Raw genomic sequence first — 56130 nt, 5'->3', positions numbered from 1 at the left:
GGGGCGTGGAAGAGGGAGCCGAAGACGCGGCCGTCGACGACGACCGCCGAGTTCGCGGCGAAGACCATGTCCGGGAGCCCGGGGACGGGTTCCAGGGTGTCGACGTCGTGGCCGTGCGTGCGATAGGCACTGATCAGCGCCTGCCACTGCTCGTGGGCCAGATCGACGTCGACGAGGGTGTCGGGATGCATCCAGGGGTTGATCGCGTACTGCACGGCGAAGTGTCTGGGTTCGCAGACGAGGAAGCGCCGCCGGCACGGCACACGGGAATCGGTCACAGAGGGGTTCCTCCGCTTCCTGCGGTGTCGACTGAGGGTTGACACCACGGTAGAAAGCGACCGAGACGGCCGACAAGAAACAAGAATTGCGTGTTCGCGCAGGAATGCTGCGTCTTCGGCCGGATCAGCGCTCGTCTCGTGCGCGTCCCGGCGTCTCCTCCGGCGCGGGCTGGCTGGCGCCCGCCTCCGGGCTCTCCGGCAGCAGGTGCGACAGCACCATCACGCTGATCGTCTTGCGGATGAACGGCTCGACGCGGATGCGCTCCAGCACCTCCTCGAAGTGCTGCACGTCCCGCGCCCGCACGTGCAGCAACGCGTCCGCCCCGCCGGTCACCGTCATCGCCGCGGTGATCTCCGGGTGGTTGCGCATCACCTCCGCGAGCCGCCGGGGCGGGGCCGCGCCCTCGCAGTACACCTCGACGTACGCCTCCGTACGCCAGCCCAGCGCCGACGGCTTCACCGTCGCCGTGAACCCGGTGATCACGCCCGTGTCCCGCATCCGGTCCACACGCCGCTTGACCGCCGTCGCGGACAGCCCCACGGCCGCGCCGATCTCGGCGAAACTGGTCCTGGCGTTCGCCATCAAAGCGGTGACGATCTTCCGGTCGAGCTCGTCGAACGGCGCGGGCCTGCTGCTCATGCGGGCACTGTATCCAGCGGAAAGGTCCTGACCCCTCCACGTGTGCAGGCGTACGAATAACTCCTACACTCCGGGTTCATGCTGCGCGCCCTGGCTGTCGACGACGAACGCCCCTCGCTGGAGGAACTGCTCTACCTCCTGAACGCCGATCCCCGCATCGACAGCGCGGAGGGCGCCGGCGACGCGACCGAGGCGCTGCGCCGCATCAACCGCGCCCTGGAGTCCGGCCCCGACGGGCCGGAGGCGATCGACGTCGTCTTCCTCGACATCAACATGCCCGGCCTCGACGGACTGGACCTCGCCCGGCTGCTGACCGGTTTCGCCAAGCCGCCGCTCGTCGTGTTCGTCACCGCCCACGAGGACTTCGCCGTACAGGCCTTCGACCTCAAGGCCGTCGACTACGTGCTCAAGCCCGTCCGCAAGGAACGCCTCGCGGAGGCCGTCCGCCGCGCCGCCGAACGCAGCGACCTGGGCCCCCGCATCCCCGTGCACGAACCCGACCCGGACCACATACCCGTGGAACTCGGCGGCGTGACCCGCTTCGTCTCCGTCGACGACATCACGCACGTCGAGGCGCAGGGCGACTACGCCCGGCTGCACACCGACAAGGGCAGCCACCTCGTACGGATCCCGCTGTCCACCCTTGAGGACCGCTGGCGGGGCCGTGGCTTCGTCCGCATCCACCGCCGGCACCTGGTCGCGCTGCGCCACGTCGGCGAACTGCGGCTGGACGCGGGCACGGTGAGCGTCGTCGTCGGCTCCGAGGAACTCCAGGTCAGCCGCCGCCACGCCCGTGAGCTGCGGGACCTGCTGATGAGGAGGCCCTGACGTGCCCCAGGACCCCGCCGACCGCCGAGTCGTCGTCACCGGCCCGCCCCGGCGCACCCTCCCCCACGCTCGGCTTCGCTCGCGCGGGCGGTACCCCCACGCCTCCGGCTCCTACCGCCCGCGCACCGAGATCGACGAACAGACCACCCTCGGCCACACGTACGTCCGCTCCCTGATGCGCAGCCAACTGCGCGCCGGCCTCGCCGTGTTCGCGTTCCTCGGCCTGCTCATCGGCCCACTGCCCCTGCTCTTCGCGGCGCTGCCGGACGCCCGCCGCCTCGAATGGGCGGTCCTCGGCTTCGGCCTCTACCTCCCCCTGGTCCTGCTCGCCCGCTGGTACGTGCGGCGCGCCGAGCGCAACGAACGGGACTTCGTGCGCCTCGTAGAAGACCGATGAACTCCGGCTACGCCGTTCCCGCGGTCGCCCTGGTCGTCGTGGCGACCGTCCTCGTCGGTGCCTTCGGCCTGCGCATATCCCGAACGACCTCGGACTTCTACGTCGCCTCCCGCACCGTCGGCCCCCGCCTCAACGCGGCCGCCATCAGCGGTGAGTACCTCTCCGCCGCCTCCTTCCTGGGCATCGCCGGCCTGGTCCTGGTCCAGGGCCCGGACATGCTCTGGTATCCGGTCGGCTACACCGCCGGCTACCTGGTCCTGCTGCTGTTCGTCGCCGCCCCGCTGCGCCGCTCCGGCGCCTACACGCTCCCCGACTTCGCCGAGGCCCGGCTCGCCTCCCAGGCGGTACGGCGACTCGCGGGCGCCTTCGTCGTGGGCGTCGGCTGGCTGTACCTGCTGCCCCAACTCCAGGGAGCGGGACTCACGTTGACCGTGCTGACGAGCGCGCCCGAATGGCTCGGGGGAGTGATCGTCGCGGTCGTGGTCGTCGCCACCGTCGCCGCCGGCGGCATGCGCAGCATCACCTTCGTGCAGGCCTTCCAGTACTGGCTCAAACTCACCGCCCTGCTCGTCCCCGCCCTCTTCCTGGTCCTCGCCTGGCAGGGCGACGGATCCCCCCGCCACGCCTTCGAGGAACCGGCCACCTTCCGCGAACAGCGGGTCGTCCGCGTCGACACGAGCCTGGACCTCAAGCTGGAGGCGCCGCTGACGGTCACGGTGAGCGGCACGGTCGACGGCCGCCCGCACGACGGCCGACGCCTCCGCCTGCCCGCCGGCACCCACCGCATCGAACAGGGCACCCGCCTCACCTTCGCCAAGGGCGCCACCGTCCCGGCCGCCGACCGCGGCAGCAACGGCGGCATGTCGACCTCCCTGGCCGCGAGCCGCGAGGAACGCCCGCTGTACGCCACCTACGGGCTGATCCTCGCCACCTTCCTCGGCACCATGGGCCTGCCGCACGTCGTCGTCCGCTTCTACACCAGCCCGCACGGAGTCGCCGCCCGCCGCACCACGGTCGCCGTCCTCGGCCTGATCGGCGCCTTCTACCTGCTGCCACCCGTGTACGGCGCCCTCGGCCGGCTCTACGCCCCCGAACTCACCATCACCGGCGACGCGGACGCCGCCGTCCTGCTGCTGCCCGAACGCATGATCGGCGGCCTCGGCGGCGACCTGCTCGGCGCCCTGGTGGCCGGCGGGGCCTTCGCCGCGTTCCTGTCCACCGCCTCGGGCCTGACCATGGCCGTGGCGGGCGTCCTCACCCAGGACGTCCTGCCCTCGCGCGGCGTACGGCACTTCCGACTGGGCACGGTCCTCGCCATGGCCGTGCCGCTCGCGGCGAGCACGCTGGTCGGCGGACTGCCCGTCGCCGACGCGGTGGGGCTGGCCTTCGCCGTCTCGGCCTCGTCGTTCTGCCCGCTGCTCGTCCTCGGCATCTGGTGGCGGCGGCTGACCCCGCCAGGCGCGGCCGCCGGGATGCTGGTGGGCGGCGGCTCCGCGTTCCTGGCCGTGGCCGCGACCATGGCGGGCTTCCCGGGCACCGGCCCGCTGCACGCCCTGCTCGCCTGGCCCGCCCTCTGGTCGGTACCCCTGGGCTTCCTCACCATGGTGCTGGTGTCCCTGGCGACGCCGGGCCGGGTACCGGCGGGCACGGCGGCGATCCTGGCCCGCTTCCATCTGCCGGAGGAACTGCGGGAAGAACTGCGCGAAGAGGTGAAGGCGTGAGCGGATTCCTCGCCGGGCTGTGCGTGGCGATCCTGCCTCTGCTGGCCGCCGGCTTCTGGCTCGGCAGGCGCACCGCGCGCCCCCAGAACCTCGGCGGACTCGGCACCCCCGTCGAGCACGCCACCTTCCAGACCCTGCACACCGCCTCCCTCGCCGCGCCCCCGCTGCGGGCCGGACTCACCGAGGAGACCGCGCGCAAGTCGGCCCGCCGGCTGCGCACCCTGCTCGGCACGGACGCGCTGTGTCTCACGGACCAGGAGCAGGTCCTGGTCTGGGACGGCGTCGGCGACCACCACCGCACCGAGATCATGGAACTCCTCGCCGGCCCTTTGGACACCGGCCGCGGCGAGGCCTTCCGCCTGACGTGCGACGTCCCCGACTGCCCGGTCCGCTGGGCGGTCGTCGCCCCCCTCACCGTCGACGACCGGATCCACGGAGCCCTCGTCGCCTGCGCGCCCCGCGAGTCCGCGGTCCTCGTCCGCGCGGCCGGAGAGGTCGCCCGCTGGGTCTCCGTACAACTCGAACTCGCCGACCTCGACCAGTCCCGCACCCGTCTCATCGAGGCCGAGATCAAGGCCCTGCGCGCCCAGATCTCCCCCCACTTCATCTTCAACTCGCTCGCGGTGATCGCCTCGTTCGTCCGCACCGACCCCGAGCGCGCCCGTGAACTGCTCCTGGAATTCGCCGACTTCACCCGCTACTCGTTCCGCCGGCACGGCGACTTCACCACCCTCGCCGACGAACTGCACGCCATCGACCACTACCTGGCGCTCGTCCGGGCACGCTTCGGCGACCGCCTCTCCGTCACCCTGCAGATCGCCCCCGAGGTGCTGCCGGTCGCCCTGCCCTTCCTGTGCCTGCAGCCGCTCGTCGAGAACGCCGTCAAGCACGGCCTGGAGGGCAAGGCCGCGGTCGCCGGCAAGATCCACATCAGCATCACCGCCCAGGACACCGGCGCCGAGGCCCTGGTGGTCATCGAGGACGACGGCGCGGGCATGGACCCCGGCCTGCTGCGCCGCATCCTCGCGGGCGAGGTCAGTCCCTCGGGCGGCATCGGGCTGTCCAACGTCGACGACCGGCTCCGCCAGGTCTACGGAGACGACCACGGCCTCGTCATCGAGACGGCCGTCGGCGCGGGAATGAAAATCACCGCCCGGCTGCCGAAGTACCAGCCGGGGGTGCATTCGGCGGGCCGCCTCAGCGGCGGCTAGGGCCTGTCCGGCGGATCCAGTCGCAGGACATCCGCGGCGTCTCATCGACGCAGGTGAGCGGGGCCTGGTGCGTCGAGCTGCAAGGCGGAGGAGGGCGTCGACGTGGAGCGTCGGCAACCGACGGCAACACCGCAGATCGGCGTGCCAGGCCCCGCGTCTGCGGCATGATCCGCCGGACAGGCCTTAGTGCCCCGGCAGGCATCAGGTGCTGCGCGTGGCCACCATCCCGAGGGTGATCAGCCCCAGCACGACCCAGCCGAACCACAGCCAGCCGTTGCTTCCGAGCGCCACCGTGTAGGCGGTCACCGCGACGAGGCCGCCTACGGTGAGCACCCCCATCGTTCTGGTCGAGCTGTCCGTGGAACCGGGCATCGCAACACCCTCCTCATGATTGGTCCTTCTCCATGGTGCCCCCGTTCTGCTTCCGTACGGTGCATACGACGAAATGCGTGCCGTTCTTCCAGGCACCCTCGCTCGTCCAGGAGCCCGCCGTGTACACCGACGGATCGAAGCCGTAGTCGGCCGGCGGTACCGCACGCCCGCACGCCACGTCCGACTCGGTGCGCGCCTCGGCCAGCGTGACGTCCGCGTCCAACCGGGTGAACCCGAGCACCACCTCGTCGTGCGCCCCCGCGCAGGACACCAGCCGGGCGTCCCGGTTGGAGCGGACGTCGAGACAGTCCCGCTTCTGCATGGTCGCCGTGTCCGCGAAGGCCGCGCCCATCTCGCGGTGCCGGCCTACCGGCCCGTACACCGGACCGTGCGCACCCAGCACCAGACAGGCCGTGCGCCGCCCGGCCGCCTCGAAACCGCCCGCGGTCGGCACGACCGCGAAGCTCCGCACGTCCGCGAGCCTGTCCCGGACCACCCGCGTCCGCTCCTCGCACCGGGCGGGCCCCAGCCGCCGCGCCTCGTCCGCCGACGCGGCCGCGACGAACGCCAGTACCTGCCCGTCCGGTGCCGCCCCGGTCCCGCAGCCCGGGTCCAGGAGCAGCCGGGGCGTGCCCTGGAAGGGCCGCGTGCCCGCCCAGTCGGCGAGCACACAGTCACCGTCCCGCAGCGGCTTGGCCAGCCCGACGCTCTCCCCGTACGGCGGTCCGCTCCCGTCGCCGCCGGGGGTGGTGGTCCGGTCCGCCAGGGCGTACCAGACACCGCCCAGGGCGAGGACCATACCGAGACCGCAGGCGAGGACGGCCCGCAGAGCGTGCGAGCGCTCCCGCCGCCGCCTGACGGGCGCGGCCGGCGGCGAGGGCGTGAAGGGCGGCCCGAACCCGTGCGGGTCCGCGGAGAGGCCCGGCCCGTGCGGATCCAGGGTCGGACCGAGGCCCCGCGGATCAGCGGTCGGCCTGATCCCGCGCGGATCGGCGGTCGGCGACCCGAATCCGCGCGAGTCCGCCACCGGCCCGAATCCGGACCCGGGCGGGCCCATCGGCGGCGCGGTCACCTCCGCCCAGGGCGGCTGCGACCCCAGGTCGGTCTGCGTCCGGGAGTACGCCTCGGCCTGCGGGGTGACGATCCGCGACAGCGCCGCCTCCGCCTCCGCCGCCGACAACCGCTGCGCGGGCTCCTTCGCGAGCAGCGCGGCCAGGACCGGCCCCAGCGCCCCGGCGCGTACGGCCGGACGCGGTTTCTCCATGACCACCGCGGTCACCTCGGCGAGGTGCGACTCCCGCTCGAAGGGCCCCCGGCCCTCGACGGCGTGGTAGAGCGTGCAGCCCAGCGAGAACAGGTCGGCGGCCGCCGTGGGCGCCCCGCCCGTGGCCCGCTCCGGCGCCAGATAGCCGGCGGTCCCCACGAGCACGGACGCCAGCGTGTAACGCGTCTCGCCGGCGTCCGGCTGCACGGAGATGCCGTAGTCGGTGAGCAGCACACGACCGTACGGAGCCCCGGTGCGATCCGGCGCGAGCAGGATGTTCGCCGGTTTCACGTCCCGGTGCATGACGCCCCGCTGGTGCCCCGCGGTCAGCGCGTCGAGCACGGCGAGGCCGACGCGGGCGCACTCGGCCGGGGCGAGCGGTCCCCTCGTCCGGACCAGCTCACGCAGGTCGACCGCGCCCGCCACGTACTCCATGACGATCCACGGCAGCCCCTCGTGCTCCAGCACGTCGTGCACGGTCACCACATGCGGATGGCCGCGCAGCCCGGCCGCGTACCGCGCCTCGGCACGGGCCCGGGCGACCCGCGCGTCCCGCTCGTGACCGGCCTCGACCGGGTCCCGGAAGACGATCTCCTTGAGCGCGACCTCGCAGGCGAGTCTCCGGTCGTGGGCGAGCCACACATGGCCCATGCCGCCGCTGCCGAGCTGGTTCAGCAGCTGATATCGGCCGGCGATGACCCGGCCCACTCCCGATGTCGGTGATCCTGAAGGCATCCGGTGACTCCCGGGTTCTGCGCTACGTGGTCGCACCGGCGGATCCGCTGCCCGCCGGGGCGCTCGTGGCCGGTTCGCTGCTCGCCGGTCCGCTGGTGACGGGCACGCTGCTCTGAGGCGGCGCACTGCTGGTGACCGGGGCACTGGTCGGGGCCGAGCTGGTCACCTGCGGCGGCGAACCGGTGGGAGGCGCCGGGGGGGCCGAGCTCGTCGAAGGCGGCGCGGAACCGGGCGGCCGGCTGGACGGGATGGCCGTGTCCGGCGCGGAGCTGGCCGGCGGGCTGGAGGAGGTCGGCGCGGAATTTGGCGGCGGACCCGCAGGCGGGCTCGACCCGGGCGATCCCGAGCCGGACGACCTACCGCCCGACGTATCGCTCGACGTACCGGACGAGGGCGCCGAGGGCGACGCCCCGCTCCCGCTGCTCGACGGCGGCGGTGTGGTGGTCGGCCCGGAGGACCCGGATGACCCGGGCGGTGCCGGGGGAGCGGTCGACCCGCCGGACGGGCCACTGGACGTACCACCGGACGTACCGCCGGTCGTACCACCGGACGTACCGCCGGTCGTACCGTCGGACGTACCTCCGGGTCCGCCCCCGCGGGACTCGCCCCCCGCCACGCTCAGCGTCACGTACTCCCCGAACCGCAGCTCGGTCCCCGCCGGCGGATCGGACGCCGTGACCCTGGCACCGTTCGGCGGCAGCCCCTTCCCGTCGTACCCGGCCGCCAGACCCGAGTCGGCCAACCGCCGGCTCGCCTGCCCGAACGTCGTCCCGGCGAGGTCCGGCACCGCGCGCCGCTTCCGTGCGTCGAACGTGGAGTCGTCCTCGCCCGTCGTGCCGACCGGCCGGTTGATGCCCCGACCGGGCTCCTCGACGTCGACGAGGGCGATCCGCTCCGGCGTCCGGGGCGCGGGCCGCACGGCCACCACCTGGGACCGCTCGTAGCCCTGCCACTCCTCGTTGCCGTCCTCGAACTCGACCGAGATCCGGCTTGTGTCACCCTCGAAAGGCCGCAGTGGATTTCCGCACGAGCACTTCACGGCCGGCTGTCCCTGCCGATCCACCAGAATCGCGATTCCCGCCTGGAGCAGCGAGTCGTAGGGGACGGCCTTTCCCTTTTTGTAGTCGTGGTTCTTCACGAGAGTGTCGTGACGCAGGAGAACAGGCGTCAGCCGTTCCAGATAATCCGGAATCCCGTTCTTCGAGATCTCCAGGGCACGCGCCCACGCCTTTGCCTTCCCGTCATGGGCGGGATCGGTGAGGAACTGTTCGAGCCGGTCGACGTCACAGATCGTCGGTTGCTTGGAACCCCCGTACAGGCCGGGCGTGTCCCCCTGCTGCAGACCGCCGTGCACGGCCTGGGACCGGACCTGGGCATCCTTGCCGAGCCCGCTGTCCTCGTCGAAGAACGGCGCCGGTGAGGGCACGCCCGCCGCGACCGCCTTCACCACGGCCAAGGGCGTTTCTCTGTCGCATCCGCTCAGCGTGAGAACGAAAACCAGGAAGCACGCAATCCTTTTCCCGGCCCCTTGCATAAATGCGCGAAGTGTCATCACCGCTCCCCCCGGCGGTTCCCCCATCGCGCTTCATGCTACTGAACAAGAAGCCTTTCAACGCCCGCGTGCGTTCAATGAGGCCAAATAGGCGTTGTAGGCCTCGAGTTCCTTGTCGCCGTCCCGGTCGGCGGCCCGGTCCGTTCGCCTGGCCTGTCGCTGCTCGGAGCGGTACCACTGGAACAGCAGTGCGATCAGCACCAGCACGGAGGGGATCTCGCTGAACGCCCACGCGATGCCGCCGGCCGCGTTCTGGTCGGAGAGCGCGTCGATGCCGAGCGAAGCGGGCGGGTTCTTGAACGTCTCGACCATCGGCTCGGAGGCCATCATCAGCGCGATGCCGAAGAACGCGTGGAACGGCATGCCCGCGAACAGCTCCAGCATCCGCATCAGGTAGCCCGGCCGGTTGGGGCCCGGGTCCACTCCCATGATGGGCCAGAAGAACACGACGCCGACGGCGAGGAAGTGCACCATCATCGCGATGTGCCCGGTCTTGGAGCCCATCAGGAAGTCGAAGATCGGCGTGAAGTACAGCGCGTACAGGCTCGCGATGAACAGCGGGATGGTGAACGCCGGGTGTGTGATGATCCGCATGTACCGGCTGTGCAGGAACATCAGCAGCAGCTCGCGCGGCCCCTTGCTGCCCCTGGCCGCGGGCGGCAGCGCGCGCAGCGCCAGCGTGACGGGGGCGCCGAGCAGCAGCAGGATCGGCGACAGCATGCTGATCACCATGTGCTGCACCATGTGCACGCTGAACATGACCATTCCGTAGTCGTTCAGCCGGGTGCACATCACGAGCCCTATGGACAGCACGCCCACGACATACGCGATGGTCCGCCCCACCGGCCAGGCGTCCCCGCGCCGCCGCAGCCGCACGACCCCCCACCCGTACAGGGCGAGCCCCATCACACAGGCCACCAGGAAGAACGGGTCCGCCGACCACTGAAGACCCCGCCCCAGCGTGAACGGCGGCAGATCCATGGTCATGCCGTGCCCGCTGTGATCCATCCAACGGCTCCTGATTCGTGGGGGTTGTGCGTGTCTGTCCGCAGACAGACTAGAACTGCCCCCGGCGACCACTGTCACCGGGGGCAGTCGGTCACCCGCGCGTCAGAGAACGCACTCGGCCTCGTCGTACCGCTCCACCGGGACCGTCTTCAGCGTCTTCACGGCCTCCGCCAGCGACACCATGACGATGTCGGTCCCTTGCAGGGCGGTCATCTTCCCGAACTCACCCCGGTGCACGGCCTCCACCGCGTGCCAGCCGAACCGGGTGGCCAGCACCCGGTCGTACGCGGTGGGCGTCCCGCCCCGCTGCACGTGACCGAGTATCACCGGCCGGGCTTCCTTCCCCAGCCGCTGTTCCAGCTCGATCGACAGCTGCCGCGCGATCCCGGCGAACCGCTCGTGACCGTAGACGTCCTTGGCACCCTCGTCGAAGCTCATGCTGCCGGGCCGCGGCTTGGCCCCCTCCGCGGCGACCACGATCGCGAACCGCTTGCCCGCCGCGAACCGCTCGCCGACCTTCGCCGTCAACTCCTCGATGTCGAAGGGCCGTTCCGGTACGACGATGGCGTGCGCGCCGGCCGCCATGCCGGAGTGCAGCGCTATCCACCCGGTGTGGCGGCCCATGACCTCGACGACGAGCACCCGCTGGTGGGACTCGGCGGTGGTCTTCAGCCGGTCCAGCGCCTCCGTCGCGACACCGACGGCCGTGTCGAAACCGAACGTGACGTCCGTGACGGCGATGTCGTTGTCGATGGTCTTCGGCACGCCCACGATGGGCAGACCGTTGTCCGACATCAGCCGGGCCGCCTTGAGCGTGCCCTCACCGCCGATGGGGATGATGGCGTCGAGGCCGAGCTCCTCGACGTGGCCCCGGGCCCGTTCCACGCCGTCCCGCAGATGGGAGGGCTGGACCCGGGAGGAACCGAGGATCGTGCCGCCGCGCGCCAGGATGCCGCTCACCGAGTCGAGGTCGAGCTTGAGGTAGTCGCACTCCAGGAGGCCCTTCCAGCCGTCCCGGAAACCGATGACCTCGTCGCCGTGGTCGGCGACGGCGCGGTGCACGACGGACCGGATGACGGCGTTCAGGCCGGGGCAGTCGCCGCCGGACGTGAGGACACCAATGCGCATAGCCCGAAACCTTCTCGACGTGGGCCGGATCCGGACCACGTTGTCCGGCTCGATCCCCGCCACCCTAACGGGAGGAGGGGGCGGGGCCGTACCGTGCGTCCGCCTGCTGGACGACCCCGCTCACCTGTGCGGGCCCATGGTCAGACGGGCTGCTGAAGCCCGGCTGGAGAGACGGCGTACGCGCAGGTCAAGCGGCCACACGGGAGCACGCGGGCCACGCGGGTCACGCCGGCTGCTGCGCAGAGGCGATGCGTTCGCTGCGGAGCGCCTCGTACCACCGGTCGTCGGTCGGCGGCAGCGCGTTGACGTCGAGCGCCAGCTTCAGCAGCAGGTCGGCGATCAGCGGGTTCCGTGCCAGCACGGGCCCGTGCATGTACGTACCGAAGACCGTGTCGTTGTACGCGCCCTCCGTGCCGTCCCCCGTGCCGTTGCCCTTGCCGAGGCGGACCTGGGCGAAGGGGCGGGCGGTGGGGCCCAGGTGGGTGACGCCCTGGTGGTTCTCGAAGCCGGTCAGCGGGGGCATGCCGAGGCGCGGGTCGATGTCGGCGAGCACGTCGCCGACGCACCGGTCGCCCTCGCCGCGCGTGGAGACCACGTCGAGCAGGCCGAGGCCGGGCTCGCGCTGGCCGAGGTCGTTGATGAACTCGTGGCCGAGGATTTGATAGCCGGCGCACACCGAGAAGACGATCGCGCCGTTCCCGACGGCCCGGTGCAGACCGCCGTCCCGGCGCAGCCGCTCGGCCGCGAGCCGCTGCGGCCGGTCCTCGCCGCCGCCGATCAGGTAGATGTCGCCGGAGGTCGGGATCGGCTGGTCGCTGCGCACGTCGAGCCGGGCCACGTCCAGGCCGCGCTGCCGGGCCCGGCGTTCCACGACGAGGACGTTGCCCTGGTCGCCGTACGTGCTCAGCAGGTCGGGATAGATCCAGACGATCCGCAGTTGGTTGTCGCTCACAAAAGTCCCCTGAAGTCCGTAGCTCAGTTGCCGACGCGGCGGCGCAGGTCCTGGAAGGCGGTGTAGTTGGCGATGACCTCGATGCGGCCGGGCGGGGACAGCTGCACCGCCTGGTCGAGGTTCTCGCACACCTGGAACTGCTGGTTGGCCACCTCCAGGCGGACCGCGAGGTCCAGCTTGCGGTCGCCGACCACGCAGATCGGGTGGCCGGTCAGCCGCGTGTAGTCGACGTCCCACAGCCAGGAGGTGTCGGTGCCGTCGGCGCCGCGCGCGTTCACCGAGAGGATCACCGGGGTCGGCGGCGGATCGATCAGGCTGAACGTTTCGAGCCAGCCGGCCGGGTTCTTCGCGAGCAGCAGTCTGAGGTCGCGCTCCATGAACTGGACGACGTCGTAGCGTCCGGCGACGGCCTGCACCTGGTACATGCGCTCCAGGGCGACCTGCGGCGGTACGCCGAAAACGGCGGCGACGGCGGCCGAGGAGGCGGCGTTCGCCTTGTTGGCGCGGCCCGGCAGCTGGAGGTGGATCGGCCACGCGGAGCCGTGCGGATCCAGGACGTGGTCACCGGACAGGGCCCAGCTCGGCGTCGGCCGGCGGAAGCCGCACTCGCCGCAGAACCAGTCGTCGCCCGGGCGCTGCATCACGCCACCGCAGGACGGGCAGGACCAGGCGTCGTCCTTCCACATCTGCCCGGCGGCGACCCACACCACGTTGGGGGAGGAGGACGCGGCCCACACCACCAGCGGGTCGTCCGCGTTGGCCACGATGACGGCCTTGGAACCGGCCAGCCCCTCCCGCCAGTTCTCGGCGAGCATCCGGGTCTCGGCGGCACGGTCGAGCTGGTCGCGGGAGAGGTTGAGCAGGGCGATGCACTTGGGGTCGGTGTCCCGGGCGACGCCCGCGAGGTACTTCTCGTCGACCTCGATGACGCCGTACCGGGCCTCCGACCTGCCCGCCAGCGCCGAGGTGATGCCGGCCGGCATGTTGGCGCCGAGCGCGTTGGAGACGACCGGACCCGCGGCACGCAGTGCCTCGGCGATCAAACGCGTGGTCGTGGTCTTGCCGTTGGTCGCCGACACCAGGACGACGTCCAGGTTCTGGGCGAGCCGGGCGAGGAGGTCGGGGTCGAGTTTGAGTGCCACCCGGCCGCCGATCACCGAACCGCTGCCGCGCCCCGCGGCGCGCGATGCCGCCGCGACCGCCTTGCCCGCGGTCACGGCGATCTTGGCCCGCGGCGAGAGCGGGTCCGAGTTGCCTGCCATCAGTTCTCGATCCTCCTTGCGTACGCGCCGCGCCCCTGCCTTCGGCAACGTGGTGTGGGCCTCAGCCTATCGAGATCCATTCGCACTCCCGAATCGCGGCGCCCGCGCGACGTGCGCGTCACTGGGAGGACCGTACCCTTGCCGCCATGCGACACGGCCCGATCCCGGGCGCCCACGGGCGCGTCCGGCCCCTCACGCTGCTCGGCGACGACGTTCTGCACGCCCCCTGCGAGGAGGTCACCGACTTCGGCCCCGAACTGGCGGCACTCGTGGAGGACTTGTTCGCGACCATGTACGCCGCGCAGGGCGTGGGCCTGGCCGCGAACCAGATCGGCGTGCCGTTGCGGGTGTTCGTCCACGACTGTCCGGACGACGAAGAGGTGCGCCACGTGGGCCACGTGGTGAACCCCACTCTCGTCGAGAAGGACGGCGTCGTCCTGCGCGGCACGGAGGGCTGCCTGTCCCTGCCGGGCCTGGAGGCGGGAACGGAACGCCACGACCACGCGGTGATCGAGGGGTACACGGTGCGGGGCGAACCGATCACCGTCCACGGCACGGGTTTCTTCGCGCGATGCCTGCAGCACGAGTACGACCACCTGGAGGGCCGCATCTACGCGGACAGGCTGAGCGGCTGGCGCCACAGACGCCTGATGCGACAGGCGTCCCGAGCCTCTTGGCGCCGGTGAGCGTATTCCCCCAGGGGCGCGGGGAACCGCGCGACGAGCCCCCACCGGCCCGCACACGACACACGACCGTCAGAACCCCGGACCGCCCACCTTGTCTCCCGCCGCGGCCAGCCGCCCCCACAACAGGTCGGCCAGGCTCCGCACCAACTCGGCCCGTGAGCAGGGCCGTTCCACCAGCCACCAGTCACCGGCCGCGTGCATCATCCCGACGATCCCGTGCCCCCAGACGCGGGCCAGCTGCTGGCCCCCCGGGCCCAGGTCCACCCGCTCCTCGATGACCTGCGCCAACTCCTCGCCCATCCTGCGAAGCAGCGGCGCACTGTGCTTGTTGACGTCGAACCCCGGGTCGCCGACCTGGCCGCCTTCCGCCGGATGCATCAGGAAGCGGTACACCTGGGGCCGCGCCTCGATCGCCGCCAGATACGTGTCCAGCGTCGCCTCGACCCGGTCCCGCCGGTCCGCCGGAGCGTCCACCGCCGCGCGGAGCGAATCGAGCAGCGCGTCAGTGTGCCGCTTGGCCAAGGCCGCGTAAAGTCCGCCCTTGTCGCCGAAGTGGCGGTAAAGGATCGGCTTGGTGATGCCGGCCTCCGCGGCGATGGCGTTCATAGAGGCCTGCGGGCCGTCGCGCAGCACCACCCTGTCCGCGGCCTCCAGCAGCTCACGCCGACGGCGGTCGGCGGACCGTTGCTGATCGGTCCGCTGCGTGGTGTCCATGAGCTCTCCCCACCCGTGCTTATTTAGGTAACGCCTGCGCAAACTAACACCCAGCATGCCGGGGGCATCGAACGGGCTGCCGAGCGGTCTCCGGGAGTTGACTTTTCCTACCCGCGGGTAACAGACTCGGGTTACCGTAAGTAACACGCACGTGCAACGCCGCTGGAGGGGACATGGCCGAGTTCACCATGGAGCTCAACGACGAACAGAAGGAGGTGCGGGACTGGCTGCACGGCTTCGCCGCCGACGTCATACGCCCCGCCGCCGCCGAATGGGACGAGCGTGAGGAGACTCCCTGGCCGGTCATCCAGGAAGCCGCCAAGGTCGGCATCTACTCCCTCGACTTCTACGCCCAGCAGTACTTCGACCCCACCGGCCTCGGCATCCCGATGGCCATGGAGGAGCTGTTCTGGGGCGACGCGGGCATCGCCCTGTCCATCGTCGGCACCGGTCTCGCCGCCGTCGGCGTCCTCGCCAACGGCACCGAGGAGCAGATCGGCACCTGGATCCCCCAGATGTACGGCGACGTCAACGATGTCAAGGTGGCCGCCTTCTGCTCCTCCGAGCCCGACGCCGGCTCCGACGTCGCCTCGATGCGTACCCGTGCGGTGTACGACGAGGCCAAGGACGAGTGGGTCCTCAACGGCACCAAGACCTGGGCGACCAACGGCGGCATCGCCAACGTCCACGTGGTCGTCGCCGTCGTCGACCCGGAGCTCGGCTCCAAGGGACACGCCTCCTTCATCGTCCCGCCGGCCACCCCCGGCCTCTCCCAGGGCCAGAAGTTCAAGAAGCACGGCATCCGCGCCTCGCACACCGCCGAGGTCGTCCTGGAGGACGTCAGGGTGCCCGGTTCCTGCCTCCTCGGCGGCAAGCAGAAGCTGGACGAGCGGCTGGCGCGCGCCCGCGAGCGGGCCAAGGCGGGCGGGGAGCGCGTGAAGAACGCGGCGATGGCCACGTTCGAGGCTTCACGGCCGGCCGTCGGTGCGATGGCCGTCGGTACGGCCCGTGCCGCGTACGAGGTGGCCCTCGACTACGCCAAGACGCGTGAGCAGTTCGGCCGTCCGATCATCGACAACCAGGGCGTGGCCTTCCAGCTCGCCGACATGCGGACGTCCATCGACGCGGCGCGGCTGCTGGTCTGGCGGGCGTCCTGGATGGCGATCAACGGCAAGCAGTTCACAGCCGCCGAGGGCTCGATGTCGAAGCTGTTCGCCAGCGAGACGGCCAAGACGGTGACGGCTCAGGCGGTTCAGATCCTGGGCGGGAACGGCTACACGCGGGAGTACCCGGTGGAGCGGATGCACCGGGACGCCGCGATCTACACCATCTTCGAGGGCACCAGCGAGATCCAGCGCCTGGTGATCGCCCGCACCTTGTCGGGGATGCCGATCCGGTAGCGCGTAGGGGACTGGGCGCCTCTGAGGTGACCGGCTCACCAGGTGACGGGGAGGGCTTCCGGCCCGCGGATCAAGGTGCCCTTCTTGAAGGGGACTTCCTTCGGCGGCACGGCGAGCTTCAGCCCCGGCACGCGGTCCAGCAGCGCGTCGACCAGCAGCTCGGACTCCAGCCGGGCAAGCAGGCCACCGGGGCAGGAGTGCGGGCCGAAACCGAAGGACGCGTGGGGATTCGGGCTTCGGGAGAAGTCGATCGTCTCCGGATAGGGGAAGACGTCCGGATCCCGGTTCGCGGAAAGGTACGACACGTAGATCGCATCGCCCGCCCGGATCCGTACGCCCCTGATTCCCACGTCCTCCAGGGCGATCCGGGACAGTCCGACCGCGTTGCGGTGCGGGATGTAGCGCAGCAGCTCGTCGATGGCCCGCGGGCGGATCTCCGGCTCGCGGCGCAGCCGTTCGGCCAGGTCCGGGCGGGTCAGCAGGATGTAGAACAGCTGGCCGCTGTTGTCGGTGACCGCCTCGCCGCCGATCTGGAGCAGCACCGCGAGCCCCACGGCCTGTTCCAGCGTCACTTCGCCACGGCCCACGGCGGCGCCCAGCAGCGAGGTGACGTCCTCGCCGGTGCCGCCCTCCCGCAGGGCGATGAGGTCCGAGAAGTAGGCGCCCATCTCGGCTCTCGCCTTCTCGCCGGCCCGGGCGCCGTGCGGGGAGGTCAGGATCAGCCGGGTCCAGGTGTGCATGCCGTGCCGGTCGGCCGCCGGGACACCCAGCACCTCGCAGATCACGGCGACGGGGAAGGGGGTCAGCACGGCCGCCGACAGGTCGGCCGGCGGGCCGTCCTGAAGCAGCTCGTCGACCAGCTCGTCCAGCATCCGGCGGGACTTCTCGCGCATCCGCTCCACGCCCTTCGCCGAGAAGGCGGCGGCGACCGATCCGCGCAGCCGGGTGTGGTCGGGCGGGTCCAGGAAACCGACCGAGCCACGGGCCGGGGCGAAGTGCGGGGCGAGCCGGGTGACCGGCCGCTCCAGGACGGCCTCGCGGCTGAACCGGGGGTCGTCGGCCACCGTGCGCACGTCCTCGTAGCGGGTGACCAGCCAGGCCCAGCCCTCGCCGTCGGGCAGCTGGATGCGAGTGATCGGGCCCTCGCGCATCAGCTCGGTCAGGACGGGGTCGAAGTCCACGCCGGTCAGGTCGAGCGCCGGCCAGTGCCGGATGGGGGGCAGGATCTCGGTGATCGTCTCTTCGGTCATCTCACGCCGTCTCGTCGGGGCGCTGCCAGCGGCCCAGGTGTGGTCCCCGTTCACGATCCCCCGAGGGGGCGACGATCTCGCGCGGAACTGCTCCGTATCGGGGACCCCGAGGCGCTGCGGAAGGCGATCGCTATCCGGTCTGCCCGCTGCTGTGCGCGATGCACGCCACGTCGATACGGTCGGCCAGCTTGGCCAACTCGATGGTCAGCGCGGCCACCGTGTCCTCGTCGAGCCCGTCCTCCCCGGCTTCGACGAGATGCAGCCACCGGCCGCCCACCGTCCGCAACAACTTGCTGACATCGGCGGCAGCCACCTGCAAGGTCCCGCGGTCGTCGACGATCAGAGGCAGAGTCACTTCGCGGTTCACAAAGGGGATCGTAGCTGCGGCAGCCTCACGCTCCGTGCCATACGGTGGTGATGTTGCAGAACTCCCGGATTCCGTGCCCGGACAGCTCACGCCCGTACCCGGACCGCTTGACCCCGCCGAACGGGAAGGCCGGGTGGGACGCCGTCATCCCGTTGACATACACGGCACCCGCCTCCAGGTCCCGTACGAAACGGTCGACCTCGGTGTCGTCCCGCGTCCACACGTTGGAACTCAGCCCGAACGGCGAGTCGTTGGCGATCAGCACGGCCTCGTCCAGGTCGGCGGCCCGGTACAGCGTGGCGACCGGCCCGAACGCCTCCTCGCGGTGGATGCGCATCTCGCGGTTGATGCCGGCGAGGACGGTCGGCGGGTAGTACCAGCCGGCCCCGTCGGGCCGCTCGCCCCCGCAGAGCACGTTCGCGCCACCGCGCCGGGCGTCGTCGACGAGTTCCTCCAGGTCGGCCCGGCCCTGTGCGCTCGCGAGCGGTCCGACCTCCGTCTCGTCCTCCAGGGGGTCGCCGATCTGCAGCGCCTTCATGCCCTCGACGAACCGCTCGGTGAACGCGTCGTACACGTCCGTGTGCACGATGAACCGCTTGGCGGCGATGCACGACTGCCCGTTGTTCTGCACCCGCGCGGTCACCGCCACCTGGGCGGCGCGGTCGATGTCCGCGGACGGCATCACGACGTACGGGTCGCTGCCGCCCAGCTCCAGCACCGTCTTCTTGACCATGTCCCCGGCGGTGGACGCGACCGCCCGGCCCGCGGGCTCGCTGCCCGTGAGGGTGGCCGCCTTGATCCGCTCGTCGCGCAGGATCTCGTCGACCGCCGCGGAGCCGACGAGGAGGGTCTGGAAACAGCCCTCGGGGAAGCCCGCCCGGTGGAACAGGTCCTCCAGGTACAGGGCGGTCTGCGGCACGTTCGAGGCGTGCTTGAGCAGGCCCACGTTGCCCGCCATCAGCGCGGGTGCCGCGAACCGGACCACCTGCCACAGCGGGAAGTTCCAGGGCATCACCGCGAGCACCGGGCCCATCGGCCGGTAGCGGACCAGGGCGCGGGAGGCACCGGAGTCCTTGACGTCGGCGGCGGCGGGTTCCTCGTCGGCGAGCAGCTCCTCGGCGTGGTCGGCGTACCAGCGCATCGCTTTCGCACACTTCCCGGCCTCGGCGCGGGCCTGCCTGACCGGCTTGCCCATCTCGGTAGTCATGACACGGGCGATGTCCTGCTGGTCCTCGTCGAGGAGATCGGCGGCCCGGTGCAGGAGGCGGGCGCGCTCGGCGAAGGACGTCGCCCGGTAGGTGCGGAACGTGGCCTGCGCGAGCTGGAGCCGGCGCTCGACCTCCTCCTCGCCCATGGCCTCGTACGTCTTGAGTGTCTCGCCGTTCGCCGGGTTGACCGTTGCGATGGGCATGGCTGACCTTCCTGGGGACGAACTGTGTTTCCGACCTTCCCGCGCGGCGGTGGGGACCGCAACGCGTAGGCCTCCGCTCAGGCCGAGTGCTCCGCCAGCCGGTCGAGAAACGCGGCCTGCGCCTTGACGATCACGGCCCGGGCACGGTCCAGGCCGAACCACTCCACCCGGTCCAGCTCCGGGAACTCCCGGGTCTGCCCGGACTTCGGGGGCCACTCCATCCGGAAGGTGCCCGGGGTGACGGCGGCCGGATCGAGGTCCGCCTCGATCGCCCACACCGTCACGATCTTGCCGCCGGTCTGCCGGACCTCGCCGAGCGGTACGGCCTCGCCGTCGGGCGGCGGCAGCCCCAGCTCCTCCTGGAACTCGCGGCGGGCCGCTTCCCAGGAGGGCTCGTCCGGGTCGTACTCGCCCTTCGGCACGGTCCACGCTCCCGCGTCGCGCCGCGCGAAGAAGGGGCCGCCCATGTGGCCGAGCAACACCTGAGGGCCGTGGTCGGTGTGGCGGAACAGCAGCAGGCCCGCGCTGCGCTTCCCGGTCACGGGGAGACCTCCGGATGGGCTGCCAGCAGCCTCTCCACCGTGTCCGCCTCCGCCGGGCGCTTGTCCTCGCGGTAGCGGACCACGCGGGCGAAGCGGAGGGTGACGCCGGCCGGGTAGCGGGTGGACCTCTGCAGGCCGTCGTAGGCGATCTCGACGACGAGTTCGGGGCGTACGGTCACCACGTAGCCGTCGGTGTCCAGGGCCAGTTCCTGGAGCCGCTCGGTCTGCCAGGTCAGCATCGCGTCGGTCATGCCCTTGAAGGTCTTGCCGAGCATCGCGAAGGAGCCGTCCGCCGTGCGGGCGCCGAGGTGCAGGTTGGACAGCTTGCCGGTGCGGCGGCCGTGGCCCCACTCGGCGGCCAGGACGACCAGGTCGAGGGTGTGGACGGGCTTGACCTTCAGCCAGGACGCGCCACGCCGGCCCGCGCTGTAGGGCGCGTCGAGGGACTTCACGACGACGCCCTCGTGACCACGCCGCAGTGTCTCGGCAAGGAACTCCTCGGCCGCGTGCACGTCCTGCGGCCCGGACACCAGCGTCCGGCGCACCCGCATCGGCTCGGGCACCAGCCGGGCCAGTTCCGCGTGCCGTTCGGCGAACGGCAGGTCGAGCAGGTCGCGGTCGTCGACGGACAGGGCGTCGAAGAAGACGGGGGAGACGGGGACGGCCTCGGCCGCCGTCGTCACGTCCACGCGGGAGCCCACACGGCCCGCGGTCTCCTGGAAGGAGCGGGGGCGGCCGTCCGCGTCGAAGGCGATGACCTCGCCGTCCAGGATGAAGCGCTCGCCCCGCAACTCCAGGGCGGCCGAGGTCAGTTCGGGCAGGCGGTCGGTGATGTCGTCCAGGGTGCGGGTGTACAGCCGTACGGCGCTGCCGTCCCGGTGCACCTGGACGCGGATGCCGTCCAGCTTCTCCTCGACCGCGCAGGAACCCAGCTTCTCGACCGCCTCGGCCACCGAGGAGGCGCTGTGCGCCAGCATCGGCAGGACCGGGCGGCCGACGGTCAGCCGGAACCGGGCCAGGGCGGCGGGACCGTCCGCGAGCAGGGCCCCGGCCACCGTCTGGAGCGAGCCCGCGAGCATCACGGCCCGCCGTACGTCCGCCGACGGGGCCTCGGTCGCCTGGGCGAGCCCTTCGATCGCGACCGCGTCCAGCGCGCCCTGCCGTACCTCGCCGCTGATCAGCCCGAGCAGGAACCGCTGCTCGTCCGCCGTGGCAGCGCCCATCAGCTCGCCGACCAGCCGGGCCCGCTCGGCCAGCGAGCCGGCGCCCGAGACCTTGCCGAGCGCGCTCAGCAGCACGTCCACCTCGCGCACGCTCAGGGTGGGCTCGGCGGCAGGGGCGACCGGGCGGCTCAGCACCTTCCAGCCGACACCGAGCCGGCCCTGCGGCAGGCGGCCCGCCAGATACGGGATGACGATCGGCACGTCCGCCGCCTCGGCGTCCCGGAAGAGCTCGGCGAGGAGCGCGATCTTCCGGGAGCGCGCCGAGGTCGCGGCGACCTCCTGGGACACCTGGGCCAGCCGGGTCAGCAGCATGCAGCCATGGTGCACCGGACGTGGGCTCTCTACACCCGGACGGCCGCGACGGCCGCGTCCAGGTCCGTCATCAACAGCTCGCCGTTGATCGTGGCGCCCGCCCGGTAGCCGCCGGCCGCCGCGTTCACGACCTGCTCCGCGAAGCCCGTCGCGTTGCCCGCGGACCACACACCGGGCACGCTCGTCAGGCCCGTCTCGTCGACGACGGGGTACGCGCCGAACGGTGTCTCCCGCAGCTCGGCGCCCAGGCGCCGGAGCAGATCGGTCTGCGGGACGGCCCGGGGCGCCACGAACAGCACCTCGCGGTCGTGCGTGGTGCCGTCCGTGAGCCGGACTCCGGTGAGCCGGTCGTCCCGCGTGACCAGTCCGGAGACCTCGCCGGGGACCACCCTGACCCCGGCCGCCGCCAGCCTGCGCAGGTCGTCGTCCGACAGTTCCTGCTCGGCGACGGTGTGCAGGAAGAAGCTCACGTCCTTCGACCACTGGGACACGATCAACGCCTGGTGCACGCTCATCGGGGTGGTGGCGAGCACGCCGAACGCCTGGTCGCGGACCTCCCAGCCGTGGCAGTACGGGCAGTGCAGGACATCGCGCCCGAAGCGCTCGGCGAGGCCCGGGACGGCGGGCAGTTCGTCCTTGAGGCCGGTGGCGATCACGAGCCGTCGGGCGCGCACGGTGCGCCCGCTCGCCAGGTCCACGGTGAAGCCCTCGGCGACGTCGGCCACCCGGTCCCGGACGAGCTCGACGCCGTACCGCGCGATCTCCTCGCGGCCGGCCGCCAGGAAGTCGGCCGGGGACATGCCGTCCCGGGACAGATAGCCCTGCATGTGCGCGGCGGGAGCGTTGCGCGGTTCGCCCGCGTCGACGACCAGCGTGTGGCGCCGGGCCCGGCCCAGGACCAGCGCGGCGGACAGCCCGGCCGCGCCGCCGCCGACGACGACCACTTCGTAGTTCTCGGTCATTGGTGACCACCTCCACTGAGACAGTCGCTCTCCCGCTGCCGCATTGACAAATGTGTTTGCCGAAACTGCAATGGAAGCCATGAGTGACGACGACATGGACGAGGTCCTCGCCGAGGTCGGCCCGAGGCTGCGGCGGATCCGGAAGGAGCGGCAGGCCACGCTGGCCGGGCTGTCCGAGGTGACCGGCATCTCGGTGAGCACGCTGTCCCGGCTGGAGTCGGGGCTGCGCAAGCCCAGCCTGGAGCTGCTGCTGCCGATCGCGCGGGCCCACGAGGTGGCGCTGGACGAGCTGGTGGGCGCGCCGTCGGTGCGCGATCCGCGGGTGCGGGCCGCACCGATCTCCCGGCACGGGCGCACCTACTGGCCGCTCACCCGCCAGCCCGGCGGACTCCAGGCCTTCAAGGTGCTGGTGCCGCAGGCGAACGAGGAACCGGAGCCGCGGACCCATGAGGGCTACGAGTGGCTGTACGTGCTGTCGGGGCGGCTCCGGCTCGTGCTGGGCGGGCATGATGCCGTTCTGACGGCCGGGGAGGTCGTCGAGTTCGACACCCGGGTGCCGCACTGGTTCGGGTCGACGGGGGAGGGGCCGGCGGAGTTCCTCAGCCTGTTCGGACCGCAGGGCGAGCGGATCCACGTACGGGCGCGGCCCAAGCGGTCGTGACGCATCCGACTGTTCCCTGATCGGCAAGCGACCGCTTAGTATGCGGAGGACCCGGTCAGACGACGCAGTCCCGTGAGTCCCGTGGAGGCCCCGCATGCAGGCATGGCAAGTGCACGAGAACGGCGAGCCGGGCGAGGTGATGCGCCTCGCCGACGTGGCGCGGCCCACGCCCGGTGACGGCCAGGTCCTGCTGAAGGTGCGTGCCGCGAACATCAACTTCCCGGACGTGCTCATGGTCCGGGGCCACTACCAGGTCAGGCCGCCACTGCCGTTCACGCCGGGCGTGGAGATCTGCGGCGAGACCGAGGACGGGCGGCGGGTCATCGCCAACCCCGCGCTGCCGTACGGCGGTTTCGCCGAGTACGCCGTCGCGGACGCCGCCGCTCTGCTGGCCGCCCCCGACTCGCTGGACGACGCCGAGGCCGCCGCCCTGCACATCGGCTACCAGACGGGCTGGTTCGGTCTGCACCGGCGGGCCCGCCTGGAAGCCGGCGAGACGCTGCTCGTCCACGCTGCCGCCGGAGGGGTCGGCAGCGCGGCCGTGCAGCTCGGCAAGGCGGCCGGCGCGACCGTGATCGGTGTCGTGGGCGGCACCGACAAGGCCGCCGTCGCCCGGGAGTCGGGCTGTGACGTGGTGATCGACCGGCATAGCGAGAACGTCATCGCCGCCGTGAAGGAGGCCACCGGCGGCCGGGGGGCCGACGTGATCTACGACCCCGTCGGCGGCGAGGCCTACGCCCAGTCGGCCAAGGTCGTCGCCTTCGAGGGCCGGATCGTCGTCGTCGGCTTCGCGAGCGGGACGATCCCCAGCCCGTCGCTCAACCACCCGCTGGTGAAGAACTACTCGGTCCTCGGCCTGCACTGGGGCCTGTACAACACCAAGAACCCGAAACTGGTCCAGCACTGCCACGAACAGCTCACCGAGCTGACCGCCCGGGGCGCGATCAAGCCGCTGGTGAGCGAGCGCGTGCCGCTGGGCGGCGCCGCGGCGGCCGTGCAGCGGGTCGGCGACGGCGTCACCACCGGCCGGGTCGTCGTCGTCCCCGGACTCGCCGAAGGAGGCGCGGCATGACCGACGCAGCCGAACTCAGGCGCCGTACCGAGGAGTTGCTGGCCGCGTACCCGCCCGCGACCACCGACCGGACCAACTTCCTGAAGGCCCGCTTCGACGCCGGACTGGCGTGGGTGCACTACCCGGAGGGCCTCGGCGGGCTCGGCGCCCCGCGCTCCCTCCAGGCCGTGGTGGACGCCGAGCTGGAGGCCGCGGGCGCCCCCGACAACGACCCGCGGCGCATCGGCATCGGCCTCGGGATGGCCGCGCCGACGATCCTCGGCTACGGCACGGGGGAGCAGAAGCAGCGGTACCTGCGGCCACTGTGGGTGGGGGAGGAGGTCTGGTGCCAGCTGTTCAGCGAGCCCGGCGCCGGATCCGACCTCGCCGCGCTCGGGACCCGGGCCGTCCGAGAGGGCGACGACTGGGTGGTGAACGGGCAGAAGGTGTGGACGTCCAGCGCCCACCTCGCTCGCTGGGCCATCCTCATCGCCCGGACCGACCCGGACGTGCCCAAGCACCGGGGCATCACCTACTTCATCTGCGACATGACCGACCCGGGTGTCGAGGTCCGGCCGCTGCGCCAGATCACCGGCGAGGCCGAGTTCAACGAGGTGTTCCTCACCGACGTCCGCATCCCCGACTCCCGCCGCCTCGGCGAGGTCGGCGACGGCTGGCGGGTCGCGCAGACCACGCTGAACAACGAACGCGTCGCCATCGGCGGCATGCGGCTGCCCCGCGAGGGCGGCATGATCGGCCCCGTCTCCAGGACCTGGCGCGAACGCCCCGAACTGCGCACCCACGACCTCCACCAGCGACTGCTCAAGCTCTGGGTCGAGGCCGAGGTCGCCCGCCTCACCGGCGAACGGCTGCGCCAGCAGCTCGTCGCCGGCCAGCCCGGCCCCGAGGGCTCCGGCATGAAGCTCGCGTTCGCCCGTCTCAACCAGGAGATCAGCGGCCTGGAGGTCGAACTCCTCGGTGAGGAGGGCCTGTTGTACGAGGACTGGACCATGCGCCGACCGGAGCTGGTCGACTTCACGGGACGCGACGCCGGCTACCGCTACCTCCGTTCCAAGGGCAACAGCATCGAGGGCGGGACCACCGAGGTCCTGCTGAACATCGTCGCCGAGCGCGTCCTGGGCCTGCCCTCCGAGCCGCGCACCGACAAGGACGTCGCCTGGAAGGACCTGGCCCGATGACGGATCTTCTCTACTCGGAGGAGGAGGACGCGCTGCGCGCCGCCGTCCGCGACCTGCTCACGGACCACTGCGACGCCGCGGGCGTGATCGCCCGCACCGAGACCGGCGCACCGCACGACCGCTCGCTGTGGAAGGCGCTCGCCGACGGCATGGGCCTCGCCGGGCTCCTGGTGCCCGAGGCGCAGGGCGGCCAGGGCGCCTCGCACCGCGAGGCCGCCGTCGTCCTCGAGGAGTTGGGGCGCGCGGTCGCCCCCGTGCCCTACCTGACCAGCGCCGTCGTCGCCACCGAGGCACTGCTGGTGTGCGGGGCCGACGACCTGCTCGCCGAGTTGGCGTCCGGCCGGCGCATCGGCGTCCTCGCCGTCGCCCTGAGCGTCGCCCCGGGCGGCGCCCACAAGGCCGTACGCCTGGAAGGCGGCACCCTGCACGGGAAGCTGACCGGCATCGCGGACGCGGCGGCAGCCGATGTGCTGCTCGTGCCCGCCGAGGACGGCGGGCTGTACGCGGTCGACGCGGACGCGGTGACCGTCGCCCCGCAGGTCTCGCTGGACCTGACCCGGCCGCTCGCGACCGTCACCCTCGACGGGGCTTCGGCCCGTCGCATCGGGGAGGCCGAGCCGGCCGTACGACGGGCGCTGCGGGCCGGAGCCGGGCTGCTCGCCTCCGAGCAACTGGGGCTGGCCGAATGGTCGCTGACGGAGACGGTCCGGTACCTCAAGGAGCGCAAGCAGTTCAACCGGCCCGTCGGCGGGTTCCAGGCGCTCAAGCACCGGCTCGCCCAGCTGTGGCTGGAGGTCGTCAACCTGCGTGCCGCCGCTCGCCATGCGGCGGACGCACTCGCGACCGGCGAGGACGCGGACGTGGCGGTCGCCGTCGCCCAGGCGTACGCGGCCTCCGTCGCCGTGCACGCGGCCGAGGAGGCCGTCCAGCTGCACGGCGGGATCGGCATGACCTGGGAGCACCCGGCCCACCTGTACCTGAAGCGGTCCAAGGCCGACTCGATCGCGTACGGGACGGCCGGCGCGCACCGGGAGGCGGTGGCCGAACTCGTCGGCCTCCAAGCCCCCTGACATCCACCGGAAAGAGCCCGCCCCACCTGGGGCGGGCTCTTTCGCGTGCTCCGCCCGGACGAAGTGAACGGACAGCGGCAGTCCGGCCAACTCCTCTCCCGGCACTGCTCCTTGGGCCCTTGAGGAACGCATACTCTCTGCGGTCCCGTAAGGCCTACCAGGGAGGCAGAGCATGGCCCTCACCACCCGTCGCAGAGCCCTCACCACCCTCGGCGCCGCCCTCGCGGGCACGGTCGCCCTGCCCGCCGCCAGTGCGCTGGCCGGCGAACAGAGGCACCGCCCGCGGCCGTTGTGGCGCGCCCACGCCCACAACGACTACGAGCACCCGCGCCCCCTCCTCGACGCCCTCGACCACCGCTTCGGCAGCGTGGAGGCCGACATCTTTCTCGTCGGCGACCAGCTCCTCGTCGCCCACGACCCGGTCGACCTCGACCCGGCCCGCACCCTCGAATCCCTCTACCTCGACCCCCTCGCCGCCCGCGTCAGGTCCAACCACGGCTCCGTCTACCGGCGTCACCGCAGGCCCCTGCAACTGCTCATCGACATCAAGACCGAGGGCTCGTCGACGTATCTCGAACTCGACCGGCATCTGCGGCGCTACAAGCACCTGTTCACGACCTACGTCCACGGCCGCGTCCTGCCCGGCGCGGTCACCGCCGTGATCTCCGGGGACCGCGCCGCCCGTACACCCATGGAGGCGCAGACCGTCCGGCGCGCCTTCTACGACGGCCGGCTCGCCGACCTCGGCACCTCGGCACCGGCCTCGTTCGTCCCGCTGATCAGCGACAACTGGACGCTCAACTTCACCTGGCGGGGCGTGGGCGCCTTCCCGGACACCGAACGGCAGAAGCTGCGGACCATCGTGCGGACGGCCCACGCACGCGGGCAGAGGGTCCGGTTCTGGGCCACCCCGGACGTGGCCGGCCCCGCCCGGGACGCCCTGTGGGCCGAACTGCTCGCCGCCGACGTCGACCACCTCAACACCGACGACCTCGCCGGACTGGAAGCCTTCCTGGACGCCCACCGGTAGACACGGACATCACACGTTCGGAGGACAGGTCAGCCGCCCGGACGAAGCCTCCACTACGCCACACTTGCGGCCGAAAGCCGTGAACCGGGCGTGGTGGAGGAGGTTGACGATGGCGATTTCCATCTCTGTGGTGATGCTACTGCTGATCCTGGCGGTGATCTTCCTGCGCAACGGCGGGCTGAAGGTCTCGCACGCGCTGGTGTGCCTGCTGCTCGGCTTCTCGCTGGCCAGTACGAGCATCGCCCCCACGATCAGCAGCGGCCTCACGGCGACGGCGGGCATCGTCAGCAGCCTGAGACCCTGACGCCGCGGCCCCTACGGCCCCTACGGCCCCTACGGCCCCTACGGCCTGGAGAAGATCCCGATGCCGTTCGGGACGCGGCGTTCCACACCGCCGGAGGGGTTGTTCCGTACGGCGACGGCGGTGGCGCCCGGCTCGCGGGTGACCAGGGTCGACGAGCCGCCGCCGTCCAGGCTGCAGCCGTGCACCGCACCCAGCTCCCGCAGGACTCGCGCCACTTCGGCGATCGTCAGGCCGGAGCGGTACTCGGGCGCCCCGTCCAGCGCGAGCAGCAGCAGGCGCCGCCCGCCGTCCGCGACCCCCACGGCCGTGCGTACGGCCGAGGTGGTGTCGTCGAGGCCCGGCAGCGGCCGGCCGTACCGGAGGACCGGGTAGCCGCCCAGCGCGAAGCGGAACGGAATCCGAGACGGGGACGCCACCAGCCGGTGCCGTACCGTCACCGCCTCGCCCGCGGACAGCTTCCGCAGCTGCTGCGCGCCCGCCTCGCGTCCGACGAGCACCGTGGTACCCGCGGCGACGGGCCCGCTGCCCGGGCGGGCCGCGGCCGACACGACCCGCCCGCCCCGGACCGTCACCTCGTGGGTGTCCGTACTGCACGGGGCGGCCCGTTCCGTGTCCGTGCCGCAGGTCGCCCGGACCCGTGAGGCGCTGCCCCAGTCCGAGGTGAACGCCCCGACCGACCCGACCGGCAGCGCGTACTGGTTCAGCCCGCCGAGCGGCAGCCGTCCCTGCGGGGTGCGGACCGAGCCGTCGAGGGCCAGCGCGCCGATCCGGACCCGGCGGTCGACGCCGACGCCGATCACGTCCTCGGTGCTCGTACCGGGCGGCAGCGCCGGACCGAACCGCTGCCCGTCCGGCACCGCCGCCTTGAGGGTGTGGCCCCTGGCGATCGCCGGTCCCACGCTCGCGCCGGTGGCCTCGACACCCGGGTGCTGCGCCTCGGTGATGTTGAAGAAGTCGCCGTTGACGCCCGCCACGGCGCCCGTCGCGTCGGCCAGTGCGGAGACGGTGGCCCGCGCGGCGACCGCCCCCGGGTACAGCAGGTCCACGCGGACGCGCGGGTTGCGCAGGTCGACGGTCAGGACGTGGGCGTGCGCGGGCCCCTTGGCCGCCGGGATGTCGAACTCCTGGTACCCGACACCCTCCGCGATCCGGGTGCGCGTCTGCCCGGCGCCGGCCGGTGCCGCCCCCACCAGGGCCGCACCGGCCAGCGTGCCGAGTGCCGTGAGCAGCGTCAGTGCCGATCTGCCCGCGCCGAACAGCCCTTGACGATGTGTCACAGTCCCCCCGAGGTCTCGTCAACTGTCCCAGGACTGAGGGGAAGTTCACCAGACGGCGAGCGCCGTCGGGGTGGCTAGGCGCCGATCACCCGCGAACGGGTGAGGAAACGCACCCCCTCGGGGGCCTCCAGAGAGAACCCGCTGCCGCGGCCCTCGACGACGTCCACGATCAGCCGGGTGTGGCTCCACACCTCGTACTGGCTCCGCGACATCCAGAACGTCACCGGCTCGTCCACCCCGGCCACGTCCAGCTCCGCGAGCAGCACGTCCGAGCCGCCGGTGCGGAACTCGCCGGCCGGATAGCACATGGGGGCGCTGCCGTCGCAGCAGCCGCCGGACTGATGGAACATCAGCGGACCGTGCGTCTCGCGCAGCCGGCGCAGCAGGTCGGCCGCGGCGGGGGTCAGCTGGACGCGGGGGGCCTCGTCGTGGACGAGTGGTGCGGATTCTTCGGGCATGGTCACCGAGTGCAGCACGGCGAAGGTTGCGAGGGGGTTGCGGGTCGGTCGCCGTACGGCGTGAAGTGCGCCGGCGTGTGGTCGATCGGCAGGTCCGGGCGCCAGGCGGTGAGGCCCTGGGCGCTGCACACGAACAGGTTCTCCGGCAGCCGGTCCAGCGGGAACCAGCGCCAGTCGCCGACGCGTTCGCCGGGCTGGTCGCCCGCCTCGCCGCGCCACGCCGTCACACGGGCGGCCACAGTGAGCCGTACGACACCGTCGACGTCGTCCAGGAGCGTGCCGAGGAGCCGTACGTCGGCCGGGCGGGCGTCGATCCCGGTCTCCTCACGAAGCTCCCGCACGACCGTCTCAGGAAGCGACTCGCCGGGTTCCACCGTGCCGCCGGGCAGTTCCCAGGTGCCCCTGCGGTGCCGGCCCAGCAGCAACCCGCGAGGCCCGTACAGGATGGCGCCGACACCGATCGCCGCGTGCGGGACCGGCGGCCGGGAGGTGCGGGGGCGCGACGAGACGCGGACGGGGCGGATGGCCCGGAAGACCCGGTAGGAGGCCTGGTTGCCCTCGTCCGGCGAGTCGAGGGCGTCGATGTGCTCGACCCGCAGGCCGTGCTCGGCGAGCAGGTCGGACCAGAGCTCCGGGGTGAGGACCCACATCCGCACGGTCGTCTCGCCGCCGCCGGCGAGCGGCAGGATCTCGGGCCGGGACGCGACGACGGACGAGGGACCGTCGCCGTGCGAGTTGGTGTGGAGCACGGTGAAACACAGCGTCCCGCCGGGCCTGAGCGCGCCGGCCAGGGCGGGCAGCAGCCGACGCGGATCGATGTACGGCACGGCGTTGACGGAGTAGACGACGTCGTATGGCTCGGCCGCACGCAGGTGTTCGACGGCGTCCGCCTGGACGAGCCGCAGGCCGGACAGCGAGCCGTAGCGGGCGCGCGCCCGTTCGCACTGACTCGGTGAGGAGTCGACCGCGTCCACGCGGGCGCCATGGGCACGGACGAGGTGCGCGGCGTGCCGGGCCGGGCCGCAGCCGAGGTCGAGGACACGCCGGCCTGACAGCTCGCCGAGGATCTCCTCCCCCGGCCCGGTGCCCCAAAAGCCCCAGTCGATCCGCTCCACCTCCGGCAACACGGTGCCGCGGCGCAGGTGATGGGTTCCGTACGCGTGCCACGCGTCGGCGTTGACCGACTCGGCCCCGTCGGGGGCGAAGGGGTGCGGGCCCGTCACGCGGTGGCCGTGGCGGTGAGGATGCGTACGTCCAGATCGGTCACCGAGGCCGCGGTGAGACGGGCCGTGAACTCCGCACGCAGGCTCTCGACGGCGGCCGGGTCCAGACCCTGCAGCAGGGCCCGGGTGCCGCTGCCCACGACCAGGTCCCATGCCGTGCCGGGTGTCAGGGGAACGGCCGGCCGCCGGGGCTCGACGTGCGCGGCGGTGAGGCCGAGGCCATGCAGCCAGGCGGTGAGCGTGTCGGTGGTGTCGATGCGGGCGCGCTGGGCCGTCTGCCGGGAGTCCGGCCAGGCCCGCTGGGTCTCCACAGCGCCCCTGAGCGCCCGCCACCAGCCGGCGAGGGCGCCCCTCTCCCACACCGTCACGGCCAGCCGCCCGCCGGGACGCAGCAGGCGGGCCAGGGCCGCGGTGTCCCGGTCCATGTCGGGGAGGAAGAACACCCCGAGCGCGCACTGCACCAGGTCGTAGCCGCCGTCGGGAGCGGGCCAGGCCGTGACGTCGTGACGGTGGAAGCGGACGTTCCCCAGCCCTTCCCGCCGGGCCCGGTCGGTGGCGATGTCCAGCAGTGCCCCCGACAGGTCGACCCCGTCGACCGAGCCGGCCGGGCCGACGGCACGCGCGGCGGGCAGCGCCGACGCCCCGGCCCCGCAGCAGGCGTCCAGCACCCGTTCCCCGGGGCCGGGCGCCGCCATGGCGACCGTCGCCTCCCCGACCGGATCCCACAGCAGCGGCGACCAGCGGTGGAACTCCTCGGAGCCCGCGCTGAACACGTCCGTGACGGTCGTCCCGGTCTGCTGCTGTGGTCCGGTCATGAGGGCGTCCTCTCCTGGTGGGCCTACGGCCGGAGGCCTCCGACGGTGACGAAGCCGACGGCCTTCGCCGCCGTGGTGTTGTCGTACACCACCACGCCGGTGGACTTCTTCCAGATCTCGATACGGAAGGTGTCCGGGCCGTCCGTGGCGGTGACACGGAAACCGTAGCCAGCCGTGCCGCCCACCGTGCCGGATCCCTGGTAAACGGCTCGGGTTCCGGTGACCACCAGCCAGTCGGAGCCGGTGGAGCGGAACTTCAGCCGGGCCGCGCCGAAGTCGAAGGTCGCCGTCCCGGACGGGACGGTGGCGCCCTTCTTGTAGTCGGCGGCGAAGGAGAAGGCGGCCTTGCCGGTCAGTGCGGCCCCGGCGGGGTAGGCACCCGCGGGCGAGGTGATGACACCGACCCCGGCCGCGGGGCCGGCGCTCCTGTCGTAGACGACCAGGTCGGGCAGGGTCCTACGGTCCGTGCCGCCGTCGTCGTCGGTCACCGTGACCACAGGCCGGCGGATGCCCGCCGAGGTGTAGGTGTGCGATGCCGTGCAGCCGGAGGCGGTGACGGTGCCCTCCGTCGGCTCGGTGCCGTCCTTCCAGTCGACGGTGCAGGTGTGGGTGTCACTCGTGCCCAGGTCGCCGAACGCGGTGGTGACGTCCGTACGGCGGCCCGCCGCGACGGGTGACTTCGGGCCCTCGGCGGAGGTGATCGCCGGGGCGGCGTTGGTGACGGTGACGGTCGCGGTGTCGCTGCTGCGACCGCCGGTGAGGGTGACCTTGTAGCTGCCGTCGTCCGTGCAGGTGATCGTGGTCCGGGCGGCTCCGGCGTCCGCGAACGTGCAGGGCGCACCCTGTTCGACGGTCCACTTCGGGCCGCCCGCTCCCGAGACGGTGCCCTCGATCCGGATCGCGTCACCCTCGGTGCCTTCGGCGTCGGCACCCGCGTGGACGACGGTGACCGGGTCGATGCTCGTCAGGGTCGGGACGACCTTCTTGATCAGGCCGTCCGCGTCGAACTCCAGCTTGTCGATGGTGGTTTCGCGGTGGGTGCCGTCACCGCCGGGGATGGCGAAGCGGTGGTAGGCGATGTACCAGTCGTCGGTGCCGGGGACGTCCACCACGGAGTGGTGGCCGGGCCCCTTGATGCCGAGCGAGAGGTCCTTCTCCAGGATGACGCCCTGCTTGGTCCACGGGCCGGTGGGCGAGGGGCCGGTGGCGTAGGCGACGCGGTAGTTCTCGTCGCGGGTGTCGTTCTCCGACCACGTGAAGTAGTAGGTGCCCTTGCGCTTGATGACGAAGGTGCCCTCGTTGTAGCCGCTCGGGGTGATGTCCTTGACCTTCGTGGCGTCGAAGGACGTCATGTCGTCGTTCAGCGGGACCACGTAGGCGCGGCCGTTGCCGAAGTAGAGGTACGACGTGCCGTCGTCGTCCGTGAAGACCGCCGGGTCGATCATCTGGCCGGTCAGCTGGCCCGCCTTGAGCAGCGGTCGGCCGAGAGGATCCTTGAACGGGCCGGTGGGCGAGTCGGAGACCGCGACGCCGATGTTGGCGTCGGCGCTGAAGTAGAAGTAGTACTTCCCGTTCTTCTCGGCCATCGTCGGCGCCCAGGCCCTGCTGTCGGCCCAGCTGACGTCCGGTCCCAGGTCGAGGATGACGCCGTGGTCCTTCCAGTGGACCAGGTCGGTGGAGGAGTAGGCCTTGAACTGCGTGCCGCTCCAGCCCGGGAAGCCGTCGGTGGTCGGGTAGAGGTAGAAGGTGTCGCCGAACCTGACGATGTTCGGGTCGGCGTTGAGCCCCGGCAGGACCGGGCTCTTCATCACCAGCGCCGTGACCGTCCAGGTGCGCTTGGAGCCGTCGGAGCCGGTCACCTCGTACGTCACCGGCTCGGTGAAGTCGTGCAGCGTGCCGGAGGCGGGGCTGATGGACGCGCCGTGGGCGAGGGTGAACCGAGGTGCCAGGGCGGTGAGATCGCTGCCCTCGGCCAGCGGCAGGGTGATCCTGCTGCCCGCGTCGTCGATGATCGCGTCGGTCTTCAGCGCGGGGTGGGTCGCCGCGGCGATGCCCGTGGTGTTGCCGCTGAGCTCCAGGACCTCGGTGGGCGACAGTGCCCGGTTGTAGATGCGGAAGTCGTCGACCTCGCCGCCGAAGTAGGGGTCGGGGGAGTACAGGGACTTGCCGATGTAGCCGGAGTAGCCCTTGGCGGAGTCGTAGAGCTCGGACGGCTTGATGGTGACCCCGGTGGCCCGGGCCGCCTGGACGCCGTCCACGTAGAGGACCGCGGTCTCGGTCGCGCTGTCCACGGTGACGGTGACGTGCTGCCACTCACCGGGGGTGAGCCGGCTGCCCGCCGTCATCTGCTTCTCGCCCGACCAGGTGGCCTTGGTGATCGCGGAGAAGAGCTTGCCGCCGCCGTTGGAGGGGGAGGCGAAGAGGTATTTGTTGTTGTCGGGACCCAGACCGAAGAGCCACTGGAAGTTGTCCCCGCCCTTCCACTTGACGTGGGTGGAGACGGTGACGCTGTCGGCGTTCTTCAGGACGCCGTTGGGGATGGTGACGTACGGCGAGGTGGTCGAGCTGCTGGTACCGCCGGACATCTTGAACGAGCCGCCGTCCACGCCGGTCCCGAAGTCGGGCGTCCGCACGTACGTGCCGTGGTAGCCGTGACCGCTGGAGTCGCGGGCGATGTTGCCGCCGGTCTCGTCGAAGTCGTAGTCCAGCAGCAGGTCGGCGGGTACGTCGGGGCCTTCGGCGGAGACCGTGACCTCGGCTTTCAGGGTGGTCCCCTCGGGCAGGGCGCCCGCCACCGTGAAGGTGCCGGCCTGGGCGTACGCGGATTCCGGTACGTCCGCCCAGTCGACGGAGACGGGACGCTCGACGCCGTCGGCGTACGTCGCGATCACCGTGGCCGGCAGGACCGGCGCCTCACCGGTCCGCGTCTTCACGGCGATGTCCTCGACGCTCTCGACGAGCTGATCGGGCTGGTAGGCGCGCAGCAGGCGGTCGTACTCGGCCTGGGTGACCGGCAGCACGGTGCCGTGGCGGGGCTTGGCGGGCAGGTCGTAGCCGGTGGACGGGGTCCAGGTGCCGGAGCCGAGGTCCGTCGTCTCGAACGGGATGTAGCCGCGACCGCCGAACTCGTCGAGGAACGCGTACCACTTCTCCTCGGTGTTTGACTTGAAGACCAGGGGCCCCTCGGCGGCGCTCATCGCGCCCTTGCCGATGCCCTCGGCGACCGCGGTCCAGGACGTGTCGAGGAGCGAGTCGCTCTTCTCCTCGAAGATGAACTTGCTGTTGGGCGTGGAGGAGGTGTTGTTCCGCTCGTCCTTCGACAGGCGGAAGTACGTTCCGTCGTGCTGGATCACCGTGGAGTCGATGACCGAGTAGCCGCGGTCGATCCACACCTTGGGCTCGCTGAAGGTGTGGAAGTCGCGGGTGGTCGCGTACATCATGCGGTTGTACGTGTCGCCGGAGTGCGCCTCGTTGTCGTACAGCTTCGACGCCCAGAAGACCACGTACGCGCCGAGCTTCGCGTCGTAGTACGCCTCCGGCGCCCAGGTGTTGCCCGCGCTGTCGGGGGAGACCTTCACCAGGCGCTGGTCGGTCCAGTGCACGAGGTCGGTGGACTCCCAGACCATGATCGACTTGCTGCCGGTGCGCTGGGAGGCGTCCCAGTCGCCGTTGCCGTAGATCCTGAGGTCGGTGGCGATCTGGTAGAACTTGTCGCCCTCCGGGGAGCGGATGATGAACGGGTCGCGCAGGCCCTTCTCGCCGAGCGTGGAGGTCAGGACGGGCTTGCCGTCGTTCAACTCCCGCCACTTGAGCGGGTCGTTGCCCTTGCTGAGGGCGGCGTAGAGCTGTTCGCCGTCGGAGGTGCCCTCGCCGGTGAAGTAGCTGAACATGTAGCCCTTGAGGGCCTGCTGCGCCGGGAGTTCGGGGACCTTGGCGGTGAAGGCGCGGGTCGCCGTGGCCGCGCCCTTGGTGACGGTCGCGGTCAGGTCGACGGTGGTGGAGCCGTCGCCGTGCGCGGGGCGGTGGACCGTGCCGTCGGCGGCGACGACGTCCGGCCGCGCGGAGGTCCAGGTGACGCGGGTGCCGTAGTCGCCGTCCGCGGGGAGGGTGAGGTTGCCCCGTACGTCGTCGAGGTTGTGGACGGTCAGCGCCTCGGCGGCCTGCCGGGTCGCGGACTCGTCGTCGAAGGCGGCGAGGACCGTGACGTCGAAGGACTTGGTGTCGGTGACGGCGCCCTTCTTGAGGGTCGCCGTGAGAGTGGCGTGGCCGTCCGGTTCACCGGCGGCGGGGCGGGTCACCTTGCCGGTTTCCGACACCACGGCAGGGTTGTCGCTCGCCCAGCCGACCGCGGAGCCGCCGGCCGGGCCGGTCTTCGGCAGGTCGAGGTCGGCGGTGACCGCGCTGGTGTCGCCGAGCGTGAGGGCCGCCTTGTCGTCGGCGACGCCCTGGGTGGCCACGGGGAGGGAGAGTTGCTCGACCTCGGTGCCGGCGAGTGCCCGGTCGTACACCCGGAAGTCGCGAATCCTGCCCTTGAACAGCTTGTCGCCGGAGTACACGGACTTGCCGACGTAGTTGGCGGTGGTGCTGCCGGAGCCGATGGCGCCGGGGGTGATGGTGACCGAGGTGTTGCGGGCCACCTCGGCGCCGTCCTCGTAGAGGACGCCGGTGGTGCCGGTCTGCGTGTAGGTGATGTGCTTCCACGCGGCGCGGGTCAGGTTGTGGGAGTCGGCGGGCCTGGTGGTCTGCTCCGTCGACCAGTTGCCGGTGGCGATGGAGGTGCGGAAGGAGTTGCCGGTGGTGAACAGGTAGCCGTTGCCGTTGCCGCCGCTGGAGTTGCCGAAGCCGTAGAGGAAGTACGGGGTGCTCTGGGTGGAGTCGATCAGTACGTCCATCGAGACGGTGATCGCGTTCATGCCCTGCATGACGTTGTCCGGCACCTTGATGTAGGTGTCGGACCCGTTGAAGGCGAGCCCCTGACCGGAGGGCGACCAGCCGGCCGTGCCGTTGACCGTGCCGTTCCGGCCGTTGCCGGAGGCGTCGGTCGCGGTGGCGCCCGAGGCGGCGTCGAGCGGATACCAGAGGGCGAGGCCGTCGGTGACCTCCGCGGCTTCCGCTGTCGGTGCCGCCTGAGCGGGGCCGGCGGGACCGGCGAGGCCCAGCAGCATTGACGCGGCGGTGAGCCCGGCGAGAGGGCCCGCCCAACGTCTCGCGCGGGCGCGCAGTCGTGCGATGTGCGTCATGTGGAGTTCCCCTGCTGAGACACGGTTGACGAAGGGGCCTCGGCCAGGGGCGCCCCGCTGTTTCGGCTGTGTGACGTCGTGTTGCGAGAGTGTCAATCGGGGTGTGGCGCAGCGTCAAGAGGTTTCGAACGATGTCCGACAGGCCGAACGACTGAATGGCCGGAGATCGTTGGGATGCTTCGGGCCGCAACGGGCACGGTGTCAGGCCCGCCTCACGAGGCCGGACTCGTAGGCGAACACCACGGCTTGGACCCGGGCGCGGGCGCCGATCTTGCCGAGGATGTTGCTGACGTGGGACTTCACCGTGGTCGGGGCGATCGACAACCGTGCGGCGATCTCCGCGTTGGACCAGCCGGAGGCGACGGCGATCAACACGTCGCGTTCGCGTCCGGTGAGGCGGTTGAGGCCGGCCTCCTGCCTGGTGGGGCGCAAGGGGCGCTGTTGACGTACCGCGTCGATGAGGGCGCGCGTCAGACCGGGGGTGATGACGGCCTCCCCGGTGGCGACGATGCGGACGGCCGCGGTCAGTTCGTCCGGGGTGGCGTCCTCGAGGAGGAACCCGCGGGCTCCGGCGCGCAGGGCGGCTCGGGCCTGCTCTTCGCGGCCCGCGCTGGTCAGCGTCAGGACCTGCGGAGGGTTGCGGACGGCTCTGACGGCATCGGACGAGTGGGGGAGGGTGGGGGGCCGGGTGATGCGACGGATGGCCTCGATGCCGCCGCCCTCCGGAAGGCGGGCGTCCATCAGGACGACGTCGGGACGCAGTTCGGCGCTCATGCGGACCGCCTCGAATCCGCCGGACGCCTCGCCCACGACCGTGAGGTCGGGCTGAGCCGCGAGGAGCATCCGGAAGCCGTGGCGCTGCAGCGCCTGATGGGTGACCACGAGTACGGAAGTCATGCCGGGCATGTCTCTCCCACCGTCTGAACGAAACGGTTTCGTTCACATGCGAGAAAGGCTAGCCCCGGCACCTATCGAAACGGTGGCGTTTCTGTTGTGGTGTGGGTCACATTCTGTTCCGGATGCCGTGGCATGAACGCGCTCGGGACGCCCCCGGGGTGCGGGGCGTCCCGAGCGCGTCTGGGAGGCGTCAGTGGTAGGCGTGGGCGACCGCGTGGCCCTTGCCGCGGCCGATCATCCACTGGTTGACCGGCGTGGTGATCAGGAAGGCGATCACGAAGCCACCCAGCAGGGCGGACCGGAACAGTCCATCGGACAGGTGGGCGTCCATCGCGCCGGGGGTGAGGGCGATGATGCCGTTGTCGACCAGCTCCGTCACGGCGATGGAGACGGTGTCGGCGGCGAGCGCGACCTTGATCGCCGTCTTCAGGTCCAGGCCGGCCCGTCGAACGGCGAACAGGGTGAAGGAGTGGCCGAAGAGGAGCGGAGCGTGATCGCCAGAACCATGGTGGGCACGTTGCCCCACATCAGGGCGGTGCCGATGACCATGCCGAGGATCTCGCCGACGGCGCAGCCGGTCAGGCAGTGGAGTGTCGCCTTGGCGACGTTCCCCAGGACGCTCCGCCCGGCGTGTCGTGGCCGGCGTGGCCGTGGTGGCTCTCGTGGGCGGCGTGGTGGTGAGCGTTGCCGGTTTCGTGAGCGGTGTGGTCCATGACCTTCTTCCCCATTCCCGTCCGGTGTGGCCCGTTCTCCGAGCTTCACAGTCACCGGCCATATACCCTCTGGGGGTATTCCTCGAGGGGTGCGCCCCTGCCTCGGTCGCTCCTCGGGGCGCGCGCGGACCGCCCCTCGTCTGCGGATTGCCGTGCGGTACGAGGGTTGCCGCCGGGGCCGTGGATCCCGGCGCCGGGATCCACGGCCGAGGAAGTTCCTGCTCCTGGGTCGGCGCAGTTGGGCAGAGGCGGCCGGGGCGTCAGGGGGGCGGCCGTCCGAGCTCCGGCGCGAACGCCGCGGAGTCCGGACGACCGGGGCGGCGGCGCGAGCCGAACGCTCGGCTCGCGCCGGCCGGGCTCAGAGCCGGTCGAGGATGCTCTGAAGCTGCTTGACCTCGGCGGACTGACCCTTGACGATGTTGCCCGCCATCTTCACGGCGTCGGCGTTCTTGCCGCTCTTCTGCTCGCCCTCGGCCATGCTGATCGCACCGTTGTGGTGCTCGATCATCATCTCGGCGAACATCTTGTCGAACTCGGCACCCTTCATCGACGTGAGGTGCTTCATGTCCGCGTCGGACATCATGCCGTCGCCGCTGCCGTGGTCCATTCCGGGCATGGAGCCCGCGGAAGTCGGCTTGTTCCACGACTTCAGCCAGCCCGTCATCGTCCTGATCTCCGGGTCCTGAGCCTTCTCGATCTTCGCTGCGACGTCCTTGAGCTCCGCGTCCAAGGCCCGGCCGTCGGCGAGCTCGGCCATCTCCAGGGCCTGCTGGTGGTGCGGAATCATCATCTGCGCGAAGGTGACGTCCGCGTCGTTGAAGCCGGCGGAGCCGGACTCGGCGGTTTCCGACGCGGACGCCGAGCTGCCGCTGCCGTGGTCCATGCCGCTCATGTCGCCGTCGTCGCTGCAGGCGGAGAGAAGCAGCGCGGCGGCTGCGACGACGCCTACGGCGGCGGCGCGGCGGACAGGCTTGCGGCGCGGGGCATGCGTGAGGGCAGTCATGGTCGATTCACCTCGTGTGGTCGGTACTTCGGCTGTTCGGGCGTACGCGAAATCGCGGGTTCGCGCCTGGTGCGCGCACCGCGGGAGCGTTCGGCCTACAGCCGCAGGACTGACAAACGGGTGAGATCGGGTCCGCGTGGCGGGGGGTCGGGCCTCAGCGGCGAGGTGAGCTGGGAAAGAAGCTCCGCCGGCTGTCCCGGGCGACGGGTGAACGCCGACCTGAGGAGCGCGATGAGCGCCCACGCGCCGAACAGGACCGCCACGCACAGCGAGAGCATGTCCATGGCCATGGCGGGTTCGTGCGAGGACGGCGAGTCCGCCGGCTCCGCGGCGTGACCGCCCGCGCCCCGGTCGGTGGGAGCGCTCATCGGGGCGTGGCCCGGAGCGGCCGTGTCCATCGCTGTCGAGTGGGACGCGCCGCTCATGGTGGAGTGGGCCGACTCGCCGGGGTGGCCCATGCCGTGCATCGCGAAGATGCCGAGGGCGAGCACGACGACGAGCAGAAGGTGCCCGAGGGCGCCTCCCGCGCGTACGTACCGGCTGACCTTCACACGGACTCCGTCACTGGCGTTCTGGATCTGCTGGACCGACAGTACCCAAGGGATGCCGGCCGTGCTGTGCGAGGGGCCGATTTCCACTGAACTACTTAGCTGATTGGTAGACCATCGCGATGTGGGCGTCCTGTTCGAGCCCGGCGACGGTCGGTCCGGGGTATCGAAATCCGCGCCTGGTGGGCGAGTTCGGGGTAGGTGCGGCCGACCTGTCCGGGGCGGGGCAGGCGGGTCGAGGGCGTCGCGCTCAGTTCGGGACCGGCGGGCCGGGCGGGTCCTCGCCGGAAGGGGAGGCCGTACGCCGTCCGCGCGCCGGGGTGGTCCGGTCGGGTGGTGGCGCGGTCGAGGTGCGGATGATGAGGTCGACCGGTGGGTCGCTGGACGGCAGGGGGGCGGCGTCCGGGTTCTCGATGGAGTGCACCAGACGCTTGAGTCCTTCCTGCGCCACGGCGTCGAAGGGCTGCCGCATCGTGGTGAGGGGCGGAGTCACGTAGGCGGCGACCGGGATGTCGTCGAAGCCGACGACGCTGACGTCCTCCGGCACTCGCCGCCCGGCCTCGGTCAGCGCCCGGATCAGGCCGATGGCCATGTCGTCGTTGGCGGCGAACACCGCGGTGACGTCACCGTCCTCGGCCAGTAGGCGTCCCGCCCGGTACCCGGAGGCGGCCGACCAGTCGCCCTCGACGGCGGGAGGCACGTGCCTGCCGTGCGCCGTCAGCGTGGCCCGCCATCCCTCCAGGCGGCCCCGGGCGGCGAACCACCGCTGCGGACCGGCCAGGTGATGGACCGTCGCATGGCCGAGGTCCAGCAGGTGCCCGGTGGCCGTGCGGGCCATCGCGTCGGCGCCGTCCCCCGCGGTGAGCATCGTCGTCGCCGTGGTGAGCGGCGGCGCACCGAGGACGAGGACCGGAACGTCCGCCCGCAGGGTGGCGTCTGGGTCCGCTCCGCCTTCGTCGATCGGTTCGGAGACGACGATGCCGTCCACGCCCTGGTCGAGGAGCGAGTCCACGGCTCCGGCGATGCCCGCCGGGTCGCCCTCCACGGTGTTGACCACGCGGAGTGCGTAGCCCGTGTCGCGGACACTTCGCTCGACCCCCATGAGCAGCGAGGCGGGCCCGTACAGGGCAGTGCCCAGTGTGATGACGCCGATCGAGCGGGTCCGCCCGGAAGCCAGTGCCCGGGCGGCGTTGTTGCGCCGGTAGCCGAGCTGCTCGGCGGCTTCCAGGACGCGTCGGCGCACCTCGGCGGAGACGTACGGCTCGTCGTTGAAGACCCTCGACACCGTCTTCTGCGAGACCCCGGCCAGGCGGGCCACGTCCACGCTCCGTGGCGCCGGCGCGGCGGCACTTCCGCCCCGCCCTGCTCCTCGCGTCATGGTGTCTCCCGGTGACCGCACGATCGAGCCCCATGATGTCAGACGGCATGCGGGGCGCCGAGGCCGAGCGCCGAGCCACCTGGGAAAGAGACCTGGCCGACGACTGTTGTGCAAAACGTTTTGGATATCTAGCTTGTGCCGCATGAGCCACAGAACGCCTTCGCCGACCGACCGCCTCCTGGTGAGCGGCTGCGATGTGCTGCGCGTCCCGCCGCAGGGCGAGTGCGAGATCCTGCGGGCGCAGGACATCGTGGTGGCGGACGGCGTCATCGAGGACGTACGACCGACCGGGGGCCCCTCCGGTTCGGACCTCGCGGCCGAGGTGATCGACGGGCGCGGACTGCTGGCCGTTCCCGGCCTGGTCAACGCGCACACGCACAGCCCCATGGTGCTGATGCGCGGCGCGGCCGAGGACGTGACGGTCGAGGGCTGGTTCAACGACCGCGTCTGGCCGATGGAGTCCAACCTCACCCCCGAAGACGTACGCGCCGGGGCCCGGCTCGCCTGCGCGGAGATGATCCGCTCCGGTGTCACCACCTTCGCCGACCACTACTTCTTCCCCGAGCAGATCGCCGAGGCGGTCACCGAGACCGGGCTGCGGGCCGACATCGCGCCCACGTACTTCAGCAGCCGAGGCCAGGAAGCCCTGGAGGACACGGTGACGTTCGCCGAGACCTGGCACGGCCGTGCCGGCGGCCGGGTCACCGTCTCGCTCGGGCCGCACGCCCCGTACACGGTCGACGACGGCGACCTGCGGACCCTCGCCGGGCACGCCCGGCGGCTCGGCCTGCGGATCCACGTCCACGCCGCCGAGCACCTGGAGCAGACCCGGTCCAGCCTGGAGCGGCGCGGCATCACCCCGGTCCGGGTGCTGCACGAGACGGGGGTGCTGGAGGCCGGCGCGCTGATCGCGCACGGCTGCGGGATCGTCGAGGACGACCTGCCGCTGCTGGCCGAGTACGCCGGCACGACCGCCGTGGCCTGCTGCCCGAAGGTGTACCTCAAGCACGCCCTGTCCCCGCTCACCCCGGTCCGCGACCTGCTCGCCGCCCACGTCACGGTCGCCGTCGGCACGGACGGCGCCGCCGGCCACAACACGCTCGACGTGTGGGAGGCGCTGCGGCTGGTCGCCCTCACGCAGAAGCAGGCGGTGGGGGACGCCACCTGGATGACCGTCTCCGACACCCTGCGTATGGCCATGCGGGGCGGAGCCCGCGCCCTCGGCCTGCAGAAGGAGATCGGGGCGCTGGAGCCGGGCATGCGCGCGGACATCGTCCTGACCGACCTGTCCGGGCTGCACTGCCGTCCGCTGCACGACCCGCGCGCCGCCCTGGTCTACAGCGCCCGCGCCAGTGACGTCCGGACGGTCGTCGTCGACGGCCGGGTCCTGATGCGCGACGGCCGGCTGCTCACCGTGGACGAGCCCGCGCTGCTGGCCGAGGCCGACGCCCGGGTGGCCCGGATCCTCGACACCTCCCACGGGAGGGCGGTGCAGCACTATGACCCCTGAGCCGTACAACCGGGCGGCCGTCCGGCGCCCCGCGTCCATCAAGGACGTGGCCGCCGCGGCAGGCGTCAGCGCGACCACCGTCTCGCACGTCCTCAGCGGCAACCGGCCGGTCAACGAGCACACCGCCGCCCGGGTCCGCAGTGTCGTCAACCGGCTCGGCTACGTCCCGGCGTCGCTGGCCCGCAGCCTCCAGGCCGGGTCCACCTCGGTGATCGGCCTGCTGATCCCGGACATCAGCAACACCTTCTTCGCGGAGCTCGCCAAGGGCGCCGAGGACGCCGCCCACGACCTCGGCTACGGCCTGATCCTGTGCAACACCGAGTTCGACGCCGACCGCGAGGACCGCTACCTCGGCATGATCCGCAGCCGGTTCATCGACGGGATGGTGTACGCCTCGGGGTCAGCGCCTTCCCGGCGGAGGCTGGAGGCACTGATGGGCAAGTTCCCCATCGCGCTCGCCGACGAGGAGGTCGAAGGGCTCGAAGGCGCCCTCATCGCCACCGCCGACCACGAGGCGGGCGGGCGGCTGGTCGGCGAGCACCTGCGGGCGCTCGGCCACCGCCGGGCCCTGATGCTGACCGGCCCGCGCGCCCTGAAGAGCAGCAACGCCCGTGCGCACGGTTTCGTCCGGGCCTTCCGGGGCGAGGTCGTCGAACGCGTCGGTGACTTCAAGGAGACCTCCGGATACGGCCTGGTCGCCGAACTCGTCCAGGAGGGCGGCCTCCCCGAGGACTGCACGGCCGTGTTCGCGGCCAACGACCTGATGGCCTTCGGTGCCCTCCTGGCACTGAGGGAGGCGGGGCTGTCCGTGCCGGACGACGTCTCGGTGGTCGGCTTCGACGACATCCGGGCGGCCTCGCTGGCCCATCCACCCCTGACCACCGTCCACCAGCCGGCCTACGACGTTGGCCGCACCGCCACCGCCCAGCTCCTCCAGTACGTCACCCGGGGCGAGGTCCCGCCCGCCTCCCGGCACACCCTTCCCGTCGAACTCAAGGTCCGCGGCACCACGGCACCCGCCGCCCGCTGATCCTCACCCGGCTTCAACTGCCGTCGCCCGGCACGGAGTTCCCGTGCCGATGCCCCCTGCCCCGAAAGGCGGTTCGCCATGCCCAGAGTGCTCGTTGTCGGCGAGTCCTGGTTCACCTACACGGTCCACCAGAAAGGCTTCGACGCCTTCCACACCTCCGAGTACACCGAGGGCGGAGGCGCCTTCCTGGACGCGCTCCGCTCACGCGGCCACGACGTGACCTACGTGCCCTCGCACGAGATCCCGACCCGTCTCCCTCTCGCCGCCGACGGCTTCGACGCGTACGACGTCGTCGTCATCAGTGACGTGGGCGCCAACAGCTTCCAGCTCCCGCGCGAGACCTTCACCCGCTCCGTGCCCTCACCCGACCGGTCCGAGCTGGTGCGCGGCTTCGTGGAGCGGGGCGGCGGGGTGCTGATGATCGGCGGCTATCTGACCTTCAGCGGCATCGACGCCCGCGCACGCTGGGGACGGTCCCCGCTCGCCGCCGCCCTGCCGGTGACGATCCTGGACCGCGACGACCGGGTGGAGCTCCCGGCCGGTGCCCTGCCCGAAGTGGTGGGCGAGCACGCCGTCGTACGGGGGCTGGAGCGGTCCTGGCCCGCGTTGCTCGGCCTCAACGAGGTCACCGCGCGGCCGGAGGCGTCGCTGCTCGCCGAGTGTGCCGGGCACCCCCTGCTCGTCGTCGGCGGCCACGGCGCGGGCAGATCCGCCGCGTTCACCTCCGACGTGGCACCGCACTGGGCACCGCCGCCCTTCCTGGACTGGAAGGGGTATCCCGAGTTGTGGGACCGGCTGGTGCGCTGGCTCGCGGGGGAGGAGCTGTGACGGCCAAAGACGTGAGGATGGCCGTCGCCGGCACACCGCACATCGGGGCTCGGCCGGGAGACTTCGCGCCCCTCGTCCTGATGCCAGGGGATCCGCGCCGCGCCCGACGCATCGCCGAAACGTTCCTTCAGGACGCGAGGCAGGTCACCGACGTACGCGGCATCCTCGGCTACACCGGAACCCACCGGGGCGCGGCGATGTCGGTGCTCGCCTCCGGCATGGGCATCCCGTCCGTGACGATCTACGCCACGGAGCTGTTCCGCCACTACGGCGTGCGCAGGATCGTCCGGGTCGGAACAGCCGGCGCGATCCCCGCCTCGGTGTCCCTGCGGGACGTGGTGATCGCTTCCGCCGCGCACACCGACTCCAGCCTCAGCCGCCTCCTCGTGGACGGCCTCACCCTCTCCCTCGCTCCCTCCTACCGGCTGCTGCGCGCCGCCGCGGACGCCGCCGAGCCGGAACTCCCCAGGGGCACGGCCGTGCACATCGGACCGGTCCTCAGCAGCGACCACTTCTACCTCGACCGCCCCGCCCTCTTCGACGCCCTGGAGCGCCGGGGCACGCTCGCGGTCGAGATGGAGGCGGCGGGACTCTACGCCGTGGCGTGTGCCGAGGGCGGCGAGGCACTGGCGGTGCTGACCGTGTCCGACCACCTCCGCACCGGTGACGCCCTCACGGCCGAGGAACGCGAGGCGGACTTCGACCGGGCGCTGCGCATCGCCGCCACCGCGCTGCTCACCGCCGTCTGAAATTCCCTGACCGGAAATCAAACAGAAACCATGCAACGTAGCCAAAACGTTTTGCACTTTCTACTGTCAACGCAGTCGCTCACTCAGCAACAAATGATCAGGAGGTCGATGATGCGATACCGAAGAAGCGCCGCCATCGTGGTGACGGGGATGCTCGGACTCAGCGCTTGCGGGGGATCGGGCGGAGACGATTCCGGGGCAGCGTCCTTGGGCAAGCCGCGCATCAAATTGGTGATCAACGGCGGGCTGGGCGACAAGTCGTTCTTCGACTCCGCCCACGCCGGCCTGCAGCGGGCCGCCAAGGACCTCGGCTACCAGCTCAAGGTCGTGGAGCTCGGCTCCGACCGCACCAAGTGGGAGCCCGGCTTCGAGGACGCCGCCTCGGCCGACGACTACGACATCCTCGCCGCCGGCACCTTCGACGTCACCGACTACATCGGCAAACTCGCCCCGGAATTCCCGGACAAGAAGTTCTGGGTCTTCGACGCACCGGTCGACTACAGCGGCAAGAACGGCGCCTGTTCCAACAAGTGCGAGAACGTCTACTCCGTCACCTTCAAGCAGAACGAGGGCGGTTATCTCGCGGGATTCCTGGCCGAGAAGCTGGTGGCCGCGAAAGCGCTCGAGGGAACGGAATCACTGAAGAAGGCCGGCGTCATGGGCGGCGTGAAGATCCCGCTGATCGAGGACTTCGTCGTCGGCTTCACGTCGGGCTTCCAGGCCGCCGGCGGAAAGAAGTCCGACGTCCTCGTCCAGTACGTGGGCGGCGACAAGCCGTTCGGCGACCCGGCCAAGGGCAAGGAGATCAGCACCGCCATGTACGGCCAGGGTGCCGCGCTGGTGTGGCCGGTCGCCGGGCTCTCCGGGCTCGGCACCTTCGAGTCGGCCGTCAGCGCCAAGCGGTACGCGTTCGGCGTGGATTCCGACCAGTACCAGACCCTCGCCGACCAGGCGCAGAAGAACACCGTCGTCACCTCCATCCTCAAGAACGTCGGCAACGCCCTGTACAAGGCCGCGCAGGAGGACCAGAAGGACACCCTGAAGTACGGCGCCGTCTCCACCGTCGGCCTCGCCGAGGACGCCGTCGGCTACGTGAACGACGACCACTTCAAGGAGTTGGTGCCCGAGACGATCCGCACCGAGGTCCAGGACGCGGCCGACAAGGTCAAGTCCGGCTCCGTCACGGTGCCCAGCGCCCTCTAACCGAACGGCCTTGATGATGAACGAGCCATGGGGCGAGGACGGACCGGCCGTCGCCGCCCGCCAGGTCACCAAGACCTACGCCAACGGGGTGCGCGCGGTCCGCGCCGTGGACCTGGAGGTTCCGCGGGGCGAGATCCGGGCGGTCGTCGGGGAGAACGGCGCGGGCAAGTCCACGCTGATGAAGATGTTCTACGGCCTGGAGCAGCCCAGAGCGGGCGAGATCCTGGTCGGCGGACGGCCCCGGGTACTGCGGGGCCCCGCCTCGGCGATCGCCCTGGGCGTGGGCATGGTGCACCAGAACCTCATGCTGGTGCCGTCCTTCACCGTCGCCCAGAACGTCGTCCTCGGCGTGGAACCGGGCCGCCGCGGCCTGGTCGACCCGAAGGCGGCCGTGGAGACGACCGCCCGGCTCGCGGAGGAGTCCGGACTCACCGTCGACCCCAAGGCCCGCGTCGAGGAGGTGTCGGTCGGCATGCGTCAGCGCGCCGAGATCCTCAAGGCACTCCACCGGCAGGCCCGCGTCCTGATCCTCGACGAGCCGACCGCCGTGCTCACCCCGCAGGAGACCGAGGACCTGTTCGCCGCCGTGCGCCGGCTGCGCGACGGCGGGATGACCGTGCTGTTCATCTCGCACAAACTGCGCGAGGTACGGGAGATCAGCGACCAGGTGAGCGTGATGCGCGCCGGCGCCCTGGTGGGGACGGTCCCCACCGCCGACACCACCGAACGCTCGCTCGCCTCCATGATGGTCGGCCGGGACATGTCCCTGGACGTGGACCGCGCCCCCGCCCGTCCCACGGACACCACCCTGCGGGTACGGAGCCTCGGCTACGAGGCCGCGACCGGCCAGTCCCTGCACGGCCTCGACTTCGACGTGGCCGCCGGGGAGATCGTCGGCGTGGCCGGCATCGAGGGCAACGGCCAGAGCGAACTCGCCGAGATCCTCGCCGGGTTGCGCCGCCCCACCGCGGGCACGGTCCACATCGACGGCACCGACACGGCCGGTCTCGACGTGGCGGGACACCGCAGGGCCGGCATCGGCTACGTACCGGAGGACCGGCTGCACAACGGCGCCGCCCTCGACGCGTCCATCGCCGACAACCTCGTCGTCGACCGCCACGACCGCCCGCCCCTCGCCCGCCGTGGCGTTCTGCACCCGGGCGCCGTACGCGCCCACGCCGAGCAGCTGATCGACCAGTACGCGATCCGCACGCCCGACCCGTCGGTCCCGGTGCGGGCGCTGTCCGGCGGCAACATGCAGAAGGTGATCGTCGCCCGTGAACTCTCCGCCGGGCCGCGCCTGTTGATCGCCTCCCAGGTCACGCGCGGAGTGGACATCGGCGCGATGCGCTTCATGTACGAGCGCCTGGTCGACGCACGCGACACAGGCGCCGCCGTCCTGCTGATCTCCGCCGACCTCACCGAACTCCTCGCCCTCTCCGACCGGTTGCTCGTCCTCAAGGAGGGCCGGCTGGTCGCCCGGTTCGACGACACGACCGGCCTCACCGAGAAGCGGGTCGGGCTGTACATGCTCGGCGTCGAGGAACACGAACGCGACCGGCTCACGGCCGGTCTGGACACCGTGGGGGAGGTGTCCCCGTGACCACCACCCCGATGACGGCGATCGAAACCGAGGACCGCCGCGAGTACCGGGCGACCCGGCGCCGCGACTTCGCCGTCGACCTCAGCATGGCCATGGCCACCATCCTGGCCGCCCTGGCCATCGGCTTCCTCGTCATGCTCGCCACCGGCAACGACCCGGTCCGCGCCTACGAGGTGATGCTCACCGGCCCGCTGGACCGCTCCTTCCGCGTCGGCCGCTGGCTGGAGGACGCCACCACGCTCACCCTGCTCGGGCTGTCGGTCGCGATCCCCTTCCGTGCCCGGCAGATCAGCCTCGGCGCCGAGAGCCAGGTCTACGCCGGTGCGCTGGCCGCCGCGACCGTCGCGGTCTTCCTGCCGCTGCCGCCCGTCGTCGCGGTGATCGTGCCCATGGCCGCGGCCGCCGCCGCGGGCGCCGGAATGGGCCTAGTTCCGGGATCGATGAAGGCACGCCTCGGCGCCAACGAGATCGTGGCCACGCTGATGCTCAACGCGATCGTCGTCCGCGTCTACGACTACCTGGTCAACGGCCCGCTGAAGGAGCCGGGCAGCAGTGCCGTCCACTCGAAGAACATCCAGCAGGACTCCGTGCTCACGCCACTGACCGACTGGTTCGGCGTCCCGCTGGGCCGGGCCAACATCGGCCTCGGAGTGATGCTGCTGACCGCCGTCGCGCTGTGGCTGCTCATCACCCGCACCCCGCTCGGCTACCGCATCCGCATGACCGGCGCCAACCCCGACTTCGCGGCCTACGGCGGCATCCGCGTGCCCCGCGTCATCGAGTGGAGCTTCGTCATCGGCGGCGCCGTCGCGGGCCTGGCCGGAGCCCACCTCGTCCAGGGCGTGTACGGACGGCTCGAACCAGGACTCGCCGGAAGCCTCGCCTTCGAAGGGATCGTGGTCGCCCTGCTGGCCCGGAACAACCCGCTGGTCGTCGTGGTCGCCGGGCTCTTCTACTCCTACCTGCGCGCCGGGGGCGACATCATGGAACAGCAGACGGACGTCGGCACCGAGATCGTGGTGGTCATCCAGGCGGTCATCGTGCTGCTGGTCACCGCCCAGGCCCTGCCCGACCTCCTCAAGCGGCGGATCGCGCGCAGGCAGGTGGGCGTCCGATGAGTTCCGTGCTCGACGTCGTCCTCAGCAGCGCCTTCCTGGCCGCCGCGCTGCGGATCGCCACGCCGTACCTGCTCGCCGCGTTCGGCGGGCTGGTCGCCGAACGCGCCGGCATCAGCAACATCGCCCTGGAGGGCCAGATGCTGAGCGCGGCCTGCACCGGTGCGCTCGTCGCCGGATACAGCGGCTCCGTCTGGCTGGGCGCGGTCAGCGGCGTCGCGATGGCGACACTCCTGGGCCTGCTGCTCGCCGCCCTGCACCTGGAACTGGGCGCCGACGCGATCATCGCCGGCATCGGCCTCAACCTCCTCGCCTCCGGCGGCACCGCCTACGCCGTCTACAGCCTTCTCGACGACAAGGGCGGCACCTCCGGCCTGAAGAGCGGCAGCCTGCCCACGGTCACCCTGCCGGGCGTCGAGAACATCCCGGTGGTCGGCGACGTGCTGAGCGGCCAGAACATGGTCACGTGGCTGGCCTTCCTGGCCGCGCCGTTCGTCGCCTGGCTGTTCTACCGCACCCGCTTCGGCTTCCACCTGCGCGCGGTCGGCGAGATGCCCGACGCGGCGGCCTCGGTCGGCATCGCCGTACGGCGCGTCCAGTACACCGGACTCGCCCTCAGCGGGGCCCTCGCCGGACTCGCCGGGGTCTTCCTCAGCATGGGCTACGTCTCCTTCTTCGTACGGGACATGACGGCCGGCCGCGGCTTCATCGCCCTCGCCGCGGTGTTCCTCGGCGGCCTGCGGCCGTGGGGTGTCTTCCTCGCCGCGCTCGGCTTCGGGGCGGCGGAGGCACTGGCCGTGCAGCTCGGCTCGCTCGACGTACCACCGCAGCTGGTGTCGACGATCCCGTACGCGATGACGCTGGTCGCCCTCGCCCTGTACGCGTGGCGCCGCAAGCGCCGGGGCCGAGCGGTGCCGGCCGCCGCCTCACTCTGACGCCTCGTCACCCCTCTCACTGGGCTCTCCCACCCGCCCGCACCTCGCCGGGCGTGCGGGCCGGCGAGCCATGCCCGCACGCCCCTGTGCCTCTCCTTGGAAGGACACCCATGCGACACAGACCACCCTCGCGCCGCCGCAGACGTGCGCTCCTCGCCTCCCTCGCCGCGACCGGACTCCTCGGCAGCCTGGCCCTGACGAACGGCTTCGCGGCGGAACCGGAGGCGGATGCCTCCGGGAAGGCACCGGACGTCCGGCTCCTCGACACCCTCACGGTGCCCGCCGGGACGACGGAGTTCGGCATGCCGTTCGGCGGCTTGTCCGGCATCGACTACGACCAGAAGTCCGGCGAGTACGTCGCCGTCAGCGACGACCGCTCGGAGAACGGCAAGGCTCGCTTCTACACCCTCCGACTGCCGCTCGACGGGGCGGCTTTCGCCCACGACAAGCCCGACCTCGACACCCTGAACGTGCTCGCCGACACCACCGGCGAACCCTTCGCCCCCAAGGCCGTCGACCCCGAGGCGATCCGCTGGACGCCCGGCGGCGAGAGCCTGCTGTGGACCAGCGAGGGCGCCTCCTCCGCCGGGCAGCCCGCCTTCGTCCGTGAGGCGGCCGCCTCCGGCGGGTACGTCCGCGAACTGCCGCTGCCCCAGGCGTACGCTCCCGTCCGCTCGGCCTCGGGCACCCTCACCGCCGGGGTGCGCAACAACCAGGCGCTGGAAGGGCTCACCCTCTCCCCGGACGGGCGCACGGTGGCCACCATCACCGAGAACGCCCTCGTCCAGGACGGCCCCGCGGCCGGGCTGACGGTCAAGAGCCCGTCCCGCCTGCTGCTGATGGACCGCCGGACGGGGAAGCCGGAGGCCGAGCACGTCTACGAGGTCGACCCGATCTCCGACGCGCCCACCGCGCCGCTGCCCGCCCCCGTCGGCACGTACTCGGCGGACCGGGGAGTCTCCGAGATCCTCGCGGTCAACGAGACCGACCACCTCACCGTCGAACGGTCCTTCGCCTCCGGTGTCGGCTTCTCCATCCGCCTCTACTGGACCAGCATCATCGGCGCGACGGACGTAGGCGGAAAGGAAGCCCTGTCCGGCACCGAGAAGCCCATGCCGAAGAAGCTCCTGTACGACTTCACCACCTCCGGCACCGACGCCGACAACGTCGAGGGCATCACCTGGGGACCGAGGCTGCCCGACGGATCCCGCTCGCTCGTCCTCGTCGCCGACGACAACTTCGGCTTCAACGGCAGCGTCACCAAGTTCCATCTGCTGGCGGTTCGTTCAGGGCTGCTGGCCCACCGCACACCGGACGTCGACGGTGACGGTGCCGTCGACGCCAGGGACCTGGCGGCCGTCCCGACCGCCGGCCCGGCCGGAGACCTCGACGGCAACGGCCGTACGGACTCGGCCGACGTGAAGCTCTGGATCTCGTACACCCGCGCCTTCCCCACGGCGCAGAAGCAGCCGTCCACCGTCGACGTCCAACTGCTGTCCTTCAACGACTTCCACGGCAACCTGGAGCCGCCCACCGGACGCGACGCCAACCTCGGCTCCAAGCTCGACCCGAAATCCACCCCGGTCGGCGGCGCGGAACACCTCGCGGCCCGGCTGGGCCAGCTGAGACAGGGCACCGACACCTCGCTGACCGTCGCCGCCGGCGACATCATCGGCGCCAGTCCCTTCCTGTCCGGCCTCTTCCACGACGAACCCACCGTCGAATCCATGGAGAAGCTGCACCTGGACGTCACCAGCGTCGGCAACCACGAGTTCGACGAGGGCACCGAGGAACTGCTGCGCATGCAGCACGGGGGCTGCCACCCCGAGGACGGCTGCTTCATCAAGGACGAGCCGTACGACGGCGCCGAGTTCCCCTGGCTGGCCGCCAACGTCATCGACCGCGTCTCCGGCAAGCCCCTGCTGGCGCCCACCTGGGTGAAGAAGGCGGACGGGGTGAAGGTCGGCTTCATCGGCATGACCCTGGAGGGCACGCCCGAGGTCACCGGCCAGTCCGGCATCACGTCCGTACGCTTCCTCGACGAGGTCCAGACCGCCAACGCCTCCGCCCGCGAACTGCGCCGGCAAGGCGTGGAGGCGATCGTCGTGCTGCTGCACGAGGGCGGCGTGCAGGCCGGATCGTACGGACAGTGCGACGGCATCTCCGGGCCGATCGTCGACATCGCCCAGCACCTCGACCCGGCGATCGACACCGTGGTGACCGGCCACACCCACCAGCCGTACATCTGCTCCCTGCCCGACCCGGCCGGCCATCCCCGCCTGGTCACCTCGGCGTCGTCGTTCGGCCGGGTGGTCACCGAGACCCGGCTGCCGGTCGACCGCCGTACCGGGGACGTCGTACGGGACCAGGTCGCCGCGATGAACCACCTCGTCACCCGCACCGGCGCCAAGGACGCCGACCAGAGCGCCGTCATCGACAAGTGGAAGGCCCTGTCTGCCCCGCTGGCCAACCGGGTCGTCGGCAGCGTGACCGCAGACATCACCCGCTCCGAGACCCGCGACGCCGAATCCGACCTGGCCAACCTCGTCGCCGACGCCCAACTCGCCGCGACCTCGGCACCGGAACGCGGCGGGGCCCGGATCGCCCTGATGAACCCGGGCGGGGTACGGGCGGACCTGGTGCAGGCGTCGTCGACGGGAGGGGAGGCCCCCGGCGAGATCACCTACGCGGAGGCCTTCGCCGTACAGCCCTTCGCCGGGTCGCTGGTCTCCTTGAAACTGACGGGGGCGCAGATCGAGAAGATCCTGGAGGAGCAGTTCAACGACTCCGGCACCCGGGCCCCCACTCTCATGCTCGGCGTCTCCAAGGGCCTGACGTACTCCTTCTCACGCGGCGCCCCGGTCGGCGACCGCATCGACCCGGCGTCGATCAGGCTCGACGGCGACCCGCTGAATCCGGACGCCACCTACCGGGTGACCGCGAACACCTTCCTCGCCGCGGGCGGCGACGGATTCACCACCTTCGCCGAGGGCACCGGAACCGTCGGCGGCGGGGACGACATCGCGGCGCTCACCGACTACCTCACCGCCCACAGTCCGGTCGCCCCGCCCGGCACCGACCGTGTGAACGAGCTGCCCTGACAACGGGCCCGGTCGGAGACGTCCAGCGGCTCGGCGGGGCGATTCCGTTACGCTGACAGTTCGTCCAATGATTGGGGTCGTCATGTCGGAGCAGTCGACGCCGGGCCCGCTGGGCACGGCGATGCGCGCGGTGACGTTTCCGGACGGGTCTCGGGGAATCATCCTGGTCAGGGCCGGTACGCCACAGGCCGAAGCGGAAGTGATGGCGGCACAGGTGTGGCGGGAGACGCCCGACAAGTAGCCGCTCGTACAGGGGGATCCTGCCCGGCATCCGGGCGGGATCCTTCCCGCCGTTCTCGGAACTCGCTGCCCTGGCAGATGCTCGCGCAGGTCGCACAGGCCACGTCGGACGACCGGCTGCTCGGGCTGGCCGGCTCCTGCCACCCGCGGACCCTGCGTCAGATGCGCTGGACCAACACCATGATCAAGGAACTCTCGCCGCAGCTGCTCGCCAGTGCGTGAGGGCGGGAGTCAGGACCCGGCGCCGGAGCCGCCGGTGTCGTCCGCGTCATCGCGGTCGCCCTCGGCCTGGGACGGCGTCGGGTGGTCCGGAGCCGGGCCGTCGGCCGTGTTCCGGGTGTCGGTCTCCTCGGGTTCGCCTTCTGCCTGGGAGGGTGTGTGGTCGTTCATGAGCGTGCCTCCTGGGGGACGGGGCTCACGTCGTCGGACCGGTCGTCGGTCTGCTGGAAGGCCGTCGTGACCTGTCGCAGGCGCAGCCGTTCCAGCGTGTCCAGCTGGCGTTGGGCGCGGGCGAGCAAATCATCGAGGTGCCCGGGGTCGAGACGGTCGTCGGCGTCGGCGAGTGTGCGCAGGGTCCGCCAGCCGGCCGCCTTCCCCTCCACGCCCAGGCGCAGCAGCTCCACCTCCAGCATCGGGGTGAGCGGAGAACGGCGGACGAGTCGGCCGTTGGTCTTGAGCCGGCCCGCCCTCTCGGCCAGTCGGCCCGCGACGACCTTGTAGCGGCGTACGGGGATGTCGAGCCCTCGCATGATCTTCAGCAGGTCCGCCCGGTCCTCGGCGATCTCGTCGCGGATCGGCCGTACCGCGTGGGCGAGCTCGGGGTCCCGCTCGGACTCGGCGTCGGCCAGCATCCGGGCCCGGTCCACGCCGAGGGTGGCTGCGGCGAGGTGATCGTTGAGGTAGATGCCGAGCAGGTCCGTGTCGGTCGGGTTCGGGCGGTCGTCCATCAGGGCTCTCCCTTCGTGATCGGCTGCGCCTCGGGCGACATCGGCGCGGTGCCGAGTACCCCGAGGAAGCCGGGCACACGCCGGTGCACATGCGGACCCGGACGGAAAGCGTGGCCCTCGCCTCATCGGGCACGCGGTGGGGGAAAGCGCGGCGCGGCGCGAGAGGGAGGAAGCCGCTCGTGCCCGTCGTGGGCGCACCGACGAAAGGGAAACCTTGCAGTCCGAGCACGAAGACTCCGCACCGCAGGTCGTCTCCGAACCCGCTCCGCCCTACGACTCCGACAAGCAGAAGTGGCCCGGCCTGGAAGCCGACATGCGTACCGCGCCGAGCTACCGGGCGAGCCGCTATCGGGCCAGCGGAAAGCTGGAGGGGAAGGTCGCGCTGGTCACCGGTGGTGATTCCGGCATCGGACGGGCGGTCGCGCTGCTGTACTGACCTGCCGTGCGAAGTCCTGAAGCGTGCGCGGGAGGGCGTGCCTGCCGCTCCCTATGGGCGTAACGTCCTCTTATGGGCGAGGTCGGGTACGTCCGGCACGGGTATGCCGTGCCCCGAGCGGAGCAGCGGGGCGCCCGCGGCCGTCCGGGAAGGTCCCCTGCGACGCCGGAGGTGCCTCGTGACCAGCAGGGGTGACCCGGCCGCCGATACGCAGGAACTGGATGCCGTGTTCGCGGAGACGGTCCGCCGAACCGGCGCGTCCATCGGCGCCCTCTACCTGCTCGCACCGGACGAGCAGCTGCTGTGGCTGGACGTGCTGTGCGGGGCGCCGGCCGAGTTCGCCGCACCGTGGGCGAGGGTGTCGACGGCAGCCCCGGCACCGGTGGCGGAGGCGGTCCGTGAGGACCGGGTGGTGTGGGTGGGCAGCCAGGAGGAGATGGCCCGCTCCTATCCGCGCACCGCGATGGTGCTGCCCTACCCGTTGGCGTTGGTGGCCGCACCGGTCACCGGCGCCCGGCGCTGGGGCGTCCTGCTGCTGATGTGGCCTGCCACCCGTCCGCCGTACATGACCGGACGGGAGCGGGGACACATCGCCTCCCGTTGCCGACGCCTGGCCCGGCTGCTGCAGGAAGCCGACGAACACGGCGGGACCCCGGCCCGTGGCGCCCTGCCTCGTGTCGTCCCCACCGGTACCGGCCACCGGTCCGCGAGCCCGGCGACGGCCGCCGCCGACTTCGTGGAGCGCCTGCCCGGCGGCAGCTGCGCCCTGGACCTGGAGGGGCACTTCACCTACCTCAGCTCCGGCGCCTGCCGGCTGCTGGGCAGCGAAGCCGGTCAGCTGCTGGGCACCCTGCCGTGGCAGTCCCTGCGCTGGCTCGACGATCCCGCCTACGAGGACCGCTACCGTGCCGCGGTGATCAGCCGCGAAGCCGTTTCGTTCACCGCGTGCCGCCCGCCGGACCAGTGGCTGGAGTTCCACCTCTACCCGGACGCCAGCGGCATCAGCATCCGCATCGTCCCCAGCGGTGCCCAGCCCCCGCCCGTACCGGCGCCCCGCTGGTCCACGCACACCGTCACACCGACCCGCGCCGGCCGGCTCTACCAGCTCACCCACCTGGCCGCCGGACTGACCGAGGTCGTCGGTGTGCAGGACGTCGTCGACCTGGTCGCCGACCAGATCATGCCCGCCTTCGGCGCCCAGGGTCTGGTCCTGTCCACCGCCGACGGCGGCCGGCTGCGCATCAACGGCCACCGGGGCTATGCCCCCCACACCATCGAACGCCTCGACGCCCTGCCCCTCGACACCGACTTCACCCCGGCCGGGCACGCCCTGGCCAGCGGCATCCCCGCG

General features: G+C 71.6%; 53 protein-coding genes and 2 pseudogenes (2 of these 55 running past the window's edge). 27 read left to right on the top strand and 28 right to left on the bottom strand.

From position 1 onward, the window contains the following. Together ddaH and KUM49_RS41010 are read right to left on the bottom strand one after the other, a co-directional pair. Positions 1-278 carry the start of a dimethylargininase gene (gene ddaH, locus KUM49_RS41015; protein WP_217242026.1) on the bottom strand. The gene continues 544 nt to the left of window position 1, outside the view, so only the first 278 of its 822 coding nucleotides appear in the window; it begins with the start codon at positions 276-278; its stop codon lies beyond the left edge, outside the window. Positions 279-402: 124 nt separating this feature from the next. Beyond that, positions 403-918, bottom strand: coding sequence for an Lrp/AsnC family transcriptional regulator (locus tag KUM49_RS41010; protein WP_217242025.1), 516 nt, complete (start codon positions 916-918; stop codon positions 403-405). Positions 919-996: 78 nt separating this feature from the next. Here KUM49_RS41010 and KUM49_RS41005 point away from each other — a divergent pair, with 78 nt between their 5' ends. The 4 genes from KUM49_RS41005 to KUM49_RS40990 are packed head-to-tail and all read left to right on the top strand — an operon-like array spanning position 997 to position 5075. Further along, positions 997-1746 (top strand): LytTR family DNA-binding domain-containing protein, encoded by a 750-nt coding sequence (locus KUM49_RS41005; RefSeq protein ID WP_217242024.1) that lies wholly within the window; start codon positions 997-999, stop codon positions 1744-1746. Position 1747: 1 nt separating this feature from the next. Then, positions 1748-2143, top strand: coding sequence for a hypothetical protein (locus tag KUM49_RS41000; RefSeq protein ID WP_217242023.1), 396 nt, complete (start codon positions 1748-1750; stop codon positions 2141-2143). Then, positions 2140-3864 carry a cation acetate symporter gene (locus KUM49_RS40995; protein WP_217242022.1) on the top strand — a complete coding sequence of 575 codons (1725 nt, stop codon included), beginning with the start codon at positions 2140-2142 and terminating at the stop codon, positions 3862-3864. Before KUM49_RS41000 ends, KUM49_RS40995 begins: the two co-directional genes overlap by 4 nt. Further along, positions 3861-5075 carry a sensor histidine kinase gene (locus KUM49_RS40990; RefSeq protein ID WP_217242021.1) on the top strand — a complete coding sequence of 405 codons (1215 nt, stop codon included), beginning with the start codon at positions 3861-3863 and terminating at the stop codon, positions 5073-5075. Before KUM49_RS40995 ends, KUM49_RS40990 begins: the two co-directional genes overlap by 4 nt. A gap of 201 nt (positions 5076-5276) precedes the next feature. Here the strand turns inward: KUM49_RS40990 and KUM49_RS40985 are convergent, their stop codons facing one another. Then, positions 5277-5447, bottom strand: a complete 171-nt coding sequence (locus KUM49_RS40985; RefSeq protein WP_203615133.1) for a hypothetical protein — start codon at positions 5445-5447, stop codon at positions 5277-5279. 13 nt (positions 5448-5460) lie between these two features. Next, positions 5461-7446 (bottom strand): serine/threonine-protein kinase, encoded by a 1986-nt coding sequence (locus KUM49_RS40980; protein WP_217242020.1) that lies wholly within the window; start codon positions 7444-7446, stop codon positions 5461-5463. On the opposite strand from KUM49_RS40980, the gene KUM49_RS50495 reads away from it, so the two are divergent. Next, positions 7425-7562 (top strand): hypothetical protein, encoded by a 138-nt coding sequence (locus tag KUM49_RS50495; RefSeq protein ID WP_308406988.1) that lies wholly within the window; start codon positions 7425-7427, stop codon positions 7560-7562. The two genes, KUM49_RS40980 and KUM49_RS50495, sit on opposite strands and share 22 nt — an antisense overlap. A gap of 554 nt (positions 7563-8116) precedes the next feature. Here the strand turns inward: KUM49_RS50495 and KUM49_RS50490 are convergent. Next, positions 8117-8737, bottom strand: a pseudogene (locus tag KUM49_RS50490) (DUF6777 domain-containing protein); the annotation flags it as partial. On the opposite strand from KUM49_RS50490, the gene KUM49_RS50485 reads away from it, so the two are divergent. Next, complete coding sequence (locus tag KUM49_RS50485) at positions 8690-8866, top strand: hypothetical protein (RefSeq protein ID WP_308406987.1); 177 nt, start codon at positions 8690-8692, stop codon at positions 8864-8866. The pseudogene KUM49_RS50490 and the gene KUM49_RS50485 sit on opposite strands and share 48 nt — an antisense overlap. Positions 8867-9055: 189 nt before the next feature. Here the strand turns inward: KUM49_RS50485 and KUM49_RS40970 are convergent, their stop codons facing one another. The 4 genes from KUM49_RS40970 to KUM49_RS40955 form a co-directional block, all read right to left on the bottom strand. After that, positions 9056-10006, bottom strand: a complete 951-nt coding sequence (locus KUM49_RS40970) for a cytochrome c oxidase assembly protein (RefSeq protein ID WP_217242018.1) — start codon at positions 10004-10006, stop codon at positions 9056-9058. 102 nt (positions 10007-10108) lie between these two features. Continuing rightward, positions 10109-11134 (bottom strand): 6-phosphofructokinase, encoded by a 1026-nt coding sequence (locus KUM49_RS40965; protein ID WP_217242017.1) that lies wholly within the window; start codon positions 11132-11134, stop codon positions 10109-10111. 223 nt (positions 11135-11357) lie between these two features. Next, positions 11358-12086, bottom strand: coding sequence for a type 1 glutamine amidotransferase (locus KUM49_RS40960; RefSeq protein WP_217242016.1), 729 nt, complete (start codon positions 12084-12086; stop codon positions 11358-11360). A 23-nt stretch (positions 12087-12109) separates the two neighbouring features. Next, positions 12110-13348: a MurT ligase domain-containing protein gene (locus tag KUM49_RS40955; RefSeq protein WP_217242015.1), complete on the bottom strand. Its 1239-nt coding sequence runs from the start codon at positions 13346-13348 to the stop codon at positions 12110-12112. A gap of 146 nt (positions 13349-13494) precedes the next feature. On the opposite strand from KUM49_RS40955, the gene def reads away from it, so the two are divergent. Next, complete coding sequence (gene def, locus KUM49_RS40950) at positions 13495-14034, top strand: peptide deformylase (protein WP_217242014.1); 540 nt, start codon at positions 13495-13497, stop codon at positions 14032-14034. 69 nt (positions 14035-14103) lie between these two features. Here the strand turns inward: def and KUM49_RS40945 are convergent, their stop codons facing one another. Beyond that, positions 14104-14748, bottom strand: coding sequence for a TetR family transcriptional regulator (locus tag KUM49_RS40945; RefSeq protein ID WP_217242013.1), 645 nt, complete (start codon positions 14746-14748; stop codon positions 14104-14106). 173 nt (positions 14749-14921) lie between these two features. On the opposite strand from KUM49_RS40945, the gene KUM49_RS40940 reads away from it, so the two are divergent. Continuing rightward, positions 14922-16148, top strand: a complete 1227-nt coding sequence (locus tag KUM49_RS40940) for an acyl-CoA dehydrogenase family protein (protein ID WP_217242012.1) — start codon at positions 14922-14924, stop codon at positions 16146-16148. A gap of 35 nt (positions 16149-16183) precedes the next feature. Here KUM49_RS40940 and KUM49_RS40935 read toward each other — a convergent pair whose 3' ends face one another. From KUM49_RS40935 to KUM49_RS40910, 6 genes are all read right to left on the bottom strand, one after another. Next, positions 16184-17398, bottom strand: a complete 1215-nt coding sequence (locus KUM49_RS40935) for a cytochrome P450 (protein ID WP_217242011.1) — start codon at positions 17396-17398, stop codon at positions 16184-16186. Between the two features lie 130 nt (positions 17399-17528). Further along, positions 17529-17765 (bottom strand): DUF6213 family protein, encoded by a 237-nt coding sequence (locus KUM49_RS40930; protein ID WP_053751099.1) that lies wholly within the window; start codon positions 17763-17765, stop codon positions 17529-17531. Positions 17766-17790: 25 nt separating this feature from the next. Further along, a complete protein-coding gene (locus tag KUM49_RS40925; protein WP_217242010.1) occupies positions 17791-19176 on the bottom strand; it encodes an NADP-dependent succinic semialdehyde dehydrogenase in 1386 nt (461 codons plus the stop codon). Between the two features lie 77 nt (positions 19177-19253). Next, entirely contained in the window at positions 19254-19718 is a 465-nt protein-coding gene (locus KUM49_RS40920) for an NUDIX domain-containing protein (RefSeq protein WP_217242009.1), read from the bottom strand. Further along, complete coding sequence (locus tag KUM49_RS40915) at positions 19715-21253, bottom strand: ATP-dependent DNA ligase (RefSeq protein ID WP_217242008.1); 1539 nt, start codon at positions 21251-21253, stop codon at positions 19715-19717. Before KUM49_RS40915 ends, KUM49_RS40920 begins: the two co-directional genes overlap by 4 nt. Positions 21254-21282: 29 nt before the next feature. Continuing rightward, complete coding sequence (locus tag KUM49_RS40910) at positions 21283-22215, bottom strand: NAD(P)/FAD-dependent oxidoreductase (protein ID WP_217242007.1); 933 nt, start codon at positions 22213-22215, stop codon at positions 21283-21285. 79 nt (positions 22216-22294) lie between these two features. Between KUM49_RS40910 and KUM49_RS40905 the strand changes: the two genes are divergently transcribed. The 6 genes from KUM49_RS40905 (at position 22295) to KUM49_RS40880 (ending at position 27530) form a co-directional block, all read left to right on the top strand. Beyond that, positions 22295-22876: a helix-turn-helix domain-containing protein gene (locus KUM49_RS40905; protein WP_217242006.1), complete on the top strand. Its 582-nt coding sequence runs from the start codon at positions 22295-22297 to the stop codon at positions 22874-22876. Positions 22877-22970: 94 nt separating this feature from the next. Next, positions 22971-23948: an NADPH:quinone oxidoreductase family protein gene (locus KUM49_RS40900; RefSeq protein ID WP_217242005.1), complete on the top strand. Its 978-nt coding sequence runs from the start codon at positions 22971-22973 to the stop codon at positions 23946-23948. Next, positions 23945-25126, top strand: coding sequence for an acyl-CoA dehydrogenase family protein (locus KUM49_RS40895; RefSeq protein WP_217242004.1), 1182 nt, complete (start codon positions 23945-23947; stop codon positions 25124-25126). The genes KUM49_RS40900 and KUM49_RS40895 overlap by 4 nt, the downstream gene beginning before the upstream one ends. Beyond that, positions 25123-26196 carry an acyl-CoA dehydrogenase family protein gene (locus KUM49_RS40890; protein ID WP_217242003.1) on the top strand — a complete coding sequence of 358 codons (1074 nt, stop codon included), beginning with the start codon at positions 25123-25125 and terminating at the stop codon, positions 26194-26196. Before KUM49_RS40895 ends, KUM49_RS40890 begins: the two co-directional genes overlap by 4 nt. 172 nt (positions 26197-26368) lie before the next feature. Continuing rightward, positions 26369-27226 carry a phosphatidylinositol-specific phospholipase C/glycerophosphodiester phosphodiesterase family protein gene (locus tag KUM49_RS40885; RefSeq protein WP_217242002.1) on the top strand — a complete coding sequence of 286 codons (858 nt, stop codon included), beginning with the start codon at positions 26369-26371 and terminating at the stop codon, positions 27224-27226. A gap of 109 nt (positions 27227-27335) precedes the next feature. Next, entirely contained in the window at positions 27336-27530 is a 195-nt protein-coding gene (locus KUM49_RS40880) for a hypothetical protein (RefSeq protein ID WP_217242001.1), read from the top strand. Positions 27531-27568: 38 nt separating this feature from the next. Here the strand turns inward: KUM49_RS40880 and KUM49_RS40875 are convergent, their stop codons facing one another. The 10 genes and pseudogenes from KUM49_RS40875 to KUM49_RS40830 form a co-directional block, all read right to left on the bottom strand. Continuing rightward, complete coding sequence (locus tag KUM49_RS40875) at positions 27569-28807, bottom strand: phosphodiester glycosidase family protein (RefSeq protein ID WP_217242000.1); 1239 nt, start codon at positions 28805-28807, stop codon at positions 27569-27571. Between the two features lie 74 nt (positions 28808-28881). After that, the gene (locus KUM49_RS40870; RefSeq protein ID WP_217241999.1) at positions 28882-29265 is read right to left on the bottom strand and encodes a DUF779 domain-containing protein; all 384 of its coding nucleotides are present in this window, start codon (positions 29263-29265) and stop codon (positions 28882-28884) included. A gap of 2 nt (positions 29266-29267) precedes the next feature. Further along, positions 29268-30488, bottom strand: a complete 1221-nt coding sequence (locus KUM49_RS40865; protein ID WP_374200267.1) for an NUDIX domain-containing protein — start codon at positions 30486-30488, stop codon at positions 29268-29270. Beyond that, entirely contained in the window at positions 30485-31303 is an 819-nt protein-coding gene (locus tag KUM49_RS40860; protein WP_217241998.1) for a class I SAM-dependent methyltransferase, read from the bottom strand. Before KUM49_RS40860 ends, KUM49_RS40865 begins: the two co-directional genes overlap by 4 nt. 23 nt (positions 31304-31326) lie before the next feature. Next, complete coding sequence (locus KUM49_RS40855) at positions 31327-36543, bottom strand: family 43 glycosylhydrolase (protein ID WP_217241997.1); 5217 nt, start codon at positions 36541-36543, stop codon at positions 31327-31329. 201 nt (positions 36544-36744) lie between these two features. Continuing rightward, positions 36745-37440: a response regulator transcription factor gene (locus tag KUM49_RS40850; RefSeq protein ID WP_217241996.1), complete on the bottom strand. Its 696-nt coding sequence runs from the start codon at positions 37438-37440 to the stop codon at positions 36745-36747. A 190-nt stretch (positions 37441-37630) separates the two neighbouring features. Next, positions 37631-38153: pseudogene (locus KUM49_RS40845) on the bottom strand (DUF4396 domain-containing protein). A 358-nt stretch (positions 38154-38511) separates the two neighbouring features. Then, a complete protein-coding gene (locus tag KUM49_RS40840; RefSeq protein ID WP_217241995.1) occupies positions 38512-39156 on the bottom strand; it encodes a DUF305 domain-containing protein in 645 nt (214 codons plus the stop codon). A 95-nt stretch (positions 39157-39251) separates the two neighbouring features. Further along, positions 39252-39707 (bottom strand): DUF6153 family protein, encoded by a 456-nt coding sequence (locus KUM49_RS40835; RefSeq protein ID WP_217241994.1) that lies wholly within the window; start codon positions 39705-39707, stop codon positions 39252-39254. Between the two features lie 247 nt (positions 39708-39954). After that, positions 39955-41082: a LacI family DNA-binding transcriptional regulator gene (locus tag KUM49_RS40830; protein ID WP_217241993.1), complete on the bottom strand. Its 1128-nt coding sequence runs from the start codon at positions 41080-41082 to the stop codon at positions 39955-39957. Between the two features lie 142 nt (positions 41083-41224). Here KUM49_RS40830 and KUM49_RS40825 point away from each other — a divergent pair, with 142 nt between their 5' ends. From KUM49_RS40825 to KUM49_RS40775, 11 genes are all read left to right on the top strand, one after another. After that, entirely contained in the window at positions 41225-42592 is a 1368-nt protein-coding gene (locus KUM49_RS40825; protein ID WP_217241992.1) for an amidohydrolase, read from the top strand. Further along, positions 42582-43622: a LacI family DNA-binding transcriptional regulator gene (locus KUM49_RS40820; RefSeq protein WP_217241991.1), complete on the top strand. Its 1041-nt coding sequence runs from the start codon at positions 42582-42584 to the stop codon at positions 43620-43622. The genes KUM49_RS40825 and KUM49_RS40820 overlap by 11 nt, the downstream gene beginning before the upstream one ends. Before the next feature lie 78 nt (positions 43623-43700). Beyond that, the gene (locus KUM49_RS40815; protein WP_217241990.1) at positions 43701-44450 is read left to right on the top strand and encodes a glutamine amidotransferase; all 750 of its coding nucleotides are present in this window, start codon (positions 43701-43703) and stop codon (positions 44448-44450) included. Further along, complete coding sequence (deoD, locus tag KUM49_RS40810; protein WP_308406982.1) at positions 44447-45199, top strand: purine-nucleoside phosphorylase; 753 nt, start codon at positions 44447-44449, stop codon at positions 45197-45199. The genes KUM49_RS40815 and deoD overlap by 4 nt, the downstream gene beginning before the upstream one ends. Positions 45200-45406: 207 nt before the next feature. Beyond that, positions 45407-46402 carry a BMP family protein gene (locus KUM49_RS40805; RefSeq protein WP_254402541.1) on the top strand — a complete coding sequence of 332 codons (996 nt, stop codon included), beginning with the start codon at positions 45407-45409 and terminating at the stop codon, positions 46400-46402. Positions 46403-46415: 13 nt separating this feature from the next. Beyond that, entirely contained in the window at positions 46416-48005 is a 1590-nt protein-coding gene (locus KUM49_RS40800) for an ABC transporter ATP-binding protein (RefSeq protein WP_217241988.1), read from the top strand. Further along, complete coding sequence (locus KUM49_RS40795) at positions 48002-49123, top strand: ABC transporter permease (protein ID WP_308406981.1); 1122 nt, start codon at positions 48002-48004, stop codon at positions 49121-49123. Before KUM49_RS40800 ends, KUM49_RS40795 begins: the two co-directional genes overlap by 4 nt. Continuing rightward, complete coding sequence (locus KUM49_RS40790) at positions 49120-50055, top strand: ABC transporter permease (protein WP_217241987.1); 936 nt, start codon at positions 49120-49122, stop codon at positions 50053-50055. Before KUM49_RS40795 ends, KUM49_RS40790 begins: the two co-directional genes overlap by 4 nt. A gap of 110 nt (positions 50056-50165) precedes the next feature. Continuing rightward, positions 50166-53156, top strand: a complete 2991-nt coding sequence (locus KUM49_RS40785; protein WP_217241986.1) for an esterase-like activity of phytase family protein — start codon at positions 50166-50168, stop codon at positions 53154-53156. 67 nt (positions 53157-53223) lie between these two features. Beyond that, positions 53224-53397 (top strand): hypothetical protein, encoded by a 174-nt coding sequence (locus KUM49_RS40780; RefSeq protein WP_217242163.1) that lies wholly within the window; start codon positions 53224-53226, stop codon positions 53395-53397. 77 nt (positions 53398-53474) lie between these two features. Continuing rightward, positions 53475-53618, top strand: coding sequence for a hypothetical protein (locus KUM49_RS40775; RefSeq protein ID WP_217242162.1), 144 nt, complete (start codon positions 53475-53477; stop codon positions 53616-53618). Positions 53619-53627: 9 nt separating this feature from the next. On the opposite strand, the gene KUM49_RS40770 is transcribed toward KUM49_RS40775, so the two are convergent. Next, a complete protein-coding gene (locus KUM49_RS40770) occupies positions 53628-53786 on the bottom strand; it encodes a hypothetical protein (protein WP_217241985.1) in 159 nt (52 codons plus the stop codon). Further along, positions 53783-54343: a hypothetical protein gene (locus KUM49_RS40765; RefSeq protein ID WP_217241984.1), complete on the bottom strand. Its 561-nt coding sequence runs from the start codon at positions 54341-54343 to the stop codon at positions 53783-53785. Before KUM49_RS40765 ends, KUM49_RS40770 begins: the two co-directional genes overlap by 4 nt. Before the next feature lie 214 nt (positions 54344-54557). On the opposite strand from KUM49_RS40765, the gene KUM49_RS40760 reads away from it, so the two are divergent. After that, on the top strand, positions 54558-54779 hold the full coding sequence (locus KUM49_RS40760) for a hypothetical protein (RefSeq protein WP_374200266.1): 222 nt from the start codon (positions 54558-54560) through the stop codon (positions 54777-54779). Positions 54780-54957: 178 nt separating this feature from the next. Further along, a protein-coding gene (locus KUM49_RS40755) for a SpoIIE family protein phosphatase (protein WP_308406980.1) crosses the window boundary here: on the top strand, positions 54958-56130 show its 5' portion. The gene runs 948 nt beyond the window's last position; the window shows 1173 of its 2121 coding nt (coding positions 1-1173); its start codon is at positions 54958-54960; the stop codon falls past the right edge of the window.

Origin of the sequence: Streptomyces sp. AC555_RSS877 (assembly GCF_019049245.1) — a bacterium.
Taxonomy (GTDB): Bacteria; Actinomycetota; Actinomycetes; order Streptomycetales; family Streptomycetaceae; genus Streptomyces.
This window is presented reverse-complemented; position numbering and strand designations above follow the sequence as displayed.

Excerpts from the sequence above, each read along its gene's own strand:
- KUM49_RS41010 (WP_217242025.1), bottom strand. The coding sequence starts at position 918 with ATGAGCAGCAGGCCCGCGCCGTTCGACGAGCTCGACCGGAAGATCGTC.
- KUM49_RS41005 (WP_217242024.1), top strand. The coding sequence starts at position 997 with ATGCTGCGCGCCCTGGCTGTCGACGACGAACGCCCCTCGCTGGAGGAA.
- KUM49_RS40995 (WP_217242022.1), top strand. The coding sequence starts at position 2,140 with ATGAACTCCGGCTACGCCGTTCCCGCGGTCGCCCTGGTCGTCGTGGCG.
- KUM49_RS40985 (WP_203615133.1), bottom strand. The coding sequence starts at position 5,447 with ATGCCCGGTTCCACGGACAGCTCGACCAGAACGATGGGGGTGCTCACC.
- KUM49_RS50495 (WP_308406988.1), top strand. The coding sequence starts at position 7,425 with ATGTCGGTGATCCTGAAGGCATCCGGTGACTCCCGGGTTCTGCGCTAC.
- KUM49_RS40980 (WP_217242020.1), bottom strand. The coding sequence starts at position 7,446 with ATGCCTTCAGGATCACCGACATCGGGAGTGGGCCGGGTCATCGCCGGC.
- KUM49_RS50485 (WP_308406987.1), top strand. The coding sequence starts at position 8,690 with ATGGGCGGGATCGGTGAGGAACTGTTCGAGCCGGTCGACGTCACAGAT.
- KUM49_RS40970 (WP_217242018.1), bottom strand. The coding sequence starts at position 10,006 with ATGGATCACAGCGGGCACGGCATGACCATGGATCTGCCGCCGTTCACG.
- KUM49_RS40965 (WP_217242017.1), bottom strand. The coding sequence starts at position 11,134 with ATGCGCATTGGTGTCCTCACGTCCGGCGGCGACTGCCCCGGCCTGAAC.
- KUM49_RS40955 (WP_217242015.1), bottom strand. The coding sequence starts at position 13,348 with ATGGCAGGCAACTCGGACCCGCTCTCGCCGCGGGCCAAGATCGCCGTG.
- def (WP_217242014.1), top strand. The coding sequence starts at position 13,495 with ATGCGACACGGCCCGATCCCGGGCGCCCACGGGCGCGTCCGGCCCCTC.
- KUM49_RS40945 (WP_217242013.1), bottom strand. The coding sequence starts at position 14,748 with ATGGACACCACGCAGCGGACCGATCAGCAACGGTCCGCCGACCGCCGT.
- KUM49_RS40940 (WP_217242012.1), top strand. The coding sequence starts at position 14,922 with ATGGCCGAGTTCACCATGGAGCTCAACGACGAACAGAAGGAGGTGCGG.
- KUM49_RS40935 (WP_217242011.1), bottom strand. The coding sequence starts at position 17,398 with ATGACCGAAGAGACGATCACCGAGATCCTGCCCCCCATCCGGCACTGG.
- KUM49_RS40925 (WP_217242010.1), bottom strand. The coding sequence starts at position 19,176 with ATGCCCATCGCAACGGTCAACCCGGCGAACGGCGAGACACTCAAGACG.
- KUM49_RS40915 (WP_217242008.1), bottom strand. The coding sequence starts at position 21,253 with ATGCTGCTGACCCGGCTGGCCCAGGTGTCCCAGGAGGTCGCCGCGACC.
- KUM49_RS40910 (WP_217242007.1), bottom strand. The coding sequence starts at position 22,215 with ATGACCGAGAACTACGAAGTGGTCGTCGTCGGCGGCGGCGCGGCCGGG.
- KUM49_RS40905 (WP_217242006.1), top strand. The coding sequence starts at position 22,295 with ATGAGTGACGACGACATGGACGAGGTCCTCGCCGAGGTCGGCCCGAGG.
- KUM49_RS40900 (WP_217242005.1), top strand. The coding sequence starts at position 22,971 with ATGCAGGCATGGCAAGTGCACGAGAACGGCGAGCCGGGCGAGGTGATG.
- KUM49_RS40895 (WP_217242004.1), top strand. The coding sequence starts at position 23,945 with ATGACCGACGCAGCCGAACTCAGGCGCCGTACCGAGGAGTTGCTGGCC.
- KUM49_RS40890 (WP_217242003.1), top strand. The coding sequence starts at position 25,123 with ATGACGGATCTTCTCTACTCGGAGGAGGAGGACGCGCTGCGCGCCGCC.
- KUM49_RS40885 (WP_217242002.1), top strand. The coding sequence starts at position 26,369 with ATGGCCCTCACCACCCGTCGCAGAGCCCTCACCACCCTCGGCGCCGCC.
- KUM49_RS40880 (WP_217242001.1), top strand. The coding sequence starts at position 27,336 with ATGGCGATTTCCATCTCTGTGGTGATGCTACTGCTGATCCTGGCGGTG.
- KUM49_RS40870 (WP_217241999.1), bottom strand. The coding sequence starts at position 29,265 with ATGCCCGAAGAATCCGCACCACTCGTCCACGACGAGGCCCCCCGCGTC.
- KUM49_RS40860 (WP_217241998.1), bottom strand. The coding sequence starts at position 31,303 with ATGACCGGACCACAGCAGCAGACCGGGACGACCGTCACGGACGTGTTC.
- KUM49_RS40855 (WP_217241997.1), bottom strand. The coding sequence starts at position 36,543 with ATGACGCACATCGCACGACTGCGCGCCCGCGCGAGACGTTGGGCGGGC.
- KUM49_RS40850 (WP_217241996.1), bottom strand. The coding sequence starts at position 37,440 with ATGACTTCCGTACTCGTGGTCACCCATCAGGCGCTGCAGCGCCACGGC.
- KUM49_RS40840 (WP_217241995.1), bottom strand. The coding sequence starts at position 39,156 with ATGACTGCCCTCACGCATGCCCCGCGCCGCAAGCCTGTCCGCCGCGCC.
- KUM49_RS40830 (WP_217241993.1), bottom strand. The coding sequence starts at position 41,082 with ATGACGCGAGGAGCAGGGCGGGGCGGAAGTGCCGCCGCGCCGGCGCCA.
- KUM49_RS40825 (WP_217241992.1), top strand. The coding sequence starts at position 41,225 with ATGAGCCACAGAACGCCTTCGCCGACCGACCGCCTCCTGGTGAGCGGC.
- KUM49_RS40820 (WP_217241991.1), top strand. The coding sequence starts at position 42,582 with ATGACCCCTGAGCCGTACAACCGGGCGGCCGTCCGGCGCCCCGCGTCC.
- KUM49_RS40815 (WP_217241990.1), top strand. The coding sequence starts at position 43,701 with ATGCCCAGAGTGCTCGTTGTCGGCGAGTCCTGGTTCACCTACACGGTC.
- KUM49_RS40800 (WP_217241988.1), top strand. The coding sequence starts at position 46,416 with ATGATGAACGAGCCATGGGGCGAGGACGGACCGGCCGTCGCCGCCCGC.
- KUM49_RS40790 (WP_217241987.1), top strand. The coding sequence starts at position 49,120 with ATGAGTTCCGTGCTCGACGTCGTCCTCAGCAGCGCCTTCCTGGCCGCC.
- KUM49_RS40785 (WP_217241986.1), top strand. The coding sequence starts at position 50,166 with ATGCGACACAGACCACCCTCGCGCCGCCGCAGACGTGCGCTCCTCGCC.
- KUM49_RS40780 (WP_217242163.1), top strand. The coding sequence starts at position 53,224 with ATGATTGGGGTCGTCATGTCGGAGCAGTCGACGCCGGGCCCGCTGGGC.
- KUM49_RS40775 (WP_217242162.1), top strand. The coding sequence starts at position 53,475 with ATGCTCGCGCAGGTCGCACAGGCCACGTCGGACGACCGGCTGCTCGGG.
- KUM49_RS40770 (WP_217241985.1), bottom strand. The coding sequence starts at position 53,786 with ATGAACGACCACACACCCTCCCAGGCAGAAGGCGAACCCGAGGAGACC.
- KUM49_RS40765 (WP_217241984.1), bottom strand. The coding sequence starts at position 54,343 with ATGGACGACCGCCCGAACCCGACCGACACGGACCTGCTCGGCATCTAC.